The organism is Bacillus mycoides (assembly GCF_001757995.1).
Classification (GTDB): domain Bacteria; phylum Bacillota; class Bacilli; order Bacillales; family Bacillaceae_G; genus Bacillus_A; species Bacillus_A mycoides_B.
Genome location: NZ_LXLV01000020.1, coordinates 57,672 through 115,342, shown reverse-complemented (window position 1 = coordinate 115,342; position 57,671 = coordinate 57,672). Strand labels below are relative to the sequence as shown.

The window sequence follows — 57,671 nt, the reverse complement described above, 5'->3', positions numbered from 1 at the left end:
CGTTGCGTATCAGCATCAACAGATAACACTTTTACCTTTACCTTTTGACCTTGCTCTAATACCTCAGAAGGTTGCTCTACACGTTCGTATGAAATTTGTGAAATGTGAACTAAACCGTCCACACCACCAACGTTAACGAAAGCACCAAAATCCGTTAATCGTTGTACTGTTCCTTCAACAATATCCCCTTCTTTTAACGAAGAGATTGCTTCTTTTTTCTTAGAATCTAGTTCTAGTTCTACCACCGCTTTATGTGAAAGAATAACACGATTTTTTTCACGGTCTAATTCAACAATTTTCACCGCTAATGTTTTTCCTTTATAGTCAGCAAAGTCTTCTACATAATGTACCTCTACAAGTGAAGCTGGGATAAAACCACGAACACCAAGGTCCACAACTAACCCACCATTCACGATATCTTTTACAGTAACATCAAATACATGACCAGAATTAAATTTTTCTTGTAATTCTACCCACGCTTTTTCTGCGTCAACAGCTCTCTTAGATAAAACAAGATCGTCATCTTCTAATTTAATAATTTTCAATTCAAGTGTTTGATCTAATTCTACAACATCGCTTGCTTTTTCAATATGAACGTTAGCTAATTCACTAATCGGAATTACGCCATCTGTTTTGTATCCAACATTTACAAGCACTTGTTTCTCTTCAACTTTCGTTACAGAACCTGTAACAACGTCACCAACTTGTAATTCTTTTGAATTCATAACTTCTTCATTCATTTTCTCTACCATGGAAATACCTCCCTACAGAATTGACAAAGCATTTTTATGTATATACGAAATGAAAACAAATGTTTTCATTTGCATGTTTAAGAATTTATCATCACATATTCTGTTTCAATACAGTTCACAAGAAACTATATTAAACCTATATAAATAGTATACAGCAAAATCATCTTGAAGAAAGTATGATTTGAAATATAATAGCGAATATATTCTGACAGTTTTTTCCCTCTGTAACTAACTTCTTACAAATTAGCCCATTTGTCAAGAAAAGAGACTTATAATTCACTTATCCTTTACATTTCAAAAAAAAAGAAAGAGGATAGTCCTCTTTCTTTATTTCGCAAATACTCCTGAAACAATACCCATAATTTTTCGGACAACTTCTTCAATTGATAAAGAAGTTGTATCTAATTCCAATGCATCATCAGCTTTTTTCAAAGGAGAAACTTCGCGTTCTGAATCTAATTTATCACGCCTAGCAATTTCTTCTTTTAACTGCTCTAAATTAGAATCGAAACCTTTATTCATATTTTCTAAATGTCTTCTTTCCGCTCTTTCTTCTACAGAAGCAAGCATAAAGATTTTCACTTCAGCATCTGGTAGTACATGTGTACCAATGTCACGACCATCCATTACTACGCCGCCTTTTTTAGCTAATCCTTGTTGACGACGTACCATTTCTTCACGAACAAGACGATGCTTTGCTACAATAGATACGCGATTCGTCACATTTGGCGTACGAATCACTTCAGAAACATCTTGTCCATTTAAAAATACAAGTTGTGTATTTTCACCTTGCTGAAATTCAATATTTACATTTTTTACAACTTCCATTAACTTTTCTTCATTTTCAATATCCACTTTTTGTTCAAGGGCTGCATATGTAATAGTACGGTACATTGCGCCTGTATCAATGTAAACATATGAAAGTTTTTTTGCAACAACTTTTGCAACTGTACTTTTCCCAGCAGCCGCTGGACCATCTATAGCAATCGAAATTCGTTTATCCATTGTAACACCTCATTTTTCACTTATAAAACAAAACGAAAAGCAGGTATTCTCCCCCTGCTTCTTCTCATTTGCTTCACGTCATTAAATCCTCAATAATTGTAGCATAATCCACCTTAGAAGAAAATGAAAACTACTTATTCACCTGTAAGATTTCCGCCTTATTTTTCGTGACGACACCTTCGTAATAAACAATTTTCGATAAATATTTCACTGAAGATTTATGTATAAAAAGCAGTTGGATGACAGAAAGACAAACAAATTGAATCAGTAATATACGAATTATAATTTTCTCTACTTTTTTCAAAAAACTCACTCCTTCCCTCTCTATACTTACAGATACACTCCTATAAATTTCCATAAACAAAACCTAATCTAATAACCACTTACCGAAGCACACTTAAACTAATTAATTTTATTGTCATTTTCTAAGCATACTTTTATACATTTTCATTGTCGAATTTACTCAAAACATGTTATGTTCTAAATGTATTTTTCAACTTGAAAGGGGTATAAGCATTGAAAAAAATCCTAGTTTTACACACAGGTGGAACAATTGCAATGGAGGAAGATAAAGAAACTGGGGTCGTACAACCAGGTGAAAAGAATCCTCTTTTAAAATTTATTCCTGATTTAGAAGGCGATGTTGATTTAATTGTCGAAGATGTGTTCCATCTTCCATCTCCTCACATGACTCCTAGCGAAATGCTACAATTACAAGTCATCATTGACGAAAGAGTAAAACAAGACGATATTCACGGCGTAGTCATTACGCATGGTACCGATACATTGGAAGAGACAGCCTATTTTCTTGATTTAACAGTTCAAGTAACTATCCCAATCGTTGTGACAGGGGCAATGCGCTCTAGTAATGAATTAGGTGCCGATGGTCTATATAATTTCTTATCAGCTGTAAAAGTTGCTAGTAGTAATGAAGCTGCTGAAAAAGGCGTCCTAGTCGTATTAAACGACGAAATACATTGTGCTACAAATGTAACAAAAACGCACACAAGTAATGTCGCGACATTCCAAAGTCCACAGTACGGACCCATCGGTATGGTAACAAAACGTGGTGTCGTTTTCCACCATGCTTTAGTGCATCACGAAACATACACAGTACGACAAATTTCTAAAAACGTTGTCGTTTTAAAAGCATACGCAGGTATGGATGATACATTATTATCAGCAATCGAAACACTACCAGTAGACGGAATTGTTATTGAAGCACTTGGACAAGGTAATTTACCTCCAAGAACACTTCCAAGTCTAGAACGATTAATAGGCAAAGGAATTCCTGTCGTATTAGTGTCTCGCTGTTTCAACGGTATCGTTCAAGATGTATATTCGTATGAAGGTGGCGGCAAGCAATTAAAAGATATGGGTGTTATATTCACATACGGTTTAAATGCTCAAAAGGCACGTATTAAATTATTAGTCGCATTAGAGAATACAAATTCTCATGAAACAATCCAAAATATGTATATGCACGATTAAAAAAGAAGCTGTCGAATTTCGACAGCTTCTTTTTATTTTTCTCTTGATGTAATGGTTTGCGCAATCGCATCTCCATGGAATCTACCGTTCTCGATAAATATTTCATTTGCGTTATTCCCAGCGGCAATTACACCTGCAATAAAAATATTTTCAGCGTTTGTTTCCATACTACCCTCTGTATAAATCGGGCGCCCTGTTTCTTCATCAATCCGAACTCCCATTTTTGTTAAAAAGCTGTGATCTGGATGGTAACCAGTCATAGCAAATACAAAATCGTTTTGAATTGTATTTGCCTCACCATCTACTGTATACGTCAACGTATGCTCAGTAATTTCTTTTACATGCGCATGGAAATGCATTTGAATTGTCCCATTTCGTACTAACGCCTCAAATTCCGGCAAAATCCACGGCTTAATACTTGGCGAGTATTCCCCACCACGGTATAGAACTGTTACACGTGCACCCGATTTAACAAGCTCTAACGCCGCATCTATACTTGAATTTTTACCACCTATTACAACGACATCTCGATCAAAATAAGGATGTCCTTCTTTGAAATAATGAGCTACTTTCTCAAGTTTCTCACCAGGTACATTCATATAATTCGGATTATCATAATATCCAGTTGCGACAACAATGTATTTTGCCACATATATTTCTTTGTTTCCGTCACGCTTCGTCGTTTCAACTTTAAAAACATCACCATCTTTTTGCACTTGTTCCACTCGTTCAAATGCATTTACACGTACAGATTTACGCTTTACTACTTCACGATAATACGCGAGCGCTTGATTACGAAATGGCTTACGATTTTCTGTAATAAAAGCAACTTCACCAATTTCTAATTTTTCACTAGAGGAGAAAAATGTTTGATGAGTTGGATAATTATAAATTGCATTTACAATGTTTCCTTTTTCGATTACTAACGGATTTAACCCCACTTTTTGCAACGAAATCGCCGCTGCTAATCCGCATGGACCGCCTCCGATAATAATAACTGTTTCTTTTTGCATACTCTGTTCACTCCTAGTCTTCTACCTCTGCTCTATTTATCTAAACAAGAAAAAACCTACTTACAGCAGTAGGCACCTATCTTTATTGTATTCATTTTTCATATATTTGTCATCTAAACGAAACGTACATCCGATAGACATCTGCTAAAAACTGCTGAAATTTAATTCCTTGTTGCCCTAATACATTTTCAGGATCAATTTTTCTAGCTGGATCAAGTGTTTTATGCGACACGATATCTTTTTTCGGATTCAAGCCGAAATTTTGACATAAATACGCATGATACCAAGTAAAACGAGTATACGCCTCCCAAAAGTTTACGTCGCCGCCATAACAAAGTTCCACCCCAATAGCAGCCTTATTCGCATCATAACCGAATAAATCATTATCCGTCGGCACATTGTATCGAACATGGTACGCAACTTCATTTATAGGGACAATTTCTAATATTGTTTTATCATCTATAAATGTATGCGCCGAAGCTTTCGGTTGTATTTCATTAAAGTAATCTCGATTTCCTATTGCATTGCTACCAGGATTCCCCGTATCATGACTTACAATGAATCTTACTTTAGAAAGAGGAATTCCCGGTCGTGAACTTCCATATCCAATATAGTTACGCTCTATAGGAAACATCGCCATCACTACCAACTCCCGCTCTAGAAAATTACCTTACTTCCTTATATATGTATTCGGCAGCAATGTCCTTATAGCATATTTCTTACGCGAAGATAAAATCGAAAATATTTGATGTGAATACCATAAATACTACAATACTTACAGCCACTCCATAAAAACCGTAAAACCAAACACAATCTTCTTTCGTATCTAAGCCGAAAAATTTATTTACCGATTGTAATAATGTGCCACGCTTACTTTGTTTGTTTCGTAATACTTCCACTCGTTCTACAACATCTGCTGGCATCATAAATCTTTGGTCTACTGTCATTTTCATCATTTATCTCTCCTTAAAATCATTTCCGTTTTGCTTATCTAAGGAAAGTATAGCACGTTTGTTCGTATAGAACAAGCGTTCTTTTTGTTTTTATTCTATTTTTCACCAATCCACGTAATAATCCCAAATACAATAGCGATAATCGGCCCTACAACAACCACTCCAAAAACCAAATGCAATAAACCCTCTCCTAAAATCCTAATAATACTTGTTTTCTGAGCACTTTTAGTTCTTACTAGCTCACTCTCTAACCATTTTAGCCTTTCTTCTAATTGATCTACTCGATTCATCATTTCATTGTTCATATTCAACACCTCTAACTAGTATTTCAACAAAAAAACGTGATTCCCTCGAAAGGAAATCACGTTTTCTCAAAACATTATATATTATACCCAACCTCTGAAGCGACTAGCCTCAGCCATTTTACGAACACCAATCATGTATGCAGCTAAGCGCATGTTCACTTTACGAACTTGTGATGTTTCATAAATTGAATCGAATGATTTTACCATTACTTTTTCTAAACGTTGTTCTACTTCTTCCTCAGTCCAGTAGTAACCTTGGTTATTTTGTACCCACTCAAAGTAAGATACCGTAACGCCACCAGCACTTGCTAACACGTCTGGAACAAGTAAGATACCACGATCTGTCAAGATTTTTGTTGCTTCTAATGTAGTTGGACCATTTGCAGCTTCAACTACAATTTTCGCTTTAATCTTATCAGCATTTTCTTCTGTAATTTGGTTCTCAATTGCAGCTGGAACTAAAATGTCGCAATCAAGTTCTAACAGTTCTGTATTTGAAATTGTATTATTAAATAGTTTTGTTACAGTACCGAAGCTATCGCGACGATCTAGTAAGTAGTCAATATCTAATCCATTCGGATCATGTAGTGCACCGTAAGCATCTGAAATTGCAATTACTTTCGCGCCTGCATCATGCATAAATTTAGCTAAGAAGCTACCCGCATTACCAAATCCTTGAACAACAACGCGTGCACCTTTAATATCAATGTCACGTTTTTTCGCAGCTTCACGAATACAAATTGTTACACCTTTTGCAGTCGCTGTTTCACGTCCGTGTGATCCACCTAATACAAGTGGTTTACCTGTAATAAATCCTGGTGAATTAAATTCATCGATACGGCTATACTCATCCATCATCCATGCCATAATTTGTGAGTTTGTAAATACATCTGGAGCTGGAATATCTTTTGTCGGACCAACAATTTGGCTAATTGCTCGTACATAACCGCGGCTTAATCTTTCTAATTCACGGAAAGACATCTCACGTGGGTCACAAATGATTCCACCTTTACCTCCACCATATGGTAAATCAACAATACCACATTTTAAACTCATCCAAATAGAAAGTGCTTTCACTTCATTTTCTGTTACGTTTGGATGGAAGCGAATTCCACCTTTCGTTGGACCAACAGCATCATTATGTTGTGCACGATATCCTGTAAATATTTTAACAGTCCCGTCATCCATACGAACTGGAATTTTCACTGTCATCATACGAATTGGTTCTTTCAATAATTCATATACTTCGTTTGGATAACCCAATTTTTCTAATGCTTCATTAATTACAATTTGTGTTGAATTTAACAATTCAAAATGTTGTTCCCCTTGTTGTTGTGTTTTCGTTTGAGTTCCCTTTTCGGCTACCATAGTAAGTAAACCCCCTGTAATTTCACTTGTTTAGTAAACCTTCATTGCCTAGTATACACCGTTAAATTTGGAATGCAATAGAAAACGCTAACAAATATATACAAACTATTTTGTATTGCAAGCGTTTTCACTATTATTATAGTCCTTTTATTGCTTTTAGAAAAGTAAAATACTTAAATATTTAAATATTTTTTATTTTTATCAAAATACATTCGATAAAACAAGTATTTCATCAGGAAATACTGATTACATTTTAACATACAGATCGGCTAGTCTTGTTACCTACACTTCGCTTTATAGATTTTAGATTTTCAGCTGAATAAAAATAAAACCTCAAGCTACGTTACACTAGCTGAGGTTTTGTTTTTTCACAAAGTAATTGTATATTTGTTCAATCGCTTGAGAATCCATTAATTCTTTACCATATTCCATTACGCGGTAAATTGTTGCTGTTGACGGATTACCGTATTCCGCTAAAATAGCTATAAAATCAGCCTTCAATAATTGAAATTGCTCTTCTTCTTCTTCTATCCAAAGATAAAAACGATCATCCCACGTATACAACTTCCCATCAGTTACACCAAGGTTATATAAGCGATTTGACAAATTGATTACATCATCTAATGTAGCAAACTCGTAAAGTATATGTTCACTTTCATCAAGAGTCACTTGCATTTCAATAAACTCGTCACGGAACTCATCTTCTGTGTCCACTTCGTGATTTTCTTTTGTTACAATTACAACCATACCTTGAGCTTGTAGAGAAAATACTTCAACAGCAATCGGTCCATCCGCTTCAAACCCTAATTCTTTATTTGCTTCTTGCATCATATCACGGAATAGTTGCTGTACTTTCGGTGCATTTCTCCACAAATCTTCTTTCGTTAATCCTCGTTCAGATAAATCATCAAATGTTAGGAAAATTTTAATCTTATTATAATTTAAACGTTCCAGTCTCATCTCATACCCTCCCTACGTAACCATTGCATCTAATTTTTATTATATGAAATAGAAAATAGATGGTTCTTTTCGAACGACTATTCCGACATCTTTAACCATCCATCCCATTCTTCTTTCGTGTTACCAATTAGGATATTTTGAAAATTTAATTGATCTCCAATGCCTTTTCTTCCTATAAAACCACCAGAGAGATTTTTATTTTTTTCTTGCAACAAGTCAATAAATCCTACTGCCTCTTCAAGTTCTCGTTCATCATCAAAAGATATAAACAAATATTTAGGCTGTAATTGTTCAATAGCTAGTAAAATACCTTCTTCATCTAAACTTGTCCCCATATACATTGCTTGATATCCTTTTAGTCGTAAATACGTCGCGAAAATAAATCCTTTTAATATATTATTTTCTAAAACGAAAACTTTGTTAACAGAAGAATATACTGACGCATTATGATAGATCATTCCTAAACGTGTTTGTAAGAATGATACAACATATTTGAATTGTGACATTGTAATCTCATTATTACTTTTTAAAGTTAACAACTTGTTTGCCACTTGAAGAATGATGCTTGCAACAACCTTTTCCGTTGAATATATACTAAAAACCTCGTTTAATAATGCAGAAATTGTAATTTCATCAAATTCTAACAAAGCTTGTAGTATATCGTCCACTAAAACAACTTCTGTATCAGTAATTTTTTCTTTTTGAACGTTGTTCTGCAACCGATTCCCTTCTAATAACTGAACTGCTTGTCCAATCATCATCCCCTCAGAAACTTTGTTCATTAACCATTTCAAAATATGAATATGTTCTTCTGTATATAAACGATGCCCCGCACGATTTCTCTTTGAGGCAATAATATGATAGCGTCTTTCCCATGCGCGAAGTGTACTCGGTTGAATTCCGAGTATATTTGAGACAGCTTTTATATTATATTTCCCATTTGAATTCGGCATTATTTCCCTCCGCATAACGTAATGATATGTGTTTGGGAAGGTGCCCGAAAACGAAGAGGGAACAATGTTGTTCCATACCCATTACTAACAAAGAGAGTCGTATTAGAATGCTTATATACGCCACCCTTTAAATACTTTTCAGATGGAAACAACCGAATCTGGCCTCCATGTGTATGTCCACTTAATACGAGCGAAATTTGTTCTTTACCAGACATTTTCTTTATTATATCTGGGTTGTGACTAATTAAAATGCGAAAACCTTCTTCTTTACAATCAGCCAATGCTAAATCTAAACGATCTCGTTCTAATCCAACATCATCGATACCGAGTAAGCAAATTTTCTCTCCTAATTCAGACTCAAATACAACTCTTGTATTATCTAATACTTTCACATTATTTTCTATTAATAAAGCATCTAATTCGTGATATTCAATTTCATAATCATTATTTCCCCATACAAAATATACAGGGGCTATTTCTCTTAACTTTTGAATATTTAAAGAGATTTGCGATAAAGGTACTCCTTTTTCAGCTAAATCGCCGCCAATAATTACGATATCTGCTTTTCCTTTCACTCGTTCAATTAACGAGCTAGAAATGATCCTTCTATGAATATCCGAAATAAAAAAAACATTAACTTTTTGAAAACTTTCCGGAAATTCTTCGAATACTAAAGTATGTTCCAACACTGTATTACGCATCGCTTCTTTATACATTCCAAGAAGCCATACAAAACCAACGCATATGAGAGTACATAATAATATAATCCATGACATATATTTTTTACTCTCCCTCCTCGTAAAGTATAGTCCTTAATTTTATGTGCAGCTATATATCACTCATTGAGCTAGCTCTCATACTTCGTGGACTTATCTTTTATAGGAATTTTCAATTCTTGTCCTACCTTCACTTCGTCTTCTTGTAAATCATTATACTTTTTTATTATTTCTATCCCATCTTCATCTGAGAAATATTGCTTCGCTATACTTTCTAAAGTTTCTCCATCTTTCACAACATGAGTTGCTACTTTCTCAGACTGCTTCTTTGATTCAGTCTTAGCGGAATCAAAGAAAATTACTTCAAACGCACTTTTCTCAGCATTATTACTATCACTTTTTACCTGTATATACTTATCCGTATACCATAGGATACTAATAGGTAACAATATGAATAAAAATGTTAACACCCGGACAAAAATGTGATTCATTTTAAACTTTGGTTTTTTCTCTTTATTTCTATGAATTTCACTACGCGGCGGTAAACCTTCATCTTCTTCCACTCGCTCAACTTCTAACTCCTCTTCAAAATCAGGAATTCGTTTTCTCATGTTGTTCACCACCACCTTCCATTTATTTTCTTAATTGGAGCCCCATTATAAAATCAACAAGAAAGTGTGCAAAGATTGTTATAAACAAATTTCCTGTCCACTCAAATACATAACCAAAAACAAAACTAATAAAGCAGACGAAACAAAACAAAAAAGGCTTCGTTATATACCGAATATGTAACACAGCAAAAATTAAACTCGCTATTACAATTCCGAAATGAGTCTGCACTACACCTCTAAATAAAAACTCTTCCGCAAAGCCAATAATAAACGTGATAACGAGTAAATGCATGACAGAAATCCCTTGAAACATTCTATCGTTAATACCACCATCATCAAACCAAGATTCTGGAAACACTCGCATTGCAACATAATCTAATAACACAATACAAATCGCTAACAAGCCACCTATTACAAGTATAGAAACCGGTTCCCATTTCCACAAACTATAAACTTCTCTTTTATCTTGAAATAATATATATGCTAGTAAACAACCGATACCAATAATGATTAGTTGTGTTATGTAGAGATTCAGTCTTATTTCCCTCGGACTCATATCTTCAACATTATGCCTTTGAATGTTCATCATTCCTCCATCTTCCCTAGGCCGAAAAGCTTTTGTAACTCTGTTTCCCAATTATAGTCGAAAACTGACTGTTGCGCTCGTCTTTTTTTATACTCTGTTTTTGTAATACCACAGTAATCACAACAGTTTTCTATCTCTTTTTCCTTTCTATAACCGAATTGTTGTAATAAATATTCACGTCTACATCCTTGAACTTGTATCCATGACTTCATATTTTCTAGTTCCCTATATTTATTACGCATTCTCACTTCCACTTCCGCTATTAATCTGTACATTATTTCATCTGACAAGCTCTCTAGCATAAGATTTCGCTGTTGTATGATTCCAAGATGTTCGAGATGATAACGGATAAAACGCCAATATTGTTCATTAAATCTTGCTGCATTATAACAAATTTCTTCTACATCTTCTAATGGTAATACTTTCGTTTGAAACATTCTTTCTTGTAGTAACGAAAATAAAAATTGTATTTGCGATTTACTTGGTAATTCATCTTCAATGATTGAAATTGGCAAATCGTGGTCCAATGGACTACATAATAAAATGGCTATACTCAATTCTCCATCTCTTCCCGCTCTTCCAATTTCTTGTAAATAGGAAGCTACATTTGTCGGATATTGAAAATGAATAATATATCTTGTATTCGCCTTATTTACCCCCATCCCAAAAGCACTTGTACATATTACAATTTGCAACTGGTCATTCATAAACTGTTGTTGAATTAACATACGCTCTTCATGTTCCATACCACCATGGTAAAAAGCTACACCTGTAATTCCTTTTCCTCTTAAATACTCGGTTAAACGCTCTGTCCAGGCCCTACTTGAACAATAAACAATACCAGGCCCTTGTAAATACATTACATGCTCAAAAAGCGCCTCTTTTTTTTCTTCTATCGTTTCCACAAATTGCACTTCCATCGCAATATTTGGACGATCAATTGAGTACACATGCTCAGCGATATTTTTTAGATTTAAACTTTCCGCTATATCTCGCAGTACATCCTTTGTCGCAGTTGCTGTTAATGCTAGTACTGTCGGAGATCCGATACTCTCAATTACTTTATCTAACTTTTTATAATCTGGCCGAAAATCATAGCCCCATTGTGAAATACAATGTGCTTCATCTACAACAAATAATGAAATATGAATTTTTTTCAATTCTCTTATTAGAAGTTCCGACTGCAACATCTCTGGTGATACGAAAACAAATTTATAAAAAGATAGCTTTTTCATTGCTTCTCTTTTTTCACTTAACGTCCGAAAACTATTAAATGCAATAACTCGATTTTTCACGACATACTTTAATTGCGTAACTTGGTCTTCCATTAAAGATAATAATGGTGATACAACAAGCACCGTCCCCTCTTGCAGAAGCCCTGGAAGTTGATAACACATTGACTTTCCCCTTCCTGTCGGAAGCATTGCTACAACATCTTTTCCTTCCAATAGGTCCGTAATAACTCCTTTTTGCCCCGGACGAAATTCAGAATATCCAAACCACTTATATAAATATTCCTCAAGCTTCATTTATACCCTCCATCCGTGCCAATACAAGACGGACTTCAAAATAAGAGATTTCCTCTCCAACCGCTTGCTTCAACACACGCAATTTACGTGTTTGTAATGCTTCAATTACTTTTGTTACTTTTTCTATTTTTTCTTTTTCCATAAACATCTCTATAGAAAATTCTTTTTCTCGTAAAGCAATTTCTACAAAATGGTCTTCTATCGTGGCAACCTTCAAATTCCGAATTGTTGCTATTTCTTCTAAAGAGCGTCCTTGTCTCCAAAGATTATATGTTTTTTTCGTTGATAGGCTAAATAAATCAGCCTTCTCATTTGGATAAGATATAATTTCAGCTAATAATGGAAACTCATTTTCTTTATTGCGAACTTCTTGAATAATGAAGTGAATTGTACCCCAAAATAAAAAATAAACTCGAAATATATCTTGTTTCGTAATTTCCGCTAATTGTTGTAAAGTACATCCGATACGTTCATACCCAGTTAACCGATATGTTACGATTGTCGCCTCTACTGGATTATTTTTTTGTAAAAGAGTATGTATTTCCTTCCATAATTTTTTAGCCAATTCACTTCTCATATATGGTATTCCAGTGAGAAAACGTTTCACCCACATCATTATTTCTGTATCCTGTTGAATTGGAATAAATTTCGTATTCGCCTGTTGTAAATTCGAAATGGTTTGAACGATCAATGATAATCTCTTCCAAAACGTTTCACCTATTTCACCATAGTGTAAACCATGTAAATACGTCGGAAAGGCAAAGTCACCTTCCCATTTATTTAATTGCATGTTACCAGCAGTCGTTAACACATATGTATTATCATGTATACCTTGAACTAAATCCGTTTTTAACAACTTTGCAACTTCTTGATCATAATCAGCTCTATTTAATGATTTATAAATCCCAAACAAAAAAGAAATTTGAAACATATTCCCATCTTGTAATGTTTGCGACGATCTCTTTCCTTTTAATAAATAATAAATCGAAGAAACGGTTCTTTCACCATTCAATTGTTTTAAACAATATAATAAAGTATATTGTAGCTGCATTACCGCTTCCACCTCTCAGTCTAACTTCATTCCTTTTTCAATACGATTCATTTAACTTATCATATTCACACTACATGCTTGTATATATTCTATTGTATCAAACGAAATAACATTTAAGTATTTTGAAAATCTAATGAAATAATTCAAAAATAAGTTGACACTCTAATTGATAAGCATTATCATTATAATTTTATGTTGAAAAGTTTTAAAAACCGTTTTACAATAAGGTTATAATTTTTTGGCGAACTTTTCACATACATATTATCAGGAGGGAAAAAATATGGCAAAATATACAATCGTTGACAAAGATACTTGTATTGCATGCGGTGCTTGTGGTGCTGCTGCACCAGACATTTATGACTATGATGATGAAGGTATTGCATTCGTAACATTAGACGATAACCAAGGTATCGTTGAAATTCCAGATGTATTAATTGAAGATATGATGGATGCATTCGAAGGTTGTCCAACTGACTCAATTAAAGTTGCTGACGAATCATTTGATGGCGACTCTTTAAAATTCGAATAGTCTTTTATTAACTGCAAAAAATCCCTCTCATAAGTATGAGGGGGATTTTTTGCTCTCTTTTTCATTCTCACTAACAAAAAAACCATTAGCAGTTAAGCTGCCAATGGTTTAATATTTTTTAAGCATTTTTCATTTTTGCAAATACCCATACTTTCAAGCGTGAAAATAATGCTACAAATACAATTGTTACAACAATTCCTTTAATTACATTAAACGGTAATATCGCCGTTACAATAGTTTGTCGCATAATATCACTAGACATAGCTGGTGAATTTAAAAACCAAGTGTACGCTGGTAAAATGATAAAGTAGTTTAACACACTCATAATAACTGTCATAGTAATTGTTCCTAGCATTAATCCTGTCGTTAAACTTTTTACTGTGCGATACTTTCGGAATAAGAATGCTGCTGGACCAATAAATAAACATCCCGCTATAAAGTTTGCTACTTCTCCTACTGGTACTCCCGTTAAACTCCCTTGAATTCCGTAATGCAAAATATTTTTTATCGCTACTACAATTACACCTGCAATTGGACTGAAAATTATCGCCGCAATTAAAGCTGGCACATCACTAAAATCAATTTTTAGAAATGGCGGAAGCCCTGGGAATGGAAAATCTAACATCATTAGTAAATACGCAATACTGCTTAGCATCGCTACACTCACCATCTGCACTACACTGTTTTTTTGTTTCATCTTTCTCTCTCCTTTTCCATCGATCTTCTCATGGAAAGTGGAAAGGTTCTGCTATGCCTATTTTTTCATAGAACGAAAAAACCCTTTGTGATTTACACAAAGGGAGAATTTTAAGGCACATCAAACAGACGTTCAAATACTTATCTTTTTTGAACGCTTGAACCTCCATCTTCTCCCATCCAGACTGTACTGTCGGCTTTGGAATCACACCAAATCCTGCCTTAACGGCTCGCGGGCTTAGAACGAAATTATTAAATGTTCATCACCGCCGGTCGGGATTTTCACCCTGCCCCGAAGATAGACCGATATTCTATTTTCCACTTCATTATACAACAACATGATCGTATTGTGAACAAAAAAAGTGTAACTTATTTAAAATAAGTTATTAATTTTATATAATTAAAAAACAATCACTATATTTTACAATACAACCCATATTTTTTACAATTCGGTATTTCTCTTATGAATCCCCTAGTCATATGTCGTCAAAAGTGATAAGATGTTGAATTGTTAAGATAAGAACATTTTCTGAGTTATGGAGGAAATGTCATGAAGAAAGATAAAAGACACTCTATTCGAGAAGCAATGAAAAAGAACTTAAGAAAAGAATACTTTTATTTGAAAAAAGAATTACTTTTCTACTGTCCAATTGATCTAGGCACATTCTCAAGAGAGACATACTACGCTACTTTTGACCAAGGTGGCATAAGTATTTATCAGTATGATAAAAAAACAGAAAGTAAATTAAAATTGTGTGAGCGTCATCCATGGAAGAGTTGGAATAAGGTAAAAATCGATCATTATTTAACAACTTCTCAATTTATTTTCCAAGGTGAGCGAAACTGGATTTTATCCCTTTTCCAAAAAGGAAAAGAAGCTCAAAAAATAATTGAAGAACATACATCTTTACAAACGGAAGTTGTTTCCCGTCCTTTTTCCAAGAAACTTCCTGGTTTCCGTTCTAATACACCATTGAATAAATACATCGGTAGCATTTGTTACACTGCACTTATTGCATTTTTATTAAAATGGATGATTCCATTTCAAGCACCACAAATCGCCCTGTATTCTCTTTCAATTGGCTTTATGCTTCTTGGTTTACTTTGTCTTACAATTGGTCTAATCGAACCAACTATCGTACTATTTCGGACAAAAGAAAAAACAAGAACAAAAGTCTTTTACTTATATAGCTACTTAGCTATTTCTGGATTTATATGTGTCTTTATTTTTTGGTAAAAGAAGCCGTCCCAAAAGATCTTTTGGGACGGTTTTTCGTTAGGAATAGGTTGCTCTTATTGTCGCATTTTGTTGTTAAGTCGATATTTCTTGTCGAAACGTCGATATAATAAGAGCTATGTTCGATATATTTCAATTTGCGTCGATATAATTTCATTTACTATCGCAATCTTAACAAAGAAGAAAATAAATATATTCAAAAGTTATACTTTGGGAACGTTGTCTTTACTTAACGTATAGTTGTTGGTTCGGATAGATTCGCTCTTGTTGCAATCCATTTCTCACTTTAATCTCCTCAACTGTCATACTAAATCTCCGAGCAATACTAACTAAAGTATCACCTTTTTGTACAACATATAATGATGATGACACGACTTGATTCTTTTGTTCATTTAAAACAAGTAACGGATTCATCGCATTCCTTTTCTCCATCGTCCATCTTCCTTGATGCACTTCTAAATGTAAATGCGCTCCTCGCGATTCTCCTGTATTCCCTACCTCTCCAATTAGCTCTCCTTTTGAAATGTTATCCCCTTGAACTACATATCTCTTATTTAAATGCGCATAAACAGCCTCATATTCTCCATGTTTAATAAACACAACATTTCCATAACTACTTGAAAAATAAGACTTTGTCACCTTACCATTTTGAATAGCTGCAACCGGCGTTCCAATAGGTGCAGCTATATCAATACCATAGTGTTTCCCATGTCTTGTCCCAAAATAATCACTTATCTGCCCATCAACAGGCCATATCCACTGATTCCCTTCAGCGTAAACATGTAATTGAGATAAAAATAATATGCTCAATATCACCACGCCACATTTTAACGCTTTCATATACATCCTCCGTTTTCTAATAACCGTCATACCTTCTCTATTGTGGGATATTACAGAAAAAAGTATACATAAAAAAAAAGGAAGTGAATTACTCCACTTCCTTCTCTTCTTTATTACGAAAAACAAGTGCACTGCGGTTATATTCCACATCTTTCACTTGTAAACGCGCATTTATTACTCTAGCAAGCGCAAATAAATAATCAGATAACCTATTTACATACTTTAGGACAATTTCATTAGTTTCTCCTTCTTTTTGCAAGGATACTATACAACGTTCTGCTCTTCTTATAACTGTACGTGCAATGTGTAATGCAGCCGATACCTCACTACCGCCTGGTAAAATAAAACGCTCTAACGGCGGCGCTTCTTCTGTATACGAATCAATTCGTCTCTCTAAATACTCGACCATCTCTATCGTTACTTTATAGGGAATTTTCTTCTCTACTATTGCTAAATCCCCTCCACAATCAAACAGTTCATGTTGAATATTTTCAAGTTCGTTATAAATGTTATGAAAACATTCCTCTTGCAATTTAGACATGGCATATCCGATATGCGAATTCGCCTCATCAATTGTGCCATAAGCTTCTACACGTATATGATCTTTATCCACTCGGCCACCTATGACACTCGTTTCCCCTTTATCACCTGTTTTTGTATAAAGTTTCATTTCATCACGACACCTCTCTTTTTATTTTCATTCTGTTTATTAAAGAAAAAACTCTACCATTCTTTATTTAATTGCACTTACAAAAAAATAAAAAATAGTAGAGCTTTTATTCGTGATCACCTTTAAAAAACATGTATATTTAAATTATACGATTTGGTAAATATACAGAGAATATAGTTCCTTCTCCAACGACACTTGATACAGAAATCTTCCCGTCATGACCTTGAACAATATTTTTAGCAATCGCAAGCCCCAGTCCAGTTCCAACTTTTTTCCCGCGCGTTCTCGCTTTATCAGCTTTATAGAATCGATCGAACAAGAACGGAATATCTTCTTCTGGAATACCAGCACCTGAATCTTGCACTTCGAAAGTAAGGCCACTATTTTTCGTATTAATTACAAGTGTAACATTTCCACCTGCATTTGTATGACGGATTGCATTATCAATTAAATTCGTCAATACCTGTTCCATACGATCTGCATCAAACGGATATTGTTCAATTGGGCTTTGGAAATCAACTGTTAATTGAACTTCTTTATCCTTTGCAATCCCCTGGAATTTACGGCCAATTTTTTCGACAAAAGGATGAATATCAACTTCACCTATATGTAGCTCTACATGACCACTTTCCATACGTGCTAAATCTAATAACTCATTTACAAGTTTACCTAAACGAACAGATTCATCATAAATAATTTGAACAAACTCATTAATTTCTTCTTTTGTTTGCACAATATCATCTAAAATTGCTTCACTATACCCTTGAAGCATTACCATCGGTGTACGAAGTTCATGTGATACATTCGCAATAAAGTCTTGACGCATTTTCTCAAGACGACGCTCCTCCGTCATATCTCGCAATACTGCTACAGCTCCGCGAATTTTCGTTTGATTGTAAAGCGGTGTCATAAGAACTACGTAGTTACCCTTTTGCAAATTAATTTCAACAACTTGTTGTTGCTCGCTTTCTACAACGAGATGGAATAGTTCAACAAGTTCAGAAGGAAGTTTTTTACTTAACTCTACTTCTTTTTCTTCTTGCCAAACTTGTAAGAAATGTTCTGCCGGTGGATTGATAACAACGACTTCACCTTCTTGATTTAACGTAATAACACCATCTGCCATACTACTCAAAATGCTAGCTAACTGCTCTTTTTCTTGCTGCAGGGCATTCATATTAAACTTCAACTGTTTACCCATTTGATTTAAAGCAGTTGCAAGCTCCCCAATTTCGTCCTGCGACACCATAGGGGCTTTCGTATCAAATTTCCCACGCGCTACCTCAAAAGCAACTTCACGCATTTTACGGAGCGGCGCCGTAATTCGAGTAGATAAGAAAAATGCAAAGAAAGTTGTTAAAATAATCGCAATCCCGGCTGATAAGAAAATAAAATCAGTCGTTCTCTCCATACCTTGTATCGGAACTTGTAAAGATTCATATACAAACACAGCACTTTGATTTTTTGACTGCACTGGTTTCCCGACGATCATAATATCATTTTCAGTGTTTTTATTTTTTCTACTATTAGAGGCTTTTCTAATATTATTCTTAATTTCCTTTTTATCTGTAAAAACAGCTGCTAATTCTTTATCATTTTTCAAATCATCCATTGTAAGCGTAACTAATCCTTCTTGTTTCGGCGAAGAAGAAATTTCCTTACCATCTTCTACAATGATAATCCTTGAAAGTGGATCAGAAAATTTGTAAGCAATATCCTCAATCGTTTTTACATCGGCACCTTCTTCAATTAATTCCGTGACACTTGTTGCAACTTTCTGAAGCCTAGCTTCACTCATATCAACATAATACGTTCTAAAAAACTGCGAAAGTAAAATTGCAACAAATCCAAGAACAAACGAAACGAGAAGTAATATGGTCATCCATAACTTCCCTACTACACTTCTCCAAAGCATCAGTCGTTTACAACCTCAAACTTGTAACCAACGCCCCAAACGGTAACAATCATCTTCGCTGCATCTGGTGATTGTTTACTTAACTTTTCACGTAAACGCTTTACATGCGTATCAACTGTACGTAAATCTCCGAAGAACTCATATTGCCATACTTCTTTTAACAATTGCTCACGGTCAAAAACTTTATCCGGGGCTTTCGCTAAGAATAATAGTAATTCATATTCTTTCGGTGTTAAGTTCACTTCATTACCATCCGCTGTAACGCGGTGCGCATCATTATCAATTGTTAAATGAGGGAACACAGTAACATCTTTCGTCGTTGTATCTTGTGTAAAGAATGTCGTTGGTACAGCGCGGCGTAATACCGCTTTCACACGAAGTACTACTTCACGCGGGCTAAACGGCTTTACAATATAATCATCAGTTCCAACTTCAAACCCTTGTACCCTATTTACTTCCTCACCTTTTGCTGTCAGCATAATAATTGGCGTCGCTTTCTTCTCACGAATCCCTTTACACACTTCGATACCATCTTTACCAGGCATCATAATATCCAATAGGATTAAATCATAATCATTTTGTAACGCCATTTCTAAAGCTGTATCACCATTATCCGCTTCTTCAATTGTGTATTGCTCTCTTTCTAAATACATCTTTAATAAACGACGAATACGATCCTCATCGTCTACAATTAAAATTCTTGATTCATTTTCCATTTCTACCCGCTGCGTACTTTTACCACAACGGTTTACACCTACCCTTCTACAATATAATGTTGCACCTATCCTCGTTTAATTAAGCATTTTTTAACGTTCCACTTCCCATATTATGCTTCACAAGAATAATAAAGTTTGTTCATTTTTTTTCCAAAACTATGTATTTTTTTTGAACAGTATATTTGGTCCTCGACATCATTTTACAGAATCAACCGCTACTTTGTCATGTTTTTCTCAAAAAAGAAGAAAATTTGACAAAAATAAAATAGGAAAGTGACATACACTCTCCTATTTTATTTCTCTATGCATATGAATGTAAACCCGCGATAATTAAGTTTACTACAATAAAGTTAAACATAATGATTGCAAAACCAATTACTGCAAGCCAGGCGGATTTTTCTCCATGCCATCCTTTAGATAAGCGTAAATGTAATACCGCAGCATAAAAGAGCCAAGTAATAAGCGCCCAAACTTCTTTTGGATCCCAGCCCCAAAAGCGCGTCCAAGCAATTTGGGCCCAGATCATTGCAAAGATTAACGCTCCTAATGTAAACACTGGGAACCCTATCGCAATAGAACGATATCCTATTTCATCTAATAAATCACTATTCGTATTCTTTACTAACGGCTGAAGTGCCGCTGACACTCGCTTACGTAAAATAAGTCTTAATACAATATAAAGTAGTGTTCCGACTAACACTGACCAAATAACAGTATTTAATTTTTTCGCATTTACAATCGCTGGGACGTCAACTGTTGGCTCTAATTTATTTTCTGTCATTAACTTCCCTTCATGCGGTCCAACTAAAGCAGGGAGATTATACTTCATCTCAACTTGTTGTTCATTTTTATCAATCCATTGAAACTTCGATTCGTATTTCATACTAGAAAAGACAGTTGTTACTCCAATAAATCCAACTGTACAAACAAGTGTGAAAATCACTGTCTCTAACCAAAATGTACGCTTACTTCTTGTTGATTGATCTACATTTTTCAGTAAATACATTACGCCTGTAATAAAACTAATTGCTAATATTGCTTGTCCCGCTGCAGCTGTCGTTACATGAATATGTAGCCAATTACTCTTTAAAGATGGGATAAGCGGTGAAATTTCTCTCGGGAACATACTTGCATAAGCGATTAATAAAAGAGCTACCGGTAAAGCAAATAAACCAATAATACTTACACGGTATACAAAGTACATAATGATAAAAGCTCCCACAAGCATCATGCCGAAAAATGTACCAAATTCAAAAAAGTTACTAACTGGTGCATGTCCTGATGCAATCCATCTTGTAACAAAATATACTATTTGCGCAATAAATCCTAAAATTGCTATAGTTATACCTATATTTGCCCACTTATGACCTTTTTCTTTAATTGCTCCTCCAAAAAATAAGGTTGCAATTAAATATAAGATAAACGCGGCGAACAGAAAATTACTGCTTATTTGTACCATATCGTTTCCCCACCTTAACTAATTTTTTTATCATTCATTTTATCGTGTGGTTGTGGAATCGCTGTTCCTTCTAGTACTCTTTCAATATCTTTCTTTAAGCCGAACCAATTTTTATTCGTATGGCCTGCAACCCACCATTCATCATTAACACGTTGTATCCAAATACGGCGATGGTTCCAATACATACCTTGAATCACACCAACCATAAATATAAATCCTCCAATACCGAGAATCCAAAGCGTCAAATCTTTTCTTACTGTAAGAGCAGTTGCATTTTGCATTTCCACACCTGCAAATGACATTTTATATTTATTATTCCCGTCAGGCTCTATGTTTTGCTGAATACCGACGAAACTAACTTCACCATCTGGTGTTTCCGGGGTAAACATTTTAAAGACGAATGCAGGATTATTCGGTAATTTCGTTTTCGTATTCGGCCTTCCATTCTCATCAAAATAAAAATCAGGAAAATAGCTTAATAGTTCTAGAGAATACCCATTTCCTAAATCATATTTTTCTGTAGGATTCGCTAAATCTACTTTAATCGGTCCCCACTTTTGATTATTTTCTTTGTTTTGCAAATGGAAAGACATGCTTTTAAATTCACTTTCTTTGTAATCCACTTGATAAACAGCAAATTGATCAAATTTCAGTGGCTCATTCACTCGAATTTCAGCTTCTTTTACCTTTTCTAATTTCGGTTTTTGACCTGCTATATTTTCCCCTACCGCTTTATATAATACGGCATTCGTTTGGAAATTTTTCGCAATCATTTTATCACCAATACGATCAATCGCCTCATCATAAACTTCTTTGTCCTTACTCTTATCATAAACTTCCTTGATAAACTTTTCGTTTTTTAAATAATATTGTCCATCAGTTCCTGGTATTTCTTTCGTTTCACCATCGCGTAACCAAAGTGCTTCGTCTACATACATACTCGGTAAAAAACGTAGCATCGCACCGAATAGAAAAATAATAAGACCGATATGATTTACATATGGACCCCAACGGGAAAAACGTCCCTTTTCCGCTAAAACGTTCCCGTCTTCCACTTTCACATTATAATTACGTTTCTTTAAATTAATTTGAACTCGTTCTAAGTCATCTTCATGCGGCATACCAGTCCCGTACACTCTCTGTCTTTTTAAAAAACTTGGGTGTCTTTTCACCCCTTGTTTTTTTAATGCTTTATAAAGAGGAATTACACGGTCTAAGCTACATATAACGAGTGAAATGCCAATGGAAGCAATTAAAATCATGTACCACCATGATCCATATAAATTATTAAATCCTAATTGATAGTATAATTGTCCTAAAAATCCATACTCGGTCTTATAATATTCAGCTGGTTCGATTCCTGGAGTTATGTACATTTCTTGGGGAAAGATAGTTCCTATTGCCGATGCAGCTAAAGTTATTACGATTAACCATACACCTACTTTTACAGAAGAGAAAAAACTCCAAATTTTATCGACTATCGTTTTTGTATGTGTGAGAGATCTCCGGGCACTCCCCTCATATCTCATATCCAATAATTTCGTATTTTCATTACTTTCAAATGGTTTCCCACATGCTTCACAAAAAATGGTTCCTATCGGATTAACATGTCCACATTCACACTTAATTTCTTTCAAAGCTCTCACCGCCCTTTTATCTATATGTACTATTGTATATTCTAGCTCAGAGTTACCGCAATACTCAGAATTTTTAAAGCGAAGGCGCTATACGTAAGCACCTCTTATGTAAAGGCTTTCTTAATTATGGAGTAATTTTCTTCAAATATTCTTCCAGTTGTTCCTTCGTTTGTTCACCTATAATTCGCTCTACTACTTTGCCTTCTTTATCAATTAAAAAGGTTGTTGGTAATGGTCCTACCCCATATGTGCCTATGATTTTTGTTCCTTTATCAATTGCAACTGGGAATTTCAAATCATATTGGTTCACAAAGTTCTTCACTGCGATATCCGTTTCATCTGCATCTAAGGCAATAATTTCAACGCCTTTTTCTTTATATTTCGGATATAACTCATTCATATAAGGCATTTCTTTTTCACAAGGTTTACACCAAGTTCCCCAAAAATTTAAAAATACACCTTTTCCCTTTAAATCTTTTAATTCAATTTTCTTTCCTTCTAAATCGGTTACTACAAAGTTAGGTGCTTCTTTTCCAATTTGCATTTTTTCTTTATCAGAGAAAAAACCTTGATATAGCGTAAACCCTACCGCACCGCTTAAAATGAGCAGAATGATAACACGAAATAATAAGCGATTTTTTTTCATATTGTCTCCCCTCTCTTCGACGAGTGATGAATATATGTATTTTTAATAAATCACCAGCGGAGCATTCCACTGGTGAAAGTTTCACACTATAGATTAGCGAGGCTTTGTAGAAGCAAGTGCACGTAATTGCTTCACCTCATGTGGTGTCAATTCTCTTGCATCACCAGGGCGCAAGCTACCCACTTCTAAAAAGGCATACCGTTCACGTTTTAATTTCATTACTTTACAATCTAACGCTTCAAACATGCGGCGTACTTGACGGTTACGTCCTTCATGAATCGTTAATTGTACAATCGCCATCTCTTTACGCTTGTCCCAAGAAATAATTTTCACTTGTGCTGGTGCTGTTTTCCCATCTTCTAATGCAACACCTCGTTCTAACATGCGAATTTTCTCACCTGTTAATGGCCCTTTAATTTTCGCAACATACGTTTTTTCAACTTTATATCTCGGATGCATTAATACATTTGCAAATTCCCCATCATTTGTCATCAATAATACGCCAGACGTATCATAATCTAAGCGTCCGATTGGGAATAAACGTTGTCTAATTTCAGGGAAAAAGTCTGTTACAACATTTCTTCCTTTATCATCTGATACACTTGAAATTACACCAGTTGGTTTATATAGTAAAAAATAAACAGGTTCTTCTTTTTCAAGAGGGATGTTATTTACTTCTACTTTATCTTGAGGAGTTACTTTTGTTCCTAACTCCTTCACTATTTTCCCATTAACTTTCACTTTCCCTTGCTGAATTAATTCCTCAGCCTTTCTTCTCGATGCAATACCTGCTTGCGCAATCACTTTTTGTAATCGTTCCATTTCTTTTTTTCACCTCGAATTTATCTTACCTTACATTAGAAAGACTTGGCAACCGCATACGCTTTACGGTTATTCGCTCCATCTCACTTAAACAACATAGCGATGATAATAAACATATAAAGGTCAAATCATGTTTTCACCCTTTATTATTGTCCATATTTTTCATATTCCTCACAATAAAAGTTCATCATTTTGTCAAAAATACCGCATAAAAAAACCACTATTAAGCTACACCTTAATAGTGGTCGTATACATATTATAAGCGAAATAGCTCAAAAAATGAATAGTATTACTGAAACAATAAAGAAACAAACACAATTGAGCAGATAATTCCGATTAAATCTGCAAAAAGTCCTACCTTTAATGCATCTCCCATTTTTCTAATACCGACAGCCCCAAAGTATACTGTTAATATATAAAAAGTCGTATCTGTGCTACCTTGCATCGTTGAAGCTAACCTACCAATAAACGAGTCTGGCCCATATGTAGCGATTAAGTCGGTCGTAATACTTAAACCAGCAGATCCCGAAATAGGACGTATAAGTGCAAGTGGGACGATCTCGGCTGGTACATGAATAAAGTCTAACATCGGCTTCATTACCGATATCATCGCATCTAGAGCACCTGATGCCCGGAAAATAGAAATAGATACAAGCATTCCAACCATAAACGGCAAAATGGAAACCGCAATTTGAATCCCTTCTTTTCCGCCCTCAACGAACGATTCATACGTTGGAACTTTCTTTATCGTGCCATACAAAAGGATAAAACCAATTACACAAGGAATTACCCATAATGAAATTGTATTTACAATACTCATTTTTTCCGCCCCTTTCTACTCCTTCTCCGGTAAAAATAGCGGTCAATCCAAATCGCTCCAATCATCGATAACACTTGTGCTATAAATGTTACGCCAACGATTTCAGTAGGGTTTGCTGATTCATAAGTCATTCGAATCGAAATGACAGTAGTCGGAATTAATGTAATTGCTGAAGTATTTAATGCTAGAAATGTCACCATAGAACGACTTGCTGAATCCTTTCCACCATTTAACTCTTTCAGTTGTTCCATTGCTTTAATACCTAAAGGTGTTGCTGCATTACCTAACCCAAAAAAGTTCGCCATCATATTTGATAAAATGAATCCCATTGACGGATGATCCTTCGGTATTTCTGGAAATAATCTTTTTACTATCGGCATAAAAAGTGCTACTAACTTCTTTAACAATCCAGCTTCCTCAGCAATTTTCATTAAACCGAGCCAAAATACTAAAACACTAATAAGTCCAATACAAATCGTTACAGCATCTTTTGACCCTTCAAACACCGCTTTGGTCACTTCTTCCATCGTTCCATTTATCATGGCATACACAATCCCGATAACTGCCATCGCTGCCCATACGAGATTAACCATCTATCCCAACACCTATCATGTAAGAGAAGATTTCTTTTACGTTATTCCAATACATTCCCGTTGTAGCTACTAACTTTCGTTTACTGTAAAACAAATTTCGTTCTCCAACTTTCTCGTTTCCTACATAAATTTCCGTCTTCCCAATCCTTACTCCATCCGTAAGTTTTGCACTTTTATCGAGCTCAACTTTCAATAACACATTCTTTCTTTCCTCTTCAGTTAAAGGTACAGAAAAATTTTTTTTCGTATAAACATGGTTGGCATATTTCTTTTCATTTATTTCAGCGAGTGCTCCTTGTCCTAAAACTTTCGTTTGCTTATAGCGTTCAAAGCCTTTATCAAACAAATTCATATGATCATCCCAGTCACTAGAAGCGCTCAAAGTTACGACAATTAAATCTAGTCCATCTTTTGAAGCTGTTGTGACAAGCGTCCGTCCTGCTTTCTTCGTAAAACCTGTCTTTCCTCCTGTTGCAAATTCATAATAAGATGTCACAAGCTTATGTTTATTTTTCCACGGATAATCCCAAGAATCTGATTTATACGTTTTTGTTCCAAAAATTTTCTTAAAAGTCTCGTTCCCCATTGCATATTTCGTTAATAATGCCATGTCATAAGCCGACGAATAATGTGATCCATCCCCATCCAAGCCATGCGGGTTTGAGAAGTGCGTATCTTTCATTCCGATTTCTTTCGCCTTTTCATTCATTAAATATACGAACCCTTCTATACTCCCTCCCACATTTTCAGCAATTACTTGTGCTGCATCATTACCAGATCTAAGCATTAATCCGTAAACTAAATCTTCTAACTTCACTTTTTGTCCAGGTTTTAAATAAATTGCCGATCCTTCTACTCGTACGGCTTCATTACTAACCGATACTAACTCTTTCATTTTTCCTGATTCAGCAGCTAACAATGCTGTCATAATTTTTGTTATACTAGCAATTTTTTGTGGCTCATGTTCTAATTTTCCATATAGCACACGACCGGATTGTTGTTCCATTAAGACTGCGTTACGAGCACTGACACCACCGTTCATTTTTGCATATGCAGGAATTGGCATAACGCTTGCGTACATTATAATTAGCGTAATTATTATACAAATTCGTCTCATATTTCCCCCCCACGTCCTTTTGGCACTTTTTGTACAAGTGTATGCTTGGCCTTTTAAAATATGAACGAAATCTTCCTTCCACCTCCACTAAAAAAGACGCATGAGATATGCGTCTAATACGGTGTCCATTCAATTTGCTTCGCACTTTCAAATCTCTTTTCTACATCTGGCCAATTTACAACATTCCACCAATTTTTAATATATTCATCTTTTCGATTTTGATATTGTAAATAATACGCATGTTCCCATACATCCAGTACAAGAAGTGGTATCGTATCCCATTGTGTAAATAATTGATGCAGGGTACTTTGCAAAATTTCTAATCTTCCGGACCGAGGCACCCATACAAGGATTGCCCATCCAGACCCCTCAACTTTCGAGGCCGCCTCTGTAAAATGTTTTTGGAAACGTAAGTAACTCCCAAAATCCTTCTCAATTTCTTGTGATAATGCCCCTCGTGGACCCCCGCCCCCATCTTTTTTCATATTGTTCCAAAATATCGTGTGTAAGTAATGACCTGATCCATGAAAAGCCGCTTCTCTTTCCCAATGCTTAATTAGATCAAACTGATTTGTTTTTCTCGCTTCTTCCATCATCTTCTCTGCTTTATTTAATCCTTCCACGTAACTACGATGATGTTTATCATGGTGTAACATCATAATTTCTCGTGAAATGTACGGTTCTAGCGCATTATATGGATAAGGTAATGGCGGGAGTGTATGCCCCCCAATCGGAACAGCTCGTTCGCTATCCCCTCTTTCACATAGTTCATATTCCTCTCCTTCTTGCATAAATACTTCCTGTAAATGGTGTTGAATATGTTCTACATCATCACTTATTTCATACATAAACTCGGCATCTGTGTCGTATTCATGCTCTTTCATACGCTCTAATAACGTTTGAATTTTATAAGCAAGCATATGGACATCATACACTTCCATTGCACGGCTATCTAATACTTGAAGAACACTTTCACACCAGCTTTCTACTTCATGAAAGTAATCTGTAAATACACCTTGCTGACTCATGTCACACCTCCTTGATGCTATCCACTTTAACTATATTCAATTAAAATCCCTTATATAACTGGACAAAAGGAAAAGAAGCTAAGTTTCCTTAGCTTCTTTTCCTTAATTAATATTTGTGCAACATTTTTGTTTGGTAATCTGTCTCATAATATTCTAGTTCTTCACGCATCAATTGAAATTTCCCCTCTAAATCCTTCATTATTCGTTCTATAGAACCAGGGGGGATTTGCTGAAAAACAATAGAATTTTTCCCTGTATAAGCAGAACGACTATTTTCATACCAATGATCATTCTTTGGCGAAAAAAACTCTGCAATTACTTGATGGTAAATCTTATATAAAACTGTTTCAGCTGCGGTCTTTCGAAATGGTTGGCTATTCAGCAAAACAAAACATGCATCAAGTCCTTCTTCACAAAAAACAAGAAGTCTTCTTATTGACGCTAATATCCCTTTATAATATTGCTCGTTTCCTGTTGGTGTCTCCTCCAATAAAGAAGGTAACGTATGATAATTTACATAATTAGTTATCAAGGAAATTACATCTTCTAAAAATATAGAAACTTGTTCTGTTTGATTTTCAACCATCAAATTAGACATGGCTTCTCTCTCCTTTGCCGTTTTACGCTATTTCTACTCTTTTATTTTTATGTAATTCAGCTAATATTTCTTGTACTTTCACCACTGTTCCCTCGTCAAAGTATCGTTGAAAGTCTGTTACTTCATTGAGATACAAGCGCTTCTGCGCGCGTAGCTCTTTATTGTTCACTAAACAAGCGATTGCTACAATATCTCGTAAATATACGTCTTGTTCTTCTACTTTATAAACTGGATTTCCTTCAAAAGGGGTAATTTCTTGTAAAATTTCTTCAAAATATCGAACATATAAGACAGAAAAGGTTTTCTCTTGATTATTTAATATATATGTTACTTCAGATCTATTAAAAAAATCTTCTGATGTATTCGGTTTTGCTTTTTCTAACTCATATCCTGCATAACCTATTATAATCATCTACTTCCCCTCTCTTCCTTCTTTCACCTTATCTTAACTCAATTTTCTAATAAACGAAATATTCTTTTAAATATAACCTATATAAAAAATAGCTTCCCTATACAGGAATTTACCTTTTTATTTTTCTTGAAGTTTGTCATAATAATATTATTGTCTCAGTTTTCTTACACAAGGAGAGTTGTATTTATGTCGTTTTCATGGAAACGTTTCTTACAAATCGGGAAAATAATCTTCCCATTTGTTGTCTTAACAATTGTTTTCTTTCAAGCTAAAAAAGAATTAGCAGGCATTTCTTTTTTAGAAGCAATTGAAACAATTAAAAACATTCCAACTGGTGGGGTATTTTTAGCAATTACACTCGGTGCATTTGCCGTTTCAACAATGTTCTTTTATGACTTTGTTATGCTTCGTTACTTAAAAGCAGATATACCTGTACAAAAGATTTTCCGCATCTCATGGATTGCCAATACTTTAAATGGATTTATCGGTTTTGGTGGTCTTGTTGGTGCCGGTGTACGTACAATGCTATATCGTCCGCATATAAAAGAGAATGGAAAACTTATTAAAAGCATTGCTTGGATGACAACCGCTTTTATTAACGGATTAGCCATTCTGTCATTCCTCGGCCTTATTGGAATATTAGACACTAGTTTTATTCTGCACGAAAAACCGTGGTTATGGCCTGTTCTTATCTTCTTTGCTCTTTTCGTTCCTATATATATTGGGTTTTCTAAAATTAAAAATAGAAAAACAAAACAGCTAGACGGACAAGAGGAAGAAGAAGAAGAAGAAGAAGAGAAAAATCCAACTGTTTTATATTCATTAGTTTCATTAGTCGAGTGGGTATCTGCTGGTATCGTTATGTATGTCATTTTAATATTGTTTGGAATTGATATCGAATTTCAAAAGTTTTTAGGTGTTTACGTAATTGCTGCTTTAGCTGGTGTCGTAAGTCTTGTTCCTGGTGGCCTTGGTTCATTTGATCTTGTTTTCTTAACTGGACTAGGACAATACGGCATTGATACAGGCGTATTACTACCTGCTATGTTATTATACAGACTTGTCTATTACATCTTACCATTCTGCCTTGGTCTCATTTTTGCAGCCTTTGAAATGACAGGAGCGGCCATAAAAAAAATTGAAGATAAACCATTTATTGCACCTGCATTAGAAACAACTGGTGTAATTTGGACTTTACAACGTGATTTTTTAGGGAAATTAGGTTCATGGGCATCCGCCGCTTTAACAGTATTCGCTGGCTTAATGGTTATTCTATCAACGATTTTACCGACTAGTATAAATCGAGCTCACGCCTTACATATTTTAGCTCCAAAGCACCTTATTCAATTTTCTTTTAGCTTATCATTAACATTCGGTATTCTCCTCCTGATTCTTTCGCGAGGCATATATTATGGAACAAAGCGTTCTTACTATATGACGATTGTTTCTTTAATTGGAGCAGCAATCTTTAATACCCTAAAAGGAATTGACATTGAAGAAACCTTTATTTTATTAATCGTACTTGCTGTGTTATATATGCTTCGTAAAAGATTTGTACGCGAGAAAATGGAAGTCTCACTTTCTGATATCGTAAAAGTGTTTATCTTCTTATTACTTACGCTATATTTATATAAAAACTTAGGTATTTTATTTGCGGGTGCAAAAGAAGCGTTCCAACCTGATTTTGTCGTTCGAAATATTACACAAGTTAAACGAAGTGCATTAGCAGCAGCCTTTTTCGTTCCTACTTTTTTACTTATCGGTTCACTAATTGCCAATCGTTACCGTAGTCAATTTCCCGGGCAACCAGCTAATGATAAAAGGTTAGAAAACTTCTTAGATGAACATGGTGGGAACGTACTTAGTCATTTAGGTTTTTTAGGAGATAAACAGTTCTTCTTCAGTAGTGACGGAAAAGCACTTCTTCTCTTTTCAATTACTGGAAAACGTCTTGTTGTACTAGGTGATCCAATTGGTGATCCATCCTCCTACCGCACTGTGTTGCAAGAATTTTTAACTGAAGCTGATCGATTTGGGTATATTTGCGTATTCTATCAAATTGAAAGCAAATGGATGAGCTTATACCACGATTTTGGCTACAACTTCTTTAAACTTGGTGAAGAGGCTGTCGTTGATTTAAATACGTTTACAATAACAGGAAAGAAACGTGCTGGTATGCGAGCTACTTTCAACCGTTTTGAACGAGAAGGTTATACATTCTCTATTCATGAGCCACCATTCTCAGACGAATTATACGAGGAATTAAAGAAAGTGTCTGATGCTTGGCTTGGCGGAAAAAAAGAAAAAGGATTTTCACTTGGGTACTTCGATCGTGAGTATATTAGTCGTGCCCCTATCGCTACATTATCTGATGCAGGAGGAAAAATTATTGCATTCACAACCTTTATGCCAGTATATCAAAGTGGCATATTATCAGTTGATTTAATGCGTTATTATCCAGATGCCCCTAGCGGAATTATGGATGCAATTTTTATCCACTTATTCCACTGGGCAAAAGAAAATGAATACCATTCCTTTAATATTGGTATGGCACCACTCTCAAATGTCGGTTTATCAACGCAATCGTTCTGGTCTGAACGAGTTGCTGCTGCAATATTTAATAACGTTCGTTACACATATAGCTTCAGCGGTTTACGACATTTTAAAGAAAAATACAAACCTGCATGGAGTGGAAAATATTTAGCATTTCGAAAGAATCATTCTTTACCAATTACAATGCTCTCTGTAACAAAATTAATAGGAAAACGAAAAAACAGCTAAGTACTTAGCTGTTTTTTCGTTTTTGCACTTGTATACTAAACTCCTTTTCATACTTCTTACCGTTTATATAGAAATTCCCCCATATTTTATATGTTCCTTCTTCTGGAAATGTAATACGATATTGTAATTGTTCATCCGTATCAACAGGAATCGCATATAAAAAATGTTCTCTCGTTTCATCAACGATATATAGAGAGTCGACTTCTCCTCTTTCTGAATTTAATTTCAGCTTTTCTCCCTTTTTCGCTTGAAACTGAAATGTTAATGTCGCTGCCTCATTCGGATGTAATGCACCAAATAAAAGAGACACTTGATGCTCTCCTATATTTTTTGTAAGTACAGTATCGACAGGTAGTTTCTTTTTATTCTTGTCCTTGTTTTTCTCCTTTTTTTCTTCACCAAAATCTTTCTTAGCAAATGATTCCACGGACTTGTTTTCATCTTCATACAAAAATATCGTGTACCCTTCACCTTTCACTACATCTGAAGATAGCTTATACGATCCATTTCCAGCAAATATAGGCTTCGTTTGTTGTATGTTTTTCAAATTCCCATCCACTATCACTGCTCGAATTTGATCGTTCACACCACGAACTTCATTATTCATTTTATTTAGCAATTGAAACGAAATATCGGCTTTTTCATTTCCCTTTTTATTTTTCACATCCCATTTCACTTCTTGAACATCTCCGGTCGTTTCTACAGTTTCTTGATATTTTTTTATGTAAAATCCTCCTGCCACAATAAGTACTAGTGCAATAAGCCCAATGACAAGATTTTTCAAAATATCACCTACCATTTTTATTGTCTCTATCTATGCAAAACTTCTTAAATATATATTCTAGGTGATGATTCATGAAATCCTCCTATTTTGTACACATTACAAATATTAAAAAGGTTTTGATTGACAGGATTCGTAGTGTATAATGCAAATGATATTGATTTCTATCAATACATAATAAGGAGGACTTTTCATGAGTGTACATATCGAAGCAAAACAAGGCGAAATCGCTGAATCTATTCTATTACCTGGTGATCCATTACGTGCAAAATATATTGCTGAAACATTTTTAGAGGACGTTACTTGCTATAACAACGTACGTGGCATGTTAGGTTTCACTGGAACTTATAAAGGAAAGCGTGTATCTGTTCAAGGTACAGGTATGGGTGTTCCTTCTATTTCTATTTATGTAAACGAATTAATTCAAAGCTACGGAGTGAAAAATTTAATTCGTGTTGGAACATGTGGTGCAATTCAAAAAGATGTTAAGGTACGTGACGTTATTATTGCGATGACGGCTTGTACAGACTCTAATATGAACCGCTTAACATTCCCAGGTTTTGATTTTGCTCCTGCTGCAAACTTTGATCTTTTAAAGAAAGCTTACGATGCTGGAACAGAAAAAGGATTACACGTTCGTGTTGGTAACGTATTAACAGCAGATGTATTTTATCGTGAGAGCATGGACATGGTTAAAAAACTTGGAGATTACGGTGTATTAGCAGTAGAGATGGAGACGACTGCTCTTTACACATTAGCAGCTAAATATGGTGTAAATGCATTATCTGTATTAACAGTAAGCGACCATATCTTCACTGGTGAAGAAACAACATCTGAAGAACGTCAAACTACATTTAACGAAATGATTGAAATCGCTTTAGATGCAGCAATTCAGCAATAGTACACTAAAGAACTTGTCATACGTCTGGCGAGTTCTTTTTTATGCTAAAATACTTCGACAGTCACTGCACCTTCTCTTTATGTGACTTTCTATAAAAAACTACTTTAGAGAGAGACAGATTTATCCCCTCTACTTTTTTGTAACCTTTGTTATAATTAAGAAATCATTTATATTACAGTATTTTTCATACGAGGTGAAACAGTGAAAAACAGAAGCATCGTCTTTAAACTATTTTTATTAACATCAACTTTATTTACAATCATATTTCTCCTTTTTTTCCTTGGACAATCTCTATTTTTAGAGAAGTTTTATATTAATAAAAAAGTAAAAACCGTTCAAACGGCTTTTGAAAAATTCGTAGATAATTACGAAAAAAGCGACCAAGGCTTTGAGGAAACTAGAAAATTAAAACAAGAATTTCATGATAAAACAAATGCCGAAATCCAATTTTTAGATTCTAACGGAATTATTAAAAGTGAATACAGTTTTTACATTGAAGTGATTAATCCTAAGAATAATAAAACCTATACCATCCCTCTTAACAATCTTTTAACACCCGAAGAATATAATAAATTCGCAAACTTAGGATTAAAAAAAGATGGAATAATTTATGTGGATGGACTACTCCAATCAGATAATATCATAACACCTCAAGAATTAATAACTAATAATACTAGATGGGAAAATGAACAATTCAATTCAGATTTTCAATCCATTAGTGGTAATCCATCTAAAAATAAACTTAAAAATCGATATAATAACACTGGCTCTCCAATCGATTTTACTGGGGTAATATCTAAATTACAGCTTCCTTCCAAGGCTGAGGTTCGTCTTGCAAAGGATTTTGAAACATTACAAGCTGTTCAATATTTTGCAAGAACTATTAGACAAGGTACTTCTAATTCAAATCAATTAAACACGTACATTTTAGATAGTGGGGAAAATATAAAAAATAGTGTCTTTGTAAAACCTATTATAGAAAACGGAGAAATTAAGGAGTACGCTTTTGCGATAGCATCTTTGCAACCTGTTAATGAAGCGATGCTCGTTTTAAAAGATTATTATGTCTATGCCTTAATTATCGTGTTTCTCGTTATTATTTTGTTATCCTTCTACTACTCAAAAATCATTGTTAAACCATTAATTAAGATAAATCGCGTTACAAAAAAAATGGCCAACTTTGATTTTAGCGAGAAGTTACCTGTTACAGCAGACGATGAAATTGGCGGGTTATCAGGTAGTATTAATACACTCTCTGTAAATTTAAAAGATCGAATCGACCGATTAAATGTTGCCAATACAAAATTACAACAAGATATTGAACGCGAACGTCAATTAGAAAAAACGAGAAAAGAATTCATTTCTGGTGTATCTCATGAATTAAAAACACCACTTAGTGTTATTCGTAGCTTCGCTGAAGGTATTCAAGATGGCGTAAGTAAAGATACGACATATTATACAAATGTTATTTTGGAAGAAACAGATAATATGAACAGGCTTATTGTTGAAATGTTAGAATTAGCAAAACTTGAATCTGGTACGTACAAACTAGAAATGTCGACATTCTCAATCGGTGAATTAATTCAACAAATCTATACAAAATTATTATTTAGCATGGAGGAAAAACATTTACAAGTGGACATCCATGCTGACTCTTCTCTATTTGTTAAAGCAAATCGTAGCCGTATTGAGCAAGTAGTTGTAAACTTACTTAGCAATGCAATTCGATATACTCCAGATGGTGAAAAAATACACGTCTCTGTTGTAGAAACGGAAGATACAGTGAAAATCGAAATTGAAAACACAGGCAATCCTATTCCAGAGGAAAGCCTTGAAAAAATTTGGGATCGCTTCTACCGTTTAGACGCTTCTCGTAGCCGTCATACTGGAGGTACTGGCCTTGGGTTATCCATTGTAAAAAACATTTTAGATCTCCATCACGCCGAATACGGTGTGTATAATACCACTAATAGCGTTGTATTTTATTTTAATTTACAAAAAGTGAAAGAAGTCAAATAATTTGTCTTAATTTCACTAGGAGTTCACATGAAATTCACACTCTCCCTTTATAGTAAGAAACAAGTTAATCCTTTCCTTTACACATATAAAAGAGGAGAGTGCGTGAAATGAAACAAGCAGGACAACCTATTCAAAACGAAAAACAATTAGAAACTATCAAAAATATACTTTTACAATCTTCGAAACGTGATGGCTTATTATTCGTATTAGCTGTAAATTCTGGCTTAAAAGTAAGTGAAATCTTACAATTAAAAGTTAGTGATGTAATCGATGAAAATGAAAATGTTCGCCATTCCATTTTATTTTACAATGAAAAAGTAAAGAAACATAAATGGTTTGCTGTAAATGAAGACTTACAGCACGCAATCGAAGACTACATGAAAGAACGTAAAACTTGGAAACGTAATGAACCATTATTAAAGTCTCAAAAAGGAACCAAATCTATTACGAGACAACATGCATGGTACATTTTAAACAAAGCTGCAAAAGAAGTTGGATTAGAAGGGATTAGCTCACATACACTTCGAAAAACTTGGGGCTATTGTGCATACAAATCAGGTGTTGATATTGCATTTTTACAACACTTCTTTGATCACAGTACTCCATCAAAAACTTTAAAGTATATCGGTATTGCTTAATAACTCTTATACATAAAAAAGGTTACCATTTATAAATCTGGTAACCTTTTTTATGTTTCATATTCTCTTTTCTTGTCTCTCCTATACTGTAGTGGTACTCTAATAATAAGGGGGAGAAATTATGAACACACTAACAATTGAATTACCGAAAGAAACGGCTGAAAAACTCGATTTATTAAAACAAGCTTATGAAAAGAAAACAGGTGCTAGCATTTCTGAGAGCACTCTTGTTCAAACACTTATCTCAAAAGAATTTATCCAAGCGATAACTCCTTTTGATTTACAACAATTCATCAATGGAAAAGAACAGCAGTAATCGCTGTTCTTTTTTTATTTATTTTCAAAATATCAAAAGTTTTTTATTTATTTTCCGAAAAACCATTGACAATGATAATGATAACCATTATCATTTATTACGAAGCCAACAATTGATGAATCAACCAAACGCTCAGTAACATTGTTACCCCTCTTTTTCATATAGAAAGGCACTGTACATTCCCCCTGTTTGTACAGTGCCTTTCTTGTTTATCATCGTTCAAATAAATTTAATTGCTCAGGCTTGGGCTCACCATATGTAATGTTCATTATTTTCATAAGTTGTTTCGCATTATCCGCTGCATCCCCGCCCGAATTATTATTAAATAATACGTATATGTCCTTTGACTTCTTTTTTAATTGCTCTAGTCGTTCTACCCATTCTTCCAATTCTTTATTATTGTAGCGATATAAACAGCGAACCGCCCTCCAATTTTCTCCTTTATCCAGCCAGCCATGAATATTTCGACCATGAAAGCGTATTAACGTCATATCTGGGTTTGTTGCCTCTAATACAAGCGGCACTGATCCTATTCCTGCCTGTGGCTCGTCACAAATTGTATGAATCCATTTTTCCTGTTCTAAAAACTGTAACGTCTTATCTCTCATTTCCGGATAAAACCATGTTTGATTTCGAAATTCTATTGCACATGGGAAACCTTCCATTTTTTCTTTCGTGTATCGGAGTAAATCTACATTTTTCATTTTACAATCAAACCATGGTGGATATTGAAATAAAATCATTTTTAATTTATTCGCTTCTATTAAAGGAAGAATTGATTGTTTATACACATCAAACATCTCATCAAACGTAGAAAAAGGAATTTCACCTTTCATATGTCCTGTCATTCCTTGATAAGCTTTTACTATAAAAGAAAAATCTTTTGGCGTTTCCATCGCCCATTTTGTATAATTTCGTGCAGGTTGTATCGCATAAAATGAACTATCTACTTCTACAATAGGAAAATGTTCACTATAAGTTCGCAATTTATTTCTATTTTCATAGGGATTAATATATAAAGAATCATGATCTCCCCATCCCGTCACTCCAATGAAAAGCAAACGAATTCCTCCCTTCCCAACTTCATCTTAAACTCATTCTATTTTCATCATAAAAAATCCCATCCGACCAATTTCATAAAGTATCTCTTTCTTTAAGAGTCTCCGTATAAAAATATGATATACTATATGGAAGAATTTATAAATTGAGGAGTTATTTATTTATGCTTCAAGACGATACTACTTTATCTCATGAAAATCGAATTAAAGAATTAGAAAATAAAATACGGTTTTATGAAGAGCTTGTGAATCAATTACCGCATCATTTCACATATAAAAATCCACATATTGGTTTACAAATAAAAAAAACGAGAACGTCTCATTCTATTCAGCACATACAAAAAGAAGATAAAGAGCCTACCTTTCAGCTTACTTGCGATTCATTGTTCTTATTTGAACAGCTCGAAAAACATTTTGTTCATATTTTCGATGCTTTTTCGCATCACGTCACTTTTATTGATAATAAAGGTAACATTACATTATGTAATCAAGCTGCAGCAGATGATTTTGGTGTAATACGAAATTCTATAATCGGAAAACCAATTCAGCAATTATTAAAGCTACCTGAAGAACAAATTAAAGCTATGGAAACGTTAAAAACGGGAACTGAAATATATAATGAAGAAGTTTTAGACAAAAACTACGGCATCGTAAACAACCGCATTATTCGTGATTATAATGGAGAGATTTTCCGAATTATTAGCGTATTCCATTATTTGAATACAGAACGTGACGCCGAAAAGCTTTCCTTAGCTGGACGAATTGCAGCAGGTATTGCACATGAAGTACGAAATCCCCTTACAACGGTACGGGGGTACTTGCAATTTTTACAAGATAGCGTTTCGCCATCCAATAAAGAATTGTTTAAAAACCTCCTCATTCCTGAACTGGATCGTGCAAATAGTATTATCACAAAATTTTTAGCTATTTCAAAAACACGTGAATTTACTAGAGAACCTTTTCCCATCAATACGTTTTTACGCGAGTATATTCAACAGTTACTCGCTAGTGAAGTTTTTTTGCACAACATTTCTATTGATTATGATTTTTCTGCTGAATTAGATAATGTACTCGTCAATATTGATCGTCATGAACTCGTGCAAGTTTTTTTAAATTTATTTCAAAACGCTGTCGATGCTCAAGGTGAAGAACCTCTTTCTATTCAAATTACTAGTTATCGCTTAGATAATTTTGTTCGTATTACTTTTAAAGATAATGGAACCGGCATTCCTCTAGCTATTCAAGAATATATATTTGATCCGTTTTTCTCTACAAAAGACTCAGGAACGGGACTGGGGTTATCAGTAACGAAGAAAATTATTCAAAATCATAATGGCATATTAAAAGTTACTAGTAATCAAAATGGTACAACTTTCACTATTTCTATCCCAATTTTACTTAAAACAAACCACGAAAGAATTAATCGTTAAAAATGTTGGACTGTTCCACAAACTGCACGCCAATTGTTAGATATAACCTAACAATTGGCGTGCAGTTTTTTTATTCTAGCCTATTCTTTTTTACTTATATAAATCTTTCTCTACCTCTTGATTTTTCTTTGTTTTCGCAAGATAGGTAAACTTCTTATTTTTTTTGAAATAGTAGTTTGTCCATCACTAATTCAGTTTAATTTTCATTTTATTATATAGTAAAGACTATTTCCATCCCTAACACTGGTGACACAACAGCTACACTATCAGTCTTCCGAATTTACTAACTTTTAGTTTTCACCTTATTTTTGAACGACCAAGAATATTTGATTTATAGTAATTTGTATTATTTTGATTGTAAGTTAAATCTCTCTTTTAATAAAAAGGAACACTTATTTTGGAGGATAAGTGCTCCTTCTTTACGTTTCTTTACTTCAAATTTACTCTAGCTTAATCCTCTTTTTGTATGATGAATAGTGAAGACAAAGACATGAAAGAGGGATGATAATGCGAATTATATCACTGACACGTTTTTGGTTTGTTCTTATGGTCTGCATAATTTTATGTATAGGATTTCTTTTAACTCTAAAATATTCAAATGTTTCAAAAGCAGAAAGAAAAACAGTTCCATACGAACTTCTGTATACAAAACAAAATAAAGTCCCGTATTCCTCTTCCACACAAAACGAAAAAAAAGTTATAAAAGGAATGCTTATTACAGAAGCTTCTAGTTATGAAAACCTACTTCAAATCGCTGAAACGATTAAAGATCAATATAAAAATAAAGACGTTGATGAAATAACACTCTCTATCCATAATGAAAATACTGGCAGTTACGAAGAGGAATTACCATATGAACCTATTAGTAAAGGAATAATAACCGTCACGTATGATTCTCAATCCTTCGGCAGTACCAATGTTACGCTAAATAAATAAACTGAAACTTTTCCCACCTCACTGATTATTAAGTTAAACCAATCAAATTTTTATAGGCAGCTCGATTCTCACCTAACTTCTTTTCTGTTGCCACATTTTGAATCGAGATAAAATCACTCATTTCTCATAAAAAAGAGGCGAACTCGTTATTCGCCTCTTTTTTTACCAAAATGGAATCCACTCTTTTACTTTATCTATCCATTCACTTTGCTGTTCTTTTCTTTGTTGTTCCTCTTCTTTTCGTTTTTTCTCTTCTTCTTTCCTTCGTTTTTCTTCCTCAATCGTTTTTAATTGTTTTGTATAATCCGCCTCAGGTATTAGAGATAACTGAAATGCCTTTTGAGTTGGATTTCCATCCGCTTTCTTCATAATGTCCCGGAACATTGTCGTTGTAATTTGGCTGCCTCCTGGCACATAATGCTCACTATCCGTTTTATCATACCCTACCCAAATCGCACCTACTAAATCCGGTGTGTATCCCACAAACCACGAATCCTTCGCACCAGTGCTTGGTCCATTTACAAGCTGGGTAGTCCCTGTCTTGCCTGCGGTATCGATATTATTAACTTTCGCTTTTTCACCTGTTCCCCTTTCAATAACACCTTTTAATAAGTATGTCATCTTTTGGGCAACTTTCTCGTTCGTCACACGAGTTTCTTTCTTATACCATTTTCCAATTGTTTCTCCTTCAGCATTTTGGATTTCTCTAATGGCATGAGCTTCTACTTGGACGCCATCATTTGCAAATGCGCTATACGCTTGAGCCATTACAAATGGCGAAGTCCCTACATGCATACCTCCTAAAGCAATCGGATACGTACGGTCTTCAGGCTCTAATGGAATACCAAACCGCTCTAAAGATTTCAACCCTTTATCTAATCCAATTTGCTCTAATAGCCAAACTGCTGAAACATTATATGACTTTGCCACTGCTTCATACATCGTCACATTACCATGGAACGTATGATCACTATTTTGTGGTGCATATTCTTTAATATTAAACGGTTCATCTTTTAAGACATCGTATACTTCATATCCTTGCTCTAACGCTGGTACATACACTGCAAGAGGCTTTAACGTTGAACCTGGCTGTCTTTTTAATTGTGTTGCATGATTAAACTGTAAAAATTGATAAGGACCTCTACCTCCAACTAAAGCCGGAACACCGCCAGTTTTTGGATTCATAAGGACCACTCCAGTTTGCATAAGCTGATCTGAACCACTATCTTTAAAATAACTATCATTATTCACAACATCTTCAACCGCTTGTTGTTTTTTCGGGTCAAGTTCCGTATAAATACGATAACCACCTGCTAAAATTTCATTTTGTGTTAATTCATACTTGTCCATCGCTTCTCTAACAATATAATCTACGTATTGAGAATATTTCCCCTTATATTTATCGTCAACACCACGTCGTAATACAAGACCTGATTCTTTCTCCTGATTATATTGTTCTTCAGAAATATATCCTTGCTCCTTCATTAAACCTAATACGACATTACGTCTTTCAATTGATTTATTAAAGTTTTTATACGGCGAATACGCAGATGGCGCTTTAATTAATCCTGCAATCGTTGCAGCTTCTGAAATTGTTAAGTCTTTTACCTCTTTATCAAAATAAGATTTAGCTGCTCTTTTTATCCCCCAAGCACCTTCACCAAAATAAATTTGATTCATATACATTTCAATAATTTCATCTTTCGTATAGGTACGTTCTATTTTTTTCGTTAGAAAGTATTCCTTTATTTTCCGTGAGAATGTACGGTCTTGCGTTAAAAATACATTTTTCGCCAGTTGCTGTGTAATTGTACTACCACCTGCCACAACTTCACCGGCTGTAATGTTCTTAAATACAGCACTTATGATTCCACTATAGTAAATACCATGATGACTAAAAAATTCCTTATCTTCTACTGCAACAATTGCTTGAACCATAATATCAGGAATATCTTTCCTTTTAACCCCTTCGGTTTTAGAAGAAGCTAATTTAGTCGCAACTTCATTATTTGCATCATAAATTAAAGTCGGTTGTGGAACAGCTTGTTTTAATTCAGATATATCTTGAATGGAAATTATTATATTTACAACAATAAATAGAGTAGCAAGCAAACTTCCCAATACAATTAATGAATTGCGTAGTTTCTTCCTCTGATTGAACCACTCAAGCGTTTTTTTAAAGTGAGTGCTCTTCAATTTCATTCGTTCACTTCCTTCGTTTGTTTACACGCTTCTTTTTAAAAGGAAGAATATACCTCCTTTTAAATTTATTATAATAACGTAGTCGTTCCTATAGTGTAAAGCTTTTCTTTCACATTCATACTTTTTACAAGAAAAGGACATTCTACAAGTAAGATATTCACCATTAATATTAATATTATTAATGCAACAATGAGAGTTATGTTAAGTTTTTGTAAACTTTTCGATAAAATGTTTTAAAAAACGACAGTTTTTTGTTAGAATTGATTAGCCAATATATTTTACATATATTACTTTTGTGGGGGTAACAATAATGGTCTTTAAATCAAAGAAAGATAAATTTTCTGAAATGCTAATGAATGTTTCCGAAAATTTAAAAGAAGGCGCGCAGTTTTTCGTGGAGTATAAAATTAAAAATGCTAGCGATTTAAAAGAGTTTTCTATGCGCATGAAAGAGTATGAGTCAAAAGGTGACTCATTCATTCACGAAATCATTATGGAGCTAAACAAAGCATTTATTACTCCTATTGAACGTGAAGACATCCTACAGCTTGCAATGAGTATGGATGATGTATTAGACGGATTAGATCACAGTGCTGGTCTATTCGAAATGTATTCTATTACAGAAGCTGATGAATACATGATTAAATTCGTTGAAGCAATTAATCAATGTGCAATTGAGATTGCAAACTCTGTTGAACTACTGTCTAAAAAGAAATTAGTCGATATTCGTACAAATGCGATTAAGATTAAGGATTACGAGTCACAATGTGATGATATTCGCCGTCATGCGATTAAGCACTTATTCTCTCGTGAGAAAGATCCGATTAAGATTATTCAATTTAAAGAGATTTACGAAGAGCTTGAAGAAGTAGCTGATAGCTGTCAAAGCGTTGCAAACGTATTAGAAACAATCATTATGAAGAACGCGTAAGGAGTTTGATCATGGATACACTCTTGATACTGACCGTTTTAGTAGTCATTTGCGCTTTAGCTTTTGACTTTATCAATGGATTTCACGATACAGCAAACGCTATTGCAACGGCTGTTTCAACGAAAGCTCTAAAGCCTAGACATGCAATTATTATGGCAGCTATTATGAACTTTTTAGGTGCGATGACATTTACAGGTGTAGCAAAAACGATTACAAAAGATATCGTTGACCCATTTGCCTTGCAAAATGGTTCTCTTGTAATTTTAGCTGCTTTGCTTGCGGCAATAGCTTGGAATTTGATTACTTGGTACTACGGTATTCCAAGTAGTTCTTCCCATGCGATTATTGGCGCAATCGCAGGTGCAGCCATTGCTGCTGCTGGTATTAGCTCATTAAATCTTAAAGGGTTCATAAAAATTCTTGAAGCTTTAATCATTTCACCGATTATCGCTTTTGTTATTGGTTACATCGTATATAGTATTTTTAAAGTGGTCTTTAAAAACTTTAACTTAACGAAAACGAACAAAAACTTCCGTATATTCCAGATTTTCACCGCTGCATTACAAGCTTATACGCATGGTACGAATGATGCACAAAAAGCAATGGGAATCATTACGATGGCTCTTATGGCCAATAACTATCATACTTCTGACGACATCCCATTCTGGGTACAATTATGTTGTGCAATCGCAATGGGTCTTGGTACTTCTGTCGGTGGATGGAAAATTATTAAAACTGTCGGTGGACAAATTATGAAAATTCGTCCTGTAAATGGTGTAGCTGCTGATTTATCATCATCACTTGTTATTTTCGGCGCAACATTCATTCACTTACCGGTTAGTACAACGCACGTTATCTCTTCTTCTATTTTAGGGGTTGGTGCTTCACATCGTGTGAAAGGTGTAAAATGGGGAACTGCAAAACGCATGTTAATTACATGGGTTATTACACTTCCTATTTCAGCTTCTTTAGCTGCATTATTTTACTGCTTATTACACTTAATTTTTTAATCAAAAGTCGTCTTCCTTATTTTTCTAGGAAGACGACTTTTTTGTGAACATGCCTATTTCTTATTAAAAAGCGTGTATAATGATTGATGGATAAGTTATATAGAGGAGTTGGCAATTTTGGAATACATCATGTTACTTTTCATCGGATTAATCGCCGGGACAGTCGGGAGCCTAGTCGGACTTGGAGGCGGAATTATTATCGTTCCGTTATTAATTGGATTACACAGTTTATCACCACAACTCGCAGTAGGAACTTCTATGGTAACAGTCGTTTTTACAGGGCTGGCTTCTACCCTTACTTATATGAAACATAAACGGGTAGATTATAAAAGTGGACTTATTTTATTTATCGGGAGTGGCCCTGGTGGTATTATCGGATCATGGGCAAACAAATTTTTAAACCAAGATACATTTTCTTTATACTTTGGGATTTTTCTTATATTCGTCTCCATTCTTCTTATACTACGAGACAAATTGAAACCTCTTTCCCTATCAAATATGACTGTAATTAAGCGATCTTTTACAGATAACGAAGGAAATACTGTAGACTATCAATTTCCACCATTTCTCGCTATCTTTATTGCCTTTATAGTTGGATTTATATCCGGATTATTTGGAATCGGTGGTGGTGCCTTACTTGTGCCAGCGATGATGCTCCTTTTTGCGTTCCCAGCACACATTGCTGTAGCAACTTCAATGTTTATCGTATTTCTCTCAGCAATTGTAAGTTCTTTAACTCACATCTCTCTAGGAAATGTCAGCTGGGCTTATGCATTAATTCTTATTCCTGGTGCATGGATTGGCGGAAAAATCGGGGCTTATATTAACACAAAATTAAGCGGTAATGCAGTAATTAATTTATTACGTATCACATTAATTATTCTTGGAACTAGATTAATCATTACTTCATTTTTATAACGCGTTCTTTCTAGAATGCGTTTTTTCTTATACACATGAATATAAAAAGGCTCCTAGGAGAACAAATAAAACTAAACAAACACTTAATAGCATAAAATTTGAAATATGTAATTTCTTCAAGTTGATCACTCCTATAGCTATGACTGTTATCTTTATGATAGCGAAAAAACAGTTATCTTACAGTTACAAAGTGCTAACAATGCAAAATCATTTATTACAAATTTTATCCTTATATTTCATTTCTTTGTATAATCTATCGATTCAATAAAAAAAGATGTCATATTGACATCTTTTTAGTGAAGAAGTGACCATCCCATAAAGTCTTCATGTACTTGGCACGCCCTCTTATCGTTTCGATCATATAATTCAGCATAACTATCTGTTTCTTCATCATAAGCCATCGTATAAATAATTTGGCCGTCTATTTCAACGGATAAAACGACTCCACCTTTCATCTCTTCTACATGAATGATAGCATTCGCCGGAATTCTCATATCCGTCATCTTCATCGCATCTAACAATATACTAAACCCCCTACAGCGTATTCATTGCTAGTACTATTACACACTAAATAGTATACTACTGTAATAGCATACATTTCGTCAATGAAATTGCTGTTTAAAAAGCATATTGTCTTTATACATATACGCTAAAATATAAGAAATAGAAATGTTTTAATGGGGGGCTAACATTGATTCTACATAAGGGAGATGTATTATTCCGTCAAGGTGAGGACGGTCCATTATATTTTATAAAAACAGGTTTATTAAAAGTTATTCGGTTAGAAGAAGACGGAACACCATTTTTATTTAATATTATCGTTCCTGGTGAAACGATACCTCACCATTCTTTAATTTCACCGAAGGAATATCACGGTACAGCTATCGCTTTAATGAAAACAGAAGTGGAGCCTATAACTAGCAATGAATGGTACGACAAACTTCAGGCAAATCCTGCATCATATGAAAATATCGCTATACAATTACAATCGAAGTTAAGAATGATGCAACAGCGTATCGATCAATTGACAACTGTCTCTCCTAAAGAGCGCCTTCATCGTTTACAAGAGTGGTTCACCTTATATTTAGGTGACATCCCTATTTATGAAATATTAACACAAACTGAAATTGGTCAGCTCATAGGTGTACGCCGCGAAACAGTTAATCGCTTATTAAGAGAACAAGCAAAAAACGAGGTAAAATAATACCTCGTTTTTTGCTTGGCAACATTAATCTATTGTAAGCTTGCTGCGGGACCGAAAAATTCATAATGAATGTTCTCTTGTTTAACACCCAAATCAATTAATGCAGCATTTATATGCTTCATAAATGGTACTGGACCGCAGAAATAAAATTCTGCTTCAGTTGTTGGAATAATAGTTTGTAACCATTCACGTTCAATGAATCCTTCTTTATCAAAATTCTTCATTTCCACATCTTGCTCTGTCGGTGAAGAATAGCAAGTATATGCTTTAACTTGTTCATACTCTTTTTCTACTGTCTCAACATGCTCTTTCATCGCATGTGTATTACTATTTATCGCCGCATGAACAAAGCATACATTACGCTTTGATTCTTGTTCAATTAGCGTATTTAACATGCTCATCATCGGTGTAATACCTACCCCACCACTAATTAGTACAACAGGTAACGTTGAATCCATATTTAAAACGAAATCTCCCGCTGGTGCACTTACTGGTAAGACATCTCCTTCCCCTACATGATCATGTAAGTAATTAGATACTTTACCATCTGGTGTATCTACACCTTTTTCTTTCTTTACACTAATACGATAATATTCTTTTCCTGGAGCATCAGACAAGCTATATTGACGATTATGTGTATATGTTTCACCTTTAATATTTATTTGAATCGTTACATATTGTCCTGGGATGAATGAAGAAACTTTCCCGCCATCTTCAGGTTTTAAATAAAATGATGTAATAACGTCGCTTTCCTTCACTTTTTTAACAATCACAAAGTTGCGGAAATCTTTCCATCCACCTTCTTTATGTGCAGCTTCTTCATACATACCCGCTTCAATGCTAATGAATGCATCAGCAATGACGCCATATGCTTCTCCCCATGCATTTAAAACTTCATCAGGTGCGCCTGCGACCTCTTTAATCGCTCGTAGTAAGCATGTACCTACTATTGGATAATGCTCTGCTTTAATACCTAAACTTCTATGCTTATGACCGATTTGTTTTACAACTGGAATAATAGCTTCTAAATTATCAATGTACATTGCAGCTGCATAAACAGCATTTGCTAATGCTTGTTGTTGTCTTCCCTTTTTCTGATTCGTATGGTTGAAAATATTCAATAACTCCGGATGTTCCGAAAATAAAATTTGATAAAACCTCGTTGTAATCTCAACGCCTTTTTCTTGTAATAACGGTACTGTTGACTTTACGATTTCAATTGTTTTTGCACTTAACATTGTATCCCACTCCTCTATTTCCTTAACTGTTTTTAGTTTAACTGAATTGTATAATACATATTGTGATTTTAATCACTATTAACATGGTGTTTTTGTGAAAAATATATGAACAATGCACATATTAAGTGAATTTTAATTAGCCCTCATTAATTGCGCTCAAAAAAAGCTAACTAGAATTCTAGCTAGCCTACTACTTTGTTTGTATTGCTTGTTCAATTACTTTTATATTCTGCCCGTTTCCAAACTCTGTATACCCCCATATATTCGTTTCACCTTTATATTTATTCATAATTATATCCAAATCATGATATACGCGATGAGCATAGATTACATACTCCATATTATGAAGCTCCACACCTTTTTTTACAATTTCATAACTTCTATTCACATCGCGTTTTATTTTTTCATTTTTTATTTCTTTATGTATATTTTTTAAAGAGACTTCTTGCTCTTGAAACCATTGTTTAAAATGTTTCCAGTCCCCATCTGTATATTTCTCTGCCTTACCATAATTCAAGAAATCATTATAACTTTCATGTGTCGTACGAACAAAATCGAGTGTCTTCTTCTTCTCTTGCACCTCTTCTATTTGTGCTACTGTATTTACTCCAGCAGACTTATTCGCATAATATAATAGTACTTTCATAAGACTATAGCTCGCTATTGCCATCACAGTAATAGTTACCAATACACTTAACAATTTCTTCATATACAGAACCCCTTCTCTACTATGAATATTACAATGTACTGTTACACTTGTAACATTCTCTCGTAGAAATGTAATTCCTGTTTAAATCCTTCTTGTCATTTCGACACTATTTTTTTACAAACTTCTCCTTGGTAAATGCTCTTGTAAAACAACATAACCTTCATAAGCTGTATAACCGAGTATAGCCATTAATCCGATATAACAAGCAAATACTGTCCATTTCGTTTTCGTATCGACTTTATAATAATTTTCTTGTTGTTCCTTTTCTCTTTCCCATTCATTTAATTTTCTTTCTGACATTTCAAATGCTTCTCTTATATGAATTGTATGCATTTCTTTTTCATCTTCATATGGAACATAATCAAGTGGCTCAAACTTTGGTAAAAGGTACTCTAGCACTTCAATCTTTTGAAGTTCTCCTGTTTTTAATTCTTTTTCACGTTCTCTTTGTCTTAATACATTCATCTCATGATGAATCATATAAATAGTTCGATGCACCGCACCAGTTTCTTTTAATTCCTCTTCAAGCCTAGCAACATATTCTTTCATTCCATCGATTTTATATCCTAATTCCTTAATCGGTTCATCTCTCTTTATTACTCTATACAATTCCATACAACCGATAATAACAATAAATCCACCTAAAATACTTTTGAAGTAAATTGAATAGCCAAGTAGTAAAACTAGCCCTGCTCCCCAAATTTTCGTACTTACAACTGAAATTATTCGTCCTCCATCTAACGGAGAAACTGGAATTAAGTTAAAGAAATTAATCATACTTCCAAGTAAAATAATAAGCGCCCAAAACGGCTCTTTCGTTATTATATACAGTGGGATCGCAGGTAAAAATGAAAGCAATCCGAAAAAAGGTCCCATATACGCAATGTATGCTTCATCTTTTGCATTTTTCGGCATCTCTTTCATCCCAATAAGAGCCCCCATAAAAGGTATGAAGATTGCTGGCGATGTTGGTATACCTTTCTTTCTCGCTGCCCATAAATGCCCCATCTCATGTACAAACAACAAATAAACAAGTGCTACCCCAAACTTCCAACCATATATGGCTGCGTATGCACCAAGCGATAAAAACATACTAAATACTGTTGAAAATTTTGCTAACTTAAAAATGGCAAATACCCATTTTAACTTAGATAGTAAAAATAACCCTATTGCAACAATAATTCCCCATAATCCTTTTTGATTATTTTTCATATTCCTCTCCTTTACTTCTCTTTACTGAGTCATATACACTCATCAAAACTTATTCTTTTCTCTATTATGACATATTTTTTTCTATTGTTAGAAATAATGTTTATTTCATCCATTTTTAGCCAAAAATAAAAGTAAAAGGAGGTCAATACAAATGAAATTACAATCTCTTATGATAGGCGCGCTATCGTTTTTAGCTTCAACTCTTATTTTTTATACCGTCAGTTACGTATTATTATTAGATTGGTTGCCAAATCACTTATTTATAGCCCTTATTATTCTTTCTGCTCTTATGATTTCTTTTCTAATTACACGAAAATCAATGAATGAGCCATCTGCAAAAGCAAAATAATAGAGGGGGCCTTCCCCCTCTATTATCATTTCCTAGGAAAGGCCCTATAGACTTTACGATTCATATTTATCTTTGTAAATTCATTTTTTCACCATACTCTTTAACAATTTGAATAATGTTTTGAAATGCTCCTACTTTTTCTTTCTTACTATTTAATATTTGCAAATCGTAATTATCATAATAGGTTTCTAATGATTTTAATTGTGATTCTGAAGCATCTTTTATCGGAACAGTAACATTCAATTCATACTGTTTATACCCTTCCTTTACTTTTTCAGCTGAAATCATTTCACTCTCTTTTGCTCCAATTAATTTTTGAACCTTTTCCGGGAAAATCAATTGCAAATAATATCCTTGTTCCTTTGCTAACTTATTATATAGTGATTGTGAAATCGTATAACGTACCGTATAATTCACTTTTTGATCCCCTGCTTTAATATGAAACGCAGTAATCTGCAAATCTTTTTTCGTTACTTCTGTTAAAGGCCCTACCTGCATCTCATCTTCTTTTTGTTCTGGAATCTTTGGAAAGATAGCCAAAAGTTTTTCCGTATCTTTTTCGTTAAGCATATACATATCTTGCTTATACTGCACCCATCCTCGGCGGTCTTCTCCTCTTAGCCATGCATAATATGTTTCTTTTTTCCCATCTCTACTAATTTGTATTTCATATTCCGGTTCACCAAAACTACCCGTTACTTCTTGTTTTTCCGCTTTGTTTATAATATCCACCACCAACTCCGCATCCATTTTCTTTAAAATTTTTTCTTCTTTACCTTTTTGCATAACAGTTACTTGTAATGGTTCTTTCACTTCATTCACTGTCTCCTCTACTTGTTTTGATTCTTTCTTTTGCTCGGCTTGGCCACACGACGCGAGTAAAATAACACATAAAAACATTAAATATTTCCCTTTCAAATCGATTCTCCTTTTCAATAAGAAATTCTTATAATATTCATACATAAAACAAAAACGTTACATTATATAGAATGAGCTATACTATACACTGAAGGGAGGATTTTACAATGTCCATTAATTTTCATGATGCAAATAATAAGTATACGTATGCAAATCGTAACGCACATATTTCATGGCAGGAAACAATAAACAATATTGTAGATGTGCAAAATAAACAAGTAATTGATATAGGTTGTGGTGGCGGCATTTATACGAAAGAAATGGCTCTTATGGGAGCCGAAAGTGTTGTTGGGCTTGATTTTTCAAAAGAAATATTACAAGCTGCAAAAGAAAATTGTAAGGCCTTTCCAAACATTTCATTCATTCACGGTGATGCGCATAATATTCCATACCCTAACGAAACATTCGACCTTATCATTTCGCGTGCAGTCATTCATCACCTACAAGATATCCCTATATTTATACGCGAGGCTTCTCGCATATTAAAAAAAGACGGTACACTGATTTTACAAGACCGAACTATTGAAGATTGTACAATTCCAGGAAGTCCTGAACACATTCGTGGATATTTTTTCTCTGTATTTCCAAAACTCATTGAAATAGAATCAAAAAGAAGACCAAAAACCACTACGATACAGCAAGAATTACAAAAATATTCTCTTCAAGTGTTCCCTATACAAACACAATGGGAAGTACGAAAAATACATGATTCTGTAGAAGCATTGCTGCAAGATTTATCTCCTCGAACCGGAAGATCCATTCTATATGAATTAACAGATAATGAACTTTCTCAACTTCTACATCATATCCAAACGGCATTACAAAACGTCTCTCCTATCATCGAAAGAGATCGTTGGACAATTTGGAGCGCGAAAAAATTGTAAGGAAGGAAGCCTCACAAAATAATGTGAGGCTTCCTTCTTTCATAATCTAATTTTGCAACACTCTTGATATCCTCCACTCCTGGCCTGTGCACTTCCACACTTCGGACATACTAAATATCTAGACTGATTTGTCAACAAACTACCTTTTTGAAAGAGTAAAACTTCTGCTTGTTTAAACGAACGCGAATAATATAACCACATAAAACCAATTATAGCAATAATGCCAAATAATACTCCCATCGCAAGCATTTCAGTCACCTCTTTTGGTTTGTTCTTTCCAGCAAGTGGATTGTTGTATTATTCTCTGTAAATTCAAACAATTCCTTCCTTACTCCTATAAATATCGATTTTCTCCATAAACTTTACAATTCTCTATAATGTTTTACAGCATTTTTACAAATAGCATTAACCCTTATATTCTCAGCTATATTTCTACAGGAAAGTGTATTTCCCAAAAAATATGTTGACTTTCTAAAAAAAACATGTGAAAATGTTGTCAGAATACTTGAATAAAAATTCATTGACGAGAACGAGTATGTTATAGAGCTGTTCCCCAGAGAGTTGGTATTTTGCTGAAAGCCAATGCTCAGTTCGTAACCGAAAATCATCTCCGAGAAGTAGAACCGAATGCTGAAGTAAGTTCTTACCGGTCGTCCCCCGTTACAAGGAACACGTATCATGTTGTACGTTGTAAAGCCGTATACATATAGATATATTTCTACATGTATAAATTAGGGTGGTATCGCGGGTAAATATAACTCGTCCCTTTCTTAAGGGACGAGTTTTTTGTGTTCTTACAATGAATTTACAAAAAAGGAGAAAAAAAACAATGAACACTGTATCAAAAAAACATGTTTTTTTCACAGGTCTTATGCTATTTTCTTTATTTTTTGGAGCAGGCAATTTAATTTTCCCTCCAATGCTTGGACAAAATGCTGGTGAAAACTTTTGGCCAGCAATGATTGGTTTTTTACTAACAGGAGTCGGCTTACCGCTACTTACTGTTATCGCCATTTCTCTATCAGGAAATGGAATGCAACAACTTGCAAGTCATGTTCACCCATTATTCGGAATATTCTTTACGGTAGTTGTATACATTGCAATCGGTCCATCTATGGGCATCCCACGTGTTGCTAATGTCGCTTATGAAATGGGAGTTAGTTCTTTCTTACCAGAAACTATTCGCTCTAGCAGCCTAACGCTATTTTTATACACAGTCATCTTCTTTGCTATCGTATTTTGGCTTAGTTTAAATCCTTCTAAACTCGTCGATCGTATCGGAAGTATATTAACACCTATTTTATTACTCTCTATTTTCTCATTATTCGTTAAGGGTGTATTTACACCCCTCGGACAATCCGGACCAGCAATGCAAGAGTATCAAATTTCTCCAATTTTCAAAGGTTTTATGGAAGGATACTTAACGATGGATACCATTTCAGCACTTGCATTTGGAATTATCGTTGTAAATGCAATTCGCTCAAAAGGTGTGAATGACCGTAAATCAATTGCCATCGCAACAGCAAAGGCAGGACTTATTGCCGCTACTGGTCTCGTACTTGTATATGGTGCACTTGGCTGGCTCGGTACAACTAGTGTTTCTCTCGGATACGCAACAAATGGCGGACAGCTACTTACCGTTATCGTACAACAATTACTTGGTCCATATGGTCTAATTCTATTATCTCTTATCGTTACACTCGCTTGCTTAACAACATGTATTGGACTTGTATCTGCATGCAGTCAATACTTCTCAACATTATTAACGAAATTTTCATACAAAATGTTAGCAAGTGTCATTTGCACATTAGGATTATTAGTTGCCAACTTAGGTTTAACAAAAATTATCGCAATCTCTGTTCCTATTTTACTTGTTGTATATCCAATTGCGATTGTACTCGTATTACTATCATTACTCCATAAATATTTCGGTGGATATCGTTCTGTTTATGTAGGTGCGTTAATTGGATCTGCAGTTGTGAGCGTATTTGATGGATTAAAACAAGGGAATATTCCTGTTTCATCTATCACATCTTATTTCGAGTTTATTCCATTATATAATGAAGGAATCGGCTGGTTAGTACCAGCATTAGTTGGGGCTATTATCGGTTTTGCTATCGCAAAATTAAGTGGTGCAAAAGCAGTACCATTAACGGATCATTCACCTGAATCGAAAGTATCATAAAAAAACTCCCATTTCGGGAGTTTTTTACATTTGATAAGAAGTATGATTAAAGCTACTTACTTTATAGGCTTTCGTATAGTAATCAATATTCGTATCCACTGTTTCTACTTTTACAACATCATAGCAATCTTCTTGCTTCACTAGAAATAAATAATATTCTTCTGTTGCCTCAATAATTGCAATACGATCTGTTTCAATATCATATTGTTCACAAAGTGCTTGCAACGCATTCACATAGTTACCTAATTTTTTCGTTTCATCCATTCCAAATATCGTTTGAACTAACATACACTCTCTCCCCTTTGTATGTACTGTTAACACCTTAATGATAACGCTTACATAAATAACCGTCAACAAAAAGCTTTGACCATATATAGTCAAAGCTTCCTTCTTATTTCGTCAATTGATGTCTAAACGCATAAATAACCGCCTGTGTCCGGTCACTTACATTTAGCTTATTTAATATATTACTCACATGTGTCTTTACTGTTTTAAGGGCAATAAACAACTCATCTGCAATCTCTTGATTACTTTTCCCCTCTGCAATTAATAACAAAATTTCAGACTCTCTTTCTGTTAACTCCTCATGCAAAGGCTGTTCTTTCTTCTGACGCATACGAGACATCATTTTGCCAGTAACTTTCGGCTCTAATACCGTTTCCCCATCATAAGTAGCTCTTACAGCGTCTGCAATATCACTCGCTCTTGATGTTTTTAATAAATAACTTGTCGCTCCCGCCTCAATAACAGGATATAACTTTTCATCATCTAAAAAGCTCGTTACAACTACAATTTTCGCTTCTGGCCATTCTTGAATAATAGCACGTGTCGCTTCAACCCCGTCCATCTCATCCATAACAAGGTCCATTAAAATAATATCCGGTCTTAATTGCAAAGCTAACTCTGAACCTTTTCTTCCATTTTCAGCTTCTCCAACTACTTCAATATCTGGCTGCGTTGATAAATATGCTGATACACCCATTCGAACCATTTCATGATCATCAACTAGTAATACTTTTATCATGATTCTCCCCCTCTCTCAATCATAATAGGTACTTTCACTTCTATTTGCGTACCTTTATTCGGAAAACTAAGAACTTTTAATGTACCACCAATTTCATGAACTCGCTCTTGCATTGACCTTAAACCGTATGAACCAGCCTTATTAACCCCAACTTTAAACCCAACACCGTCATCAATAATTTTCAAAATCGCATATTGATCAATTTTACGAAGGCGTACTTCGGTTTTCTTTGCCTTCGCATGCCGTAAAGTATTAGACAGCGCCTCTTGTACAATACGGAATAAATGATCCTCTACACCTTTTTTTAATTGAATCGGTTCAATTAACCATTCAATTTTCATATGTTGCTTTCTAGACAGTTCTGTTAATAATTCTTCTATACCCTCTGTTAGTTTCTTACCTTCTAACTGCACTGGGCGTAAATGAAGGAGCAATGCTCTCATTTCTGATTGTGCATTTACAACCATATTCTCAACAAGCTGCAACTGTTTTTTCGTCGTGTCTGGAATTTTAGCTACTTGTTCATTAATGGCTGACATCATCATCGACATTGCAAAAAGCTGCTGACTTACAGAATCATGCAGCTCTCTCGCTAATCGATGCCTTTCTTGAGAAATCGCTTCTTGTCTCATCTCTTCATTCCAATGGGCTCGTTCATTCGTTACTTTTTGAAATAGCCCAGCTTGCTCTTCTAAGCGACGAGCAAGACCAATTACTTTTCGTTCCACTTCATGAAATTCATCGTCCGCAGTAAATGAAACATCACTTGGAAAATTCCCTCGCTCTACTTCAAATAGAAAAGTATTTAACCCTTGTATACGCTGCTCTATATAATAACCGATTGCATATCCTACAATTCCTCCGATAAGAAGACTCGTACTCATAATAAACAAGCCAATTGGAACAGAAGCAATGGATTCTTTCCATAGTAAATCATAAACTTGTTGCTCGCTTTTCCATACATATACAATTGTACAAATAAGTGCGATACTCACAGAGGACAACATAGAGTAACGAATATACATCCACGAAATATTCCTTTGTTTTTTCATTATACTTTCCTCACTTCCGTATCGCCTACGACAAGCGAAGAAATAATTTTAATACGACGAGGGGCTTCTTTATACTGTTCTGTTCTAAACGTAACATTACGGTTAAATCCAGTTTCTTCGTGTCCTGGCAGGAGCACGCGCCCAACAATAACAGAATGATTTAAAGACAATTCAATATCATATGGTACATATAAACGAATATTACCAATGACTCCCCGAATAACAATTACCGTTTCTCCCTCTGGAATCATAGCAGTTGTTAAATCAATCTCGACGTCACAAGCACCATATTGGACGTTAATATCCTCTATTTCATAAATATGATCCATCATTCGTACATTACCTACAAACATATTTTTTATATACGGTTCTGTACGATATATTTGTTTTTCTTCATCTATATATCCCTTTTCTTTAATTTCAACTTTCATTGCTTTTTGCTGATGTCCTTGTTGGATAAGTTGATAACCAATTAAAGCTAAACAAGCAAACACAACAAGTACGAATGCTGCTGATGAAAATAAGAAGAATAAGAATACAATACCACCGACAAATAAAAATACATTCCCTCTTACATAACGGTTCTTCTTTCGATAATGTCTTCCAAACATAATCATAATAAATGCAAAAATTAGACCACCTGGTTCAAAATGTCCAAGTATCATATCAAGAAAAAGACCGAATCCAAATATGATGAGGAGCATCCCCATTAATTGTGTTTTTGAAAATTGCTTCTTCATTTCAGCTCCCCCCCTCCTTGTCACATATACATAGAAGAAAAGGCATTGCTTTCCAACACCTTTTCTTCTATCACTATATCATAAGCCTGTTTTATTATATACTACAATTATTTTGTTACTTCTTTCGTTAACGATACTTCATTTTTCTCTTTCATTTCACGCTCTAGTTTTGCAATTTTCATATCAAATGTATCACGCTCATGCTCTTCATTTATACGCAGCTCTATGTCACGAATGTGATCTTCAATTTCTTCGAATCGTAAGAACGGATTATTTTCATCCATTTTATGAATAGCAGTATTCATACGGCGGTTTGCATGCGCCATATTTTCACGTGCCATTAATTCCATACGCTTTGCGTTCATTTCTTTTAATTTATTTTTCATTTCTGAAAGACGACGCTCTAACTCATCAATTTGCTCTACAACGCCAGCATACATTTCTTCTAAGCGAGTTACTTGCCCTTCATAATACGCTACTTCTTCTAATGCGCGTTCATGCAATTGTAATTCTCCTGCTTCTTGTGCGATGATAGCTTGCTTTGATCTTTTATTAACGAAATAACGTGCTTGCTCAAGCTCACGAGCAAAGTTAGATTTTAGTGTTTTATGACGCTGAATTAACTTCTCAATTTTTGTTATTTCACGCTCACTATCGCGTAAATATTGGTTTAACATAGCAATTGGATTTTTTCTTTCTTTCTCATCTAACACATTATGAAAATCAGCTAAAATTGCATCGCGTACACGTCCGAATAAAGATTGTTTCATTATAATCTTCCTCTCTTCTACTTTATAATTTGATTTGTTTTATATTAGTTTTTCATTAACTTGTTCCACTCATCTTCAAAGTTGCTATATGGTTTAGAACTTTCTGGAGCAGCATCAACAACTACATTTTTTTCTTTTTTCCACTCACGGTAACCGTAGTATAAAACTACTAATGCTGCGATACCGATTAATGCTGGGGAATGAGAAAGTGCAATGGACAAACCGATTAAACCAACAATACCCCAAGCTAACTTTCCAAAGAATGATTTAGCTCGCACAAATGATTTATAGCTCCAGTACACAACTCCTGCTCCAATGGCGAATCCTACAATACCAGCAAGACTACCAAGAGCAATTAAAGCCAAAATACCGGCCGCGATAAACGCTAGAAATTGTTTCATCTTGTGCTTGCCTCCCTTCGATTTGATACTCTTATC

The 57,671-nt window shown here is 34.6% G+C and carries 63 protein-coding genes, 1 pseudogene, 1 riboswitch and 1 other annotated feature (1 of these 66 only partly in view); of the genes and pseudogenes, 18 read left to right on the top strand and 46 right to left on the bottom strand.

Annotated elements, in window-relative coordinates; genetic code table 11:
* From rpsA to BWGOE10_RS32800, 3 genes are all read right to left on the bottom strand, one after another.
* Positions 1 to 752: the 5' portion of a 30S ribosomal protein S1 gene (gene rpsA, locus BWGOE10_RS07370; protein WP_070141516.1), read on the bottom strand. The gene continues 397 nt to the left of window position 1, outside the view; 752 of the gene's 1,149 nt are visible here — the first part of the coding sequence; it begins with the start codon at positions 750 to 752; the stop codon falls past the left edge of the window.
* 327 nt (positions 753 to 1,079) lie between these two features.
* Positions 1,080 to 1,757 (bottom strand): (d)CMP kinase, encoded by a 678-nt coding sequence (gene cmk / locus BWGOE10_RS07365; protein WP_070141515.1) that lies wholly within the window; start codon positions 1,755 to 1,757, stop codon positions 1,080 to 1,082.
* Between the two features lie 130 nt (positions 1,758 to 1,887).
* A complete protein-coding gene (locus BWGOE10_RS32800) occupies positions 1,888 to 2,061 on the bottom strand; it encodes a DUF5359 family protein (RefSeq protein ID WP_098786250.1) in 174 nt (57 codons plus the stop codon).
* A 212-nt stretch (positions 2,062 to 2,273) separates the two neighbouring features.
* On the opposite strand from BWGOE10_RS32800, the gene ansA reads away from it, so the two are divergent.
* Positions 2,274 to 3,248, top strand: coding sequence for an asparaginase (gene ansA / locus BWGOE10_RS07360; RefSeq protein WP_081338085.1), 975 nt, complete (start codon positions 2,274 to 2,276; stop codon positions 3,246 to 3,248).
* Between the two features lie 32 nt (positions 3,249 to 3,280).
* Here the strand turns inward: ansA and BWGOE10_RS07355 are convergent, their stop codons facing one another.
* The 12 genes from BWGOE10_RS07355 to BWGOE10_RS07300 all read right to left on the bottom strand — a co-directional run bounded on the left by BWGOE10_RS07355 (position 3,281) and on the right by BWGOE10_RS07300 (position 13,293).
* Entirely contained in the window at positions 3,281 to 4,261 is a 981-nt protein-coding gene (locus BWGOE10_RS07355; RefSeq protein WP_070141514.1) for a YpdA family putative bacillithiol disulfide reductase, read from the bottom strand.
* 109 nt (positions 4,262 to 4,370) lie between these two features.
* The gene (locus BWGOE10_RS07350; RefSeq protein ID WP_070141513.1) at positions 4,371 to 4,901 is read right to left on the bottom strand and encodes an N-acetylmuramoyl-L-alanine amidase family protein; all 531 of its coding nucleotides are present in this window, start codon (positions 4,899 to 4,901) and stop codon (positions 4,371 to 4,373) included.
* Positions 4,902 to 4,980: 79 nt separating this feature from the next.
* The gene (locus BWGOE10_RS07345) at positions 4,981 to 5,217 is read right to left on the bottom strand and encodes a DUF3961 domain-containing protein (protein WP_070141512.1); all 237 of its coding nucleotides are present in this window, start codon (positions 5,215 to 5,217) and stop codon (positions 4,981 to 4,983) included.
* 92 nt (positions 5,218 to 5,309) lie between these two features.
* The gene (locus tag BWGOE10_RS07340) at positions 5,310 to 5,519 is read right to left on the bottom strand and encodes a hypothetical protein (protein ID WP_070141511.1); all 210 of its coding nucleotides are present in this window, start codon (positions 5,517 to 5,519) and stop codon (positions 5,310 to 5,312) included.
* Between the two features lie 81 nt (positions 5,520 to 5,600).
* Positions 5,601 to 6,887: an NAD-specific glutamate dehydrogenase gene (gene gudB / locus BWGOE10_RS07335; RefSeq protein WP_000225168.1), complete on the bottom strand. Its 1,287-nt coding sequence runs from the start codon at positions 6,885 to 6,887 to the stop codon at positions 5,601 to 5,603.
* A gap of 348 nt (positions 6,888 to 7,235) precedes the next feature.
* Positions 7,236 to 7,847 carry a genetic competence negative regulator gene (locus BWGOE10_RS07330; RefSeq protein WP_070141510.1) on the bottom strand — a complete coding sequence of 204 codons (612 nt, stop codon included), beginning with the start codon at positions 7,845 to 7,847 and terminating at the stop codon, positions 7,236 to 7,238.
* A 77-nt stretch (positions 7,848 to 7,924) separates the two neighbouring features.
* Entirely contained in the window at positions 7,925 to 8,800 is an 876-nt protein-coding gene (locus BWGOE10_RS07325) for a MerR family transcriptional regulator (protein WP_070141509.1), read from the bottom strand.
* Positions 8,800 to 9,576, bottom strand: coding sequence for a metallophosphoesterase (locus BWGOE10_RS07320; protein ID WP_070141508.1), 777 nt, complete (start codon positions 9,574 to 9,576; stop codon positions 8,800 to 8,802). The genes BWGOE10_RS07325 and BWGOE10_RS07320 overlap by 1 nt, the downstream gene beginning before the upstream one ends.
* A 71-nt stretch (positions 9,577 to 9,647) precedes the next feature.
* Positions 9,648 to 10,127, bottom strand: a complete 480-nt coding sequence (locus BWGOE10_RS07315; RefSeq protein ID WP_070141507.1) for a LysM peptidoglycan-binding domain-containing protein — start codon at positions 10,125 to 10,127, stop codon at positions 9,648 to 9,650.
* A 22-nt stretch (positions 10,128 to 10,149) separates the two neighbouring features.
* Positions 10,150 to 10,713 carry a CPBP family intramembrane glutamic endopeptidase gene (locus BWGOE10_RS07310; RefSeq protein ID WP_002117615.1) on the bottom strand — a complete coding sequence of 188 codons (564 nt, stop codon included), beginning with the start codon at positions 10,711 to 10,713 and terminating at the stop codon, positions 10,150 to 10,152.
* Positions 10,713 to 12,242: a RecQ family ATP-dependent DNA helicase gene (locus tag BWGOE10_RS07305; RefSeq protein ID WP_070141506.1), complete on the bottom strand. Its 1,530-nt coding sequence runs from the start codon at positions 12,240 to 12,242 to the stop codon at positions 10,713 to 10,715. The genes BWGOE10_RS07310 and BWGOE10_RS07305 overlap by 1 nt, the downstream gene beginning before the upstream one ends.
* Positions 12,232 to 13,293: a helix-turn-helix domain-containing protein gene (locus tag BWGOE10_RS07300; protein ID WP_070141505.1), complete on the bottom strand. Its 1,062-nt coding sequence runs from the start codon at positions 13,291 to 13,293 to the stop codon at positions 12,232 to 12,234. The genes BWGOE10_RS07305 and BWGOE10_RS07300 overlap by 11 nt, the downstream gene beginning before the upstream one ends.
* A 280-nt stretch (positions 13,294 to 13,573) precedes the next feature.
* On the opposite strand from BWGOE10_RS07300, the gene BWGOE10_RS07295 reads away from it, so the two are divergent.
* Positions 13,574 to 13,822, top strand: a complete 249-nt coding sequence (locus BWGOE10_RS07295; protein WP_001151994.1) for a ferredoxin — start codon at positions 13,574 to 13,576, stop codon at positions 13,820 to 13,822.
* 118 nt (positions 13,823 to 13,940) lie between these two features.
* On the opposite strand, the gene BWGOE10_RS07290 is transcribed toward BWGOE10_RS07295, so the two are convergent.
* On the bottom strand, positions 13,941 to 14,519 hold the full coding sequence (locus BWGOE10_RS07290; RefSeq protein WP_070141504.1) for an ECF transporter S component: 579 nt from the start codon (positions 14,517 to 14,519) through the stop codon (positions 13,941 to 13,943).
* A gap of 163 nt (positions 14,520 to 14,682) precedes the next feature.
* A riboswitch (FMN riboswitch) is annotated at positions 14,683 to 14,822 on the bottom strand.
* A gap of 246 nt (positions 14,823 to 15,068) precedes the next feature.
* On the opposite strand from BWGOE10_RS07290, the gene BWGOE10_RS07285 reads away from it, so the two are divergent.
* Positions 15,069 to 15,755 carry a hypothetical protein gene (locus BWGOE10_RS07285; protein WP_070141503.1) on the top strand — a complete coding sequence of 229 codons (687 nt, stop codon included), beginning with the start codon at positions 15,069 to 15,071 and terminating at the stop codon, positions 15,753 to 15,755.
* 225 nt (positions 15,756 to 15,980) lie between these two features.
* Here the strand turns inward: BWGOE10_RS07285 and BWGOE10_RS07280 are convergent, their stop codons facing one another.
* The 14 genes from BWGOE10_RS07280 to BWGOE10_RS07215 all read right to left on the bottom strand — a co-directional run bounded on the left by BWGOE10_RS07280 (position 15,981) and on the right by BWGOE10_RS07215 (position 29,028).
* Positions 15,981 to 16,595 carry a peptidoglycan DD-metalloendopeptidase family protein gene (locus BWGOE10_RS07280; protein ID WP_070141502.1) on the bottom strand — a complete coding sequence of 205 codons (615 nt, stop codon included), beginning with the start codon at positions 16,593 to 16,595 and terminating at the stop codon, positions 15,981 to 15,983.
* Positions 16,596 to 16,683: 88 nt separating this feature from the next.
* The gene (locus BWGOE10_RS07275; RefSeq protein WP_070141501.1) at positions 16,684 to 17,265 is read right to left on the bottom strand and encodes a cob(I)yrinic acid a,c-diamide adenosyltransferase; all 582 of its coding nucleotides are present in this window, start codon (positions 17,263 to 17,265) and stop codon (positions 16,684 to 16,686) included.
* A gap of 139 nt (positions 17,266 to 17,404) precedes the next feature.
* Positions 17,405 to 19,180: a sensor histidine kinase ResE gene (gene resE / locus BWGOE10_RS07270; RefSeq protein WP_098786247.1), complete on the bottom strand. Its 1,776-nt coding sequence runs from the start codon at positions 19,178 to 19,180 to the stop codon at positions 17,405 to 17,407.
* Positions 19,180 to 19,896, bottom strand: a complete 717-nt coding sequence (gene resD / locus BWGOE10_RS07265; protein WP_002158614.1) for a DNA-binding response regulator ResD — start codon at positions 19,894 to 19,896, stop codon at positions 19,180 to 19,182. Before resD ends, resE begins: the two co-directional genes overlap by 1 nt.
* 301 nt (positions 19,897 to 20,197) lie before the next feature.
* Complete coding sequence (gene resC / locus BWGOE10_RS07260) at positions 20,198 to 21,355, bottom strand: cytochrome c biogenesis protein ResC (RefSeq protein WP_070141500.1); 1,158 nt, start codon at positions 21,353 to 21,355, stop codon at positions 20,198 to 20,200.
* Positions 21,356 to 21,369: 14 nt separating this feature from the next.
* Positions 21,370 to 22,992 (bottom strand): cytochrome c biogenesis protein ResB, encoded by a 1,623-nt coding sequence (resB, locus tag BWGOE10_RS07255; RefSeq protein ID WP_070141499.1) that lies wholly within the window; start codon positions 22,990 to 22,992, stop codon positions 21,370 to 21,372.
* 124 nt (positions 22,993 to 23,116) lie between these two features.
* Entirely contained in the window at positions 23,117 to 23,638 is a 522-nt protein-coding gene (resA, locus tag BWGOE10_RS07250; protein ID WP_070141498.1) for a thiol-disulfide oxidoreductase ResA, read from the bottom strand.
* A 93-nt stretch (positions 23,639 to 23,731) separates the two neighbouring features.
* Positions 23,732 to 24,460, bottom strand: coding sequence for a 23S rRNA pseudouridine(2605) synthase RluB (rluB, locus tag BWGOE10_RS07245; RefSeq protein ID WP_002201160.1), 729 nt, complete (start codon positions 24,458 to 24,460; stop codon positions 23,732 to 23,734).
* A 289-nt stretch (positions 24,461 to 24,749) separates the two neighbouring features.
* Complete coding sequence (gene spmB, locus BWGOE10_RS07240) at positions 24,750 to 25,280, bottom strand: spore maturation protein SpmB (protein ID WP_070141497.1); 531 nt, start codon at positions 25,278 to 25,280, stop codon at positions 24,750 to 24,752.
* Complete coding sequence (spmA, locus tag BWGOE10_RS07235) at positions 25,277 to 25,873, bottom strand: spore maturation protein SpmA (RefSeq protein WP_070141496.1); 597 nt, start codon at positions 25,871 to 25,873, stop codon at positions 25,277 to 25,279. Before spmA ends, spmB begins: the two co-directional genes overlap by 4 nt.
* Entirely contained in the window at positions 25,866 to 26,990 is a 1,125-nt protein-coding gene (locus BWGOE10_RS07230; RefSeq protein WP_070141495.1) for a D-alanyl-D-alanine carboxypeptidase family protein, read from the bottom strand. Before BWGOE10_RS07230 ends, spmA begins: the two co-directional genes overlap by 8 nt.
* A 113-nt stretch (positions 26,991 to 27,103) precedes the next feature.
* Positions 27,104 to 28,018 (bottom strand): superoxide dismutase, encoded by a 915-nt coding sequence (locus tag BWGOE10_RS07225; RefSeq protein WP_070141494.1) that lies wholly within the window; start codon positions 28,016 to 28,018, stop codon positions 27,104 to 27,106.
* Positions 28,019 to 28,124: 106 nt separating this feature from the next.
* Positions 28,125 to 28,616: a YpuI family protein gene (locus tag BWGOE10_RS07220; protein ID WP_002166080.1), complete on the bottom strand. Its 492-nt coding sequence runs from the start codon at positions 28,614 to 28,616 to the stop codon at positions 28,125 to 28,127.
* A gap of 22 nt (positions 28,617 to 28,638) precedes the next feature.
* Positions 28,639 to 29,028, bottom strand: coding sequence for a hypothetical protein (locus tag BWGOE10_RS07215; protein ID WP_002149420.1), 390 nt, complete (start codon positions 29,026 to 29,028; stop codon positions 28,639 to 28,641).
* Positions 29,029 to 29,214: 186 nt separating this feature from the next.
* Between BWGOE10_RS07215 and mprF the strand changes: the two genes are divergently transcribed.
* Positions 29,215 to 31,809, top strand: a complete 2,595-nt coding sequence (mprF, locus tag BWGOE10_RS07210; protein WP_070141493.1) for a bifunctional lysylphosphatidylglycerol flippase/synthetase MprF — start codon at positions 29,215 to 29,217, stop codon at positions 31,807 to 31,809.
* Between the two features lie 4 nt (positions 31,810 to 31,813).
* On the opposite strand, the gene BWGOE10_RS07205 is transcribed toward mprF, so the two are convergent.
* On the bottom strand, positions 31,814 to 32,608 hold the full coding sequence (locus tag BWGOE10_RS07205) for a hypothetical protein (protein WP_070141492.1): 795 nt from the start codon (positions 32,606 to 32,608) through the stop codon (positions 31,814 to 31,816).
* Positions 32,609 to 32,783: 175 nt separating this feature from the next.
* On the opposite strand from BWGOE10_RS07205, the gene deoD reads away from it, so the two are divergent.
* From deoD to BWGOE10_RS07185, 4 genes are all read left to right on the top strand, one after another.
* A complete protein-coding gene (deoD, locus tag BWGOE10_RS07200; protein WP_000110707.1) occupies positions 32,784 to 33,491 on the top strand; it encodes a purine-nucleoside phosphorylase in 708 nt (235 codons plus the stop codon).
* Between the two features lie 201 nt (positions 33,492 to 33,692).
* Positions 33,693 to 35,510 (top strand): sensor histidine kinase, encoded by a 1,818-nt coding sequence (locus tag BWGOE10_RS07195; protein ID WP_070141491.1) that lies wholly within the window; start codon positions 33,693 to 33,695, stop codon positions 35,508 to 35,510.
* A gap of 107 nt (positions 35,511 to 35,617) precedes the next feature.
* Positions 35,618 to 36,148, top strand: coding sequence for a tyrosine-type recombinase/integrase (locus BWGOE10_RS07190; RefSeq protein WP_000806236.1), 531 nt, complete (start codon positions 35,618 to 35,620; stop codon positions 36,146 to 36,148).
* 121 nt (positions 36,149 to 36,269) lie between these two features.
* Complete coding sequence (locus tag BWGOE10_RS07185; protein ID WP_070141490.1) at positions 36,270 to 36,464, top strand: DUF3924 domain-containing protein; 195 nt, start codon at positions 36,270 to 36,272, stop codon at positions 36,462 to 36,464.
* A gap of 47 nt (positions 36,465 to 36,511) precedes the next feature.
* On the opposite strand, the gene BWGOE10_RS33690 is transcribed toward BWGOE10_RS07185, so the two are convergent.
* Both BWGOE10_RS33690 and BWGOE10_RS07180 read right to left on the bottom strand, forming a co-directional pair.
* Positions 36,512 to 36,637, bottom strand: a complete 126-nt coding sequence (locus tag BWGOE10_RS33690) for a hypothetical protein (RefSeq protein WP_001117482.1) — start codon at positions 36,635 to 36,637, stop codon at positions 36,512 to 36,514.
* A gap of 39 nt (positions 36,638 to 36,676) precedes the next feature.
* Positions 36,677 to 37,525 carry a DUF72 domain-containing protein gene (locus tag BWGOE10_RS07180; protein ID WP_070141489.1) on the bottom strand — a complete coding sequence of 283 codons (849 nt, stop codon included), beginning with the start codon at positions 37,523 to 37,525 and terminating at the stop codon, positions 36,677 to 36,679.
* Between the two features lie 161 nt (positions 37,526 to 37,686).
* On the opposite strand from BWGOE10_RS07180, the gene BWGOE10_RS07175 reads away from it, so the two are divergent.
* From BWGOE10_RS07175 to BWGOE10_RS07170, 3 genes and pseudogenes are all read left to right on the top strand, one after another.
* Positions 37,687 to 38,952 (top strand): ATP-binding protein, encoded by a 1,266-nt coding sequence (locus tag BWGOE10_RS07175; RefSeq protein ID WP_070141488.1) that lies wholly within the window; start codon positions 37,687 to 37,689, stop codon positions 38,950 to 38,952.
* 224 nt (positions 38,953 to 39,176) lie between these two features.
* Positions 39,177 to 39,239 (top strand): annotated as a pseudogene (locus BWGOE10_RS32420) (transcriptional regulator); the annotation flags it as partial.
* Positions 39,240 to 39,459: 220 nt separating this feature from the next.
* The gene (locus BWGOE10_RS07170; RefSeq protein WP_070141487.1) at positions 39,460 to 39,888 is read left to right on the top strand and encodes a hypothetical protein; all 429 of its coding nucleotides are present in this window, start codon (positions 39,460 to 39,462) and stop codon (positions 39,886 to 39,888) included.
* A 162-nt stretch (positions 39,889 to 40,050) separates the two neighbouring features.
* Here BWGOE10_RS07170 and BWGOE10_RS07165 read toward each other — a convergent pair whose 3' ends face one another.
* Positions 40,051 to 42,090 (bottom strand): transglycosylase domain-containing protein, encoded by a 2,040-nt coding sequence (locus BWGOE10_RS07165; protein ID WP_070141486.1) that lies wholly within the window; start codon positions 42,088 to 42,090, stop codon positions 40,051 to 40,053.
* Positions 42,091 to 42,400: 310 nt separating this feature from the next.
* Between BWGOE10_RS07165 and BWGOE10_RS07160 the strand changes: the two genes are divergently transcribed.
* The 3 genes from BWGOE10_RS07160 (at position 42,401) to BWGOE10_RS07150 (ending at position 44,949) form a co-directional block, all read left to right on the top strand.
* Complete coding sequence (locus tag BWGOE10_RS07160; protein WP_000231445.1) at positions 42,401 to 43,021, top strand: DUF47 domain-containing protein; 621 nt, start codon at positions 42,401 to 42,403, stop codon at positions 43,019 to 43,021.
* Positions 43,022 to 43,032: 11 nt separating this feature from the next.
* Positions 43,033 to 44,031 carry an inorganic phosphate transporter gene (locus BWGOE10_RS07155; RefSeq protein ID WP_070141485.1) on the top strand — a complete coding sequence of 333 codons (999 nt, stop codon included), beginning with the start codon at positions 43,033 to 43,035 and terminating at the stop codon, positions 44,029 to 44,031.
* 117 nt (positions 44,032 to 44,148) lie between these two features.
* Positions 44,149 to 44,949 carry a sulfite exporter TauE/SafE family protein gene (locus tag BWGOE10_RS07150; protein ID WP_002086690.1) on the top strand — a complete coding sequence of 267 codons (801 nt, stop codon included), beginning with the start codon at positions 44,149 to 44,151 and terminating at the stop codon, positions 44,947 to 44,949.
* 293 nt (positions 44,950 to 45,242) lie between these two features.
* Here the strand turns inward: BWGOE10_RS07150 and BWGOE10_RS07145 are convergent, their stop codons facing one another.
* Positions 45,243 to 45,470 carry a hypothetical protein gene (locus tag BWGOE10_RS07145; protein WP_000883004.1) on the bottom strand — a complete coding sequence of 76 codons (228 nt, stop codon included), beginning with the start codon at positions 45,468 to 45,470 and terminating at the stop codon, positions 45,243 to 45,245.
* A gap of 170 nt (positions 45,471 to 45,640) precedes the next feature.
* Between BWGOE10_RS07145 and BWGOE10_RS07140 the strand changes: the two genes are divergently transcribed.
* A complete protein-coding gene (locus BWGOE10_RS07140) occupies positions 45,641 to 46,153 on the top strand; it encodes a Crp/Fnr family transcriptional regulator (RefSeq protein ID WP_070141484.1) in 513 nt (170 codons plus the stop codon).
* Positions 46,154 to 46,182: 29 nt separating this feature from the next.
* On the opposite strand, the gene hmpA is transcribed toward BWGOE10_RS07140, so the two are convergent.
* The 3 genes from hmpA to BWGOE10_RS07125 form a co-directional block, all read right to left on the bottom strand.
* Positions 46,183 to 47,391, bottom strand: coding sequence for an NO-inducible flavohemoprotein (hmpA, locus tag BWGOE10_RS07135; RefSeq protein WP_070141483.1), 1,209 nt, complete (start codon positions 47,389 to 47,391; stop codon positions 46,183 to 46,185).
* 190 nt (positions 47,392 to 47,581) lie between these two features.
* Positions 47,582 to 48,100 (bottom strand): hypothetical protein, encoded by a 519-nt coding sequence (locus BWGOE10_RS07130; protein ID WP_070141482.1) that lies wholly within the window; start codon positions 48,098 to 48,100, stop codon positions 47,582 to 47,584.
* Positions 48,101 to 48,214: 114 nt separating this feature from the next.
* A complete protein-coding gene (locus tag BWGOE10_RS07125) occupies positions 48,215 to 49,312 on the bottom strand; it encodes a site-2 protease family protein (protein WP_070141481.1) in 1,098 nt (365 codons plus the stop codon).
* 151 nt (positions 49,313 to 49,463) lie between these two features.
* Between BWGOE10_RS07125 and BWGOE10_RS07120 the strand changes: the two genes are divergently transcribed.
* Entirely contained in the window at positions 49,464 to 49,661 is a 198-nt protein-coding gene (locus BWGOE10_RS07120) for a hypothetical protein (RefSeq protein ID WP_000776287.1), read from the top strand.
* A gap of 66 nt (positions 49,662 to 49,727) precedes the next feature.
* Here the strand turns inward: BWGOE10_RS07120 and BWGOE10_RS07115 are convergent, their stop codons facing one another.
* Positions 49,728 to 50,579 carry a hypothetical protein gene (locus BWGOE10_RS07115; RefSeq protein ID WP_070141480.1) on the bottom strand — a complete coding sequence of 284 codons (852 nt, stop codon included), beginning with the start codon at positions 50,577 to 50,579 and terminating at the stop codon, positions 49,728 to 49,730.
* Positions 50,580 to 50,686: 107 nt separating this feature from the next.
* On the opposite strand from BWGOE10_RS07115, the gene BWGOE10_RS07110 reads away from it, so the two are divergent.
* Positions 50,687 to 51,463: a class I SAM-dependent methyltransferase gene (locus BWGOE10_RS07110; RefSeq protein ID WP_070141479.1), complete on the top strand. Its 777-nt coding sequence runs from the start codon at positions 50,687 to 50,689 to the stop codon at positions 51,461 to 51,463.
* Positions 51,464 to 51,502: 39 nt separating this feature from the next.
* Here the strand turns inward: BWGOE10_RS07110 and BWGOE10_RS07105 are convergent, their stop codons facing one another.
* The gene (locus tag BWGOE10_RS07105; RefSeq protein WP_000880630.1) at positions 51,503 to 51,712 is read right to left on the bottom strand and encodes a hypothetical protein; all 210 of its coding nucleotides are present in this window, start codon (positions 51,710 to 51,712) and stop codon (positions 51,503 to 51,505) included.
* 262 nt (positions 51,713 to 51,974) lie between these two features.
* Positions 51,975 to 52,233 (top strand) — a binding site (T-box leader).
* Positions 52,234 to 52,292: 59 nt separating this feature from the next.
* Here BWGOE10_RS07105 and brnQ3 point away from each other — a divergent pair.
* Entirely contained in the window at positions 52,293 to 53,648 is a 1,356-nt protein-coding gene (gene brnQ3 / locus BWGOE10_RS07100; RefSeq protein ID WP_070141478.1) for a branched-chain amino acid transport system II carrier protein BrnQ3, read from the top strand.
* 24 nt (positions 53,649 to 53,672) lie between these two features.
* Here brnQ3 and BWGOE10_RS07095 read toward each other — a convergent pair whose 3' ends face one another.
* The 6 genes from BWGOE10_RS07095 to BWGOE10_RS07070 form a co-directional block, all read right to left on the bottom strand.
* Entirely contained in the window at positions 53,673 to 54,029 is a 357-nt protein-coding gene (locus BWGOE10_RS07095; RefSeq protein WP_002126339.1) for a DUF3992 domain-containing protein, read from the bottom strand.
* Between the two features lie 10 nt (positions 54,030 to 54,039).
* Positions 54,040 to 54,672: a response regulator gene (locus tag BWGOE10_RS07090; RefSeq protein ID WP_000598709.1), complete on the bottom strand. Its 633-nt coding sequence runs from the start codon at positions 54,670 to 54,672 to the stop codon at positions 54,040 to 54,042.
* A complete protein-coding gene (locus BWGOE10_RS07085) occupies positions 54,669 to 55,724 on the bottom strand; it encodes a sensor histidine kinase (RefSeq protein ID WP_070141477.1) in 1,056 nt (351 codons plus the stop codon). Before BWGOE10_RS07085 ends, BWGOE10_RS07090 begins: the two co-directional genes overlap by 4 nt.
* A complete protein-coding gene (gene liaF, locus BWGOE10_RS07080; RefSeq protein ID WP_070141476.1) occupies positions 55,724 to 56,464 on the bottom strand; it encodes a cell wall-active antibiotics response protein LiaF in 741 nt (246 codons plus the stop codon). Before liaF ends, BWGOE10_RS07085 begins: the two co-directional genes overlap by 1 nt.
* Positions 56,465 to 56,571: 107 nt before the next feature.
* Complete coding sequence (locus BWGOE10_RS07075; RefSeq protein WP_000814140.1) at positions 56,572 to 57,234, bottom strand: PspA/IM30 family protein; 663 nt, start codon at positions 57,232 to 57,234, stop codon at positions 56,572 to 56,574.
* A gap of 44 nt (positions 57,235 to 57,278) precedes the next feature.
* Positions 57,279 to 57,635, bottom strand: a complete 357-nt coding sequence (locus BWGOE10_RS07070) for a flagellar basal body rod protein (protein WP_070141475.1) — start codon at positions 57,633 to 57,635, stop codon at positions 57,279 to 57,281.
* Positions 57,636 to 57,671: the final 36 nt, after the last annotated feature.

Excerpts from the sequence above, each read along its gene's own strand:
- cmk (WP_070141515.1), bottom strand. The coding sequence starts at position 1,757 with ATGGATAAACGAATTTCGATTGCTATAGATGGTCCAGCGGCTGCTGGG.
- BWGOE10_RS07355 (WP_070141514.1), bottom strand. The coding sequence starts at position 4,261 with ATGCAAAAAGAAACAGTTATTATTATCGGAGGCGGTCCATGCGGATTA.
- BWGOE10_RS07350 (WP_070141513.1), bottom strand. The coding sequence starts at position 4,901 with ATGGCGATGTTTCCTATAGAGCGTAACTATATTGGATATGGAAGTTCA.
- BWGOE10_RS07345 (WP_070141512.1), bottom strand. The coding sequence starts at position 5,217 with ATGATGAAAATGACAGTAGACCAAAGATTTATGATGCCAGCAGATGTT.
- BWGOE10_RS07340 (WP_070141511.1), bottom strand. The coding sequence starts at position 5,519 with ATGAACAATGAAATGATGAATCGAGTAGATCAATTAGAAGAAAGGCTA.
- gudB (WP_000225168.1), bottom strand. The coding sequence starts at position 6,887 with ATGGTAGCCGAAAAGGGAACTCAAACGAAAACACAACAACAAGGGGAA.
- BWGOE10_RS07330 (WP_070141510.1), bottom strand. The coding sequence starts at position 7,847 with ATGAGACTGGAACGTTTAAATTATAATAAGATTAAAATTTTCCTAACA.
- BWGOE10_RS07325 (WP_070141509.1), bottom strand. The coding sequence starts at position 8,800 with ATGCCGAATTCAAATGGGAAATATAATATAAAAGCTGTCTCAAATATA.
- BWGOE10_RS07320 (WP_070141508.1), bottom strand. The coding sequence starts at position 9,576 with ATGTCATGGATTATATTATTATGTACTCTCATATGCGTTGGTTTTGTA.
- BWGOE10_RS07315 (WP_070141507.1), bottom strand. The coding sequence starts at position 10,127 with ATGAGAAAACGAATTCCTGATTTTGAAGAGGAGTTAGAAGTTGAGCGA.
- BWGOE10_RS07310 (WP_002117615.1), bottom strand. The coding sequence starts at position 10,713 with ATGAACATTCAAAGGCATAATGTTGAAGATATGAGTCCGAGGGAAATA.
- BWGOE10_RS07305 (WP_070141506.1), bottom strand. The coding sequence starts at position 12,242 with ATGAAGCTTGAGGAATATTTATATAAGTGGTTTGGATATTCTGAATTT.
- BWGOE10_RS07300 (WP_070141505.1), bottom strand. The coding sequence starts at position 13,293 with ATGCAGCTACAATATACTTTATTATATTGTTTAAAACAATTGAATGGT.
- BWGOE10_RS07295 (WP_001151994.1), top strand. The coding sequence starts at position 13,574 with ATGGCAAAATATACAATCGTTGACAAAGATACTTGTATTGCATGCGGT.
- BWGOE10_RS07290 (WP_070141504.1), bottom strand. The coding sequence starts at position 14,519 with ATGAAACAAAAAAACAGTGTAGTGCAGATGGTGAGTGTAGCGATGCTA.
- BWGOE10_RS07285 (WP_070141503.1), top strand. The coding sequence starts at position 15,069 with ATGAAGAAAGATAAAAGACACTCTATTCGAGAAGCAATGAAAAAGAAC.
- BWGOE10_RS07280 (WP_070141502.1), bottom strand. The coding sequence starts at position 16,595 with ATGAAAGCGTTAAAATGTGGCGTGGTGATATTGAGCATATTATTTTTA.
- BWGOE10_RS07275 (WP_070141501.1), bottom strand. The coding sequence starts at position 17,265 with ATGAAACTTTATACAAAAACAGGTGATAAAGGGGAAACGAGTGTCATA.
- resE (WP_098786247.1), bottom strand. The coding sequence starts at position 19,180 with ATGCTTTGGAGAAGTGTAGTAGGGAAGTTATGGATGACCATATTACTT.
- resD (WP_002158614.1), bottom strand. The coding sequence starts at position 19,896 with ATGGAAAATGAATCAAGAATTTTAATTGTAGACGATGAGGATCGTATT.
- resC (WP_070141500.1), bottom strand. The coding sequence starts at position 21,355 with ATGGTACAAATAAGCAGTAATTTTCTGTTCGCCGCGTTTATCTTATAT.
- resA (WP_070141498.1), bottom strand. The coding sequence starts at position 23,638 with ATGAAAAAAAATCGCTTATTATTTCGTGTTATCATTCTGCTCATTTTA.
- rluB (WP_002201160.1), bottom strand. The coding sequence starts at position 24,460 with ATGGAACGATTACAAAAAGTGATTGCGCAAGCAGGTATTGCATCGAGA.
- spmB (WP_070141497.1), bottom strand. The coding sequence starts at position 25,280 with ATGAGTATTGTAAATACAATTTCATTATGGGTAATTCCTTGTGTAATT.
- spmA (WP_070141496.1), bottom strand. The coding sequence starts at position 25,873 with ATGGTTAATCTCGTATGGGCAGCGATGGCAGTTATCGGGATTGTGTAT.
- BWGOE10_RS07230 (WP_070141495.1), bottom strand. The coding sequence starts at position 26,990 with ATGAGACGAATTTGTATAATAATTACGCTAATTATAATGTACGCAAGC.
- BWGOE10_RS07225 (WP_070141494.1), bottom strand. The coding sequence starts at position 28,018 with ATGAGTCAGCAAGGTGTATTTACAGATTACTTTCATGAAGTAGAAAGC.
- BWGOE10_RS07220 (WP_002166080.1), bottom strand. The coding sequence starts at position 28,616 with ATGTCTAATTTGATGGTTGAAAATCAAACAGAACAAGTTTCTATATTT.
- BWGOE10_RS07215 (WP_002149420.1), bottom strand. The coding sequence starts at position 29,028 with ATGATTATAATAGGTTATGCAGGATATGAGTTAGAAAAAGCAAAACCG.
- mprF (WP_070141493.1), top strand. The coding sequence starts at position 29,215 with ATGTCGTTTTCATGGAAACGTTTCTTACAAATCGGGAAAATAATCTTC.
- BWGOE10_RS07205 (WP_070141492.1), bottom strand. The coding sequence starts at position 32,608 with ATGGTAGGTGATATTTTGAAAAATCTTGTCATTGGGCTTATTGCACTA.
- deoD (WP_000110707.1), top strand. The coding sequence starts at position 32,784 with ATGAGTGTACATATCGAAGCAAAACAAGGCGAAATCGCTGAATCTATT.
- BWGOE10_RS07190 (WP_000806236.1), top strand. The coding sequence starts at position 35,618 with ATGAAACAAGCAGGACAACCTATTCAAAACGAAAAACAATTAGAAACT.
- BWGOE10_RS07185 (WP_070141490.1), top strand. The coding sequence starts at position 36,270 with ATGAACACACTAACAATTGAATTACCGAAAGAAACGGCTGAAAAACTC.
- BWGOE10_RS07175 (WP_070141488.1), top strand. The coding sequence starts at position 37,687 with ATGCTTCAAGACGATACTACTTTATCTCATGAAAATCGAATTAAAGAA.
- BWGOE10_RS07170 (WP_070141487.1), top strand. The coding sequence starts at position 39,460 with ATGCGAATTATATCACTGACACGTTTTTGGTTTGTTCTTATGGTCTGC.
- BWGOE10_RS07165 (WP_070141486.1), bottom strand. The coding sequence starts at position 42,090 with ATGAAATTGAAGAGCACTCACTTTAAAAAAACGCTTGAGTGGTTCAAT.
- BWGOE10_RS07160 (WP_000231445.1), top strand. The coding sequence starts at position 42,401 with ATGGTCTTTAAATCAAAGAAAGATAAATTTTCTGAAATGCTAATGAAT.
- BWGOE10_RS07155 (WP_070141485.1), top strand. The coding sequence starts at position 43,033 with ATGGATACACTCTTGATACTGACCGTTTTAGTAGTCATTTGCGCTTTA.
- hmpA (WP_070141483.1), bottom strand. The coding sequence starts at position 47,391 with ATGTTAAGTGCAAAAACAATTGAAATCGTAAAGTCAACAGTACCGTTA.
- BWGOE10_RS07130 (WP_070141482.1), bottom strand. The coding sequence starts at position 48,100 with ATGAAGAAATTGTTAAGTGTATTGGTAACTATTACTGTGATGGCAATA.
- BWGOE10_RS07125 (WP_070141481.1), bottom strand. The coding sequence starts at position 49,312 with ATGAAAAATAATCAAAAAGGATTATGGGGAATTATTGTTGCAATAGGG.
- BWGOE10_RS07120 (WP_000776287.1), top strand. The coding sequence starts at position 49,464 with ATGAAATTACAATCTCTTATGATAGGCGCGCTATCGTTTTTAGCTTCA.
- BWGOE10_RS07110 (WP_070141479.1), top strand. The coding sequence starts at position 50,687 with ATGTCCATTAATTTTCATGATGCAAATAATAAGTATACGTATGCAAAT.
- BWGOE10_RS07105 (WP_000880630.1), bottom strand. The coding sequence starts at position 51,712 with ATGCTTGCGATGGGAGTATTATTTGGCATTATTGCTATAATTGGTTTT.
- brnQ3 (WP_070141478.1), top strand. The coding sequence starts at position 52,293 with ATGAACACTGTATCAAAAAAACATGTTTTTTTCACAGGTCTTATGCTA.
- BWGOE10_RS07090 (WP_000598709.1), bottom strand. The coding sequence starts at position 54,672 with ATGATAAAAGTATTACTAGTTGATGATCATGAAATGGTTCGAATGGGT.
- BWGOE10_RS07085 (WP_070141477.1), bottom strand. The coding sequence starts at position 55,724 with ATGAAAAAACAAAGGAATATTTCGTGGATGTATATTCGTTACTCTATG.
- liaF (WP_070141476.1), bottom strand. The coding sequence starts at position 56,464 with ATGAAGAAGCAATTTTCAAAAACACAATTAATGGGGATGCTCCTCATC.
- BWGOE10_RS07075 (WP_000814140.1), bottom strand. The coding sequence starts at position 57,234 with ATGAAACAATCTTTATTCGGACGTGTACGCGATGCAATTTTAGCTGAT.
- BWGOE10_RS07070 (WP_070141475.1), bottom strand. The coding sequence starts at position 57,635 with ATGAAACAATTTCTAGCGTTTATCGCGGCCGGTATTTTGGCTTTAATT.